The organism is Terrabacter tumescens (assembly GCF_014646815.1).
Classification (GTDB): domain Bacteria; phylum Actinomycetota; class Actinomycetes; order Actinomycetales; family Dermatophilaceae; genus Terrabacter; species Terrabacter tumescens.
Genome location: NZ_BMNZ01000004.1, coordinates 386,446 through 443,808, shown reverse-complemented (window position 1 = coordinate 443,808; position 57,363 = coordinate 386,446). Strand labels below are relative to the sequence as shown.

49 protein-coding genes and 2 tRNA genes (2 of these 51 cut by a window edge) are annotated in these 57,363 nt (G+C 72.8%); 22 read left to right on the top strand and 29 right to left on the bottom strand.

The window, feature by feature from the left end; translation table 11 throughout:
* The 3 genes from IEY30_RS12470 to IEY30_RS12460 form a co-directional block, all read right to left on the bottom strand.
* Window positions 1–1,158, bottom strand: the 5' portion of a protein-coding gene (locus IEY30_RS12470) for a M13 family metallopeptidase (protein WP_030196515.1). Its footprint begins 807 nt before the window's first position; the window shows 1,158 of its 1,965 coding nt (coding positions 1–1,158); the start codon lies at window positions 1,156–1,158; its stop codon lies off the left edge, out of view.
* Between the two features lie 139 nt (window positions 1,159–1,297).
* Window positions 1,298–1,924 carry a hypothetical protein gene (locus tag IEY30_RS12465; RefSeq protein ID WP_030196513.1) on the bottom strand — a complete coding sequence of 209 codons (627 nt, stop codon included), beginning with the start codon at window positions 1,922–1,924 and terminating at the stop codon, window positions 1,298–1,300.
* Entirely contained in the window at window positions 1,921–3,300 is a 1,380-nt protein-coding gene (locus IEY30_RS12460) for a PspC domain-containing protein (RefSeq protein ID WP_030196509.1), read from the bottom strand. The genes IEY30_RS12465 and IEY30_RS12460 overlap by 4 nt, the downstream gene beginning before the upstream one ends.
* Before the next feature lie 224 nt (window positions 3,301–3,524).
* Here IEY30_RS12460 and IEY30_RS12455 point away from each other — a divergent pair, with 224 nt between their 5' ends.
* Together IEY30_RS12455 and IEY30_RS12450 are read left to right on the top strand one after the other, a co-directional pair.
* The gene (locus IEY30_RS12455; protein ID WP_229674972.1) at window positions 3,525–4,895 is read left to right on the top strand and encodes an ATP-binding protein; all 1,371 of its coding nucleotides are present in this window, start codon (window positions 3,525–3,527) and stop codon (window positions 4,893–4,895) included.
* The gene (locus IEY30_RS12450; protein ID WP_030196503.1) at window positions 4,892–5,596 is read left to right on the top strand and encodes a LuxR C-terminal-related transcriptional regulator; all 705 of its coding nucleotides are present in this window, start codon (window positions 4,892–4,894) and stop codon (window positions 5,594–5,596) included. Before IEY30_RS12455 ends, IEY30_RS12450 begins: the two co-directional genes overlap by 4 nt.
* A gap of 131 nt (window positions 5,597–5,727) precedes the next feature.
* Here IEY30_RS12450 and IEY30_RS12445 read toward each other — a convergent pair whose 3' ends face one another.
* Entirely contained in the window at window positions 5,728–6,558 is an 831-nt protein-coding gene (locus IEY30_RS12445) for an alpha/beta fold hydrolase (protein WP_030196500.1), read from the bottom strand.
* 220 nt (window positions 6,559–6,778) lie between these two features.
* Between IEY30_RS12445 and IEY30_RS12440 the strand changes: the two genes are divergently transcribed.
* From IEY30_RS12440 to nirD, 5 genes are read left to right on the top strand one after another with little or no spacing between them, the layout of a single operon-like run.
* Window positions 6,779–8,263 (top strand): nitrate/nitrite transporter, encoded by a 1,485-nt coding sequence (locus tag IEY30_RS12440; RefSeq protein WP_030196495.1) that lies wholly within the window; start codon window positions 6,779–6,781, stop codon window positions 8,261–8,263.
* Window positions 8,260–10,404 (top strand): molybdopterin oxidoreductase family protein, encoded by a 2,145-nt coding sequence (locus IEY30_RS12435; RefSeq protein WP_052358434.1) that lies wholly within the window; start codon window positions 8,260–8,262, stop codon window positions 10,402–10,404. Before IEY30_RS12440 ends, IEY30_RS12435 begins: the two co-directional genes overlap by 4 nt.
* Entirely contained in the window at window positions 10,401–11,987 is a 1,587-nt protein-coding gene (locus IEY30_RS12430) for an FAD-dependent oxidoreductase (RefSeq protein ID WP_030196487.1), read from the top strand. Before IEY30_RS12435 ends, IEY30_RS12430 begins: the two co-directional genes overlap by 4 nt.
* Window positions 11,987–14,545, top strand: a complete 2,559-nt coding sequence (nirB, locus tag IEY30_RS12425; protein WP_052358433.1) for a nitrite reductase large subunit NirB — start codon at window positions 11,987–11,989, stop codon at window positions 14,543–14,545. Before IEY30_RS12430 ends, nirB begins: the two co-directional genes overlap by 1 nt.
* Window positions 14,546–14,563: 18 nt before the next feature.
* Complete coding sequence (gene nirD / locus IEY30_RS12420) at window positions 14,564–14,986, top strand: nitrite reductase small subunit NirD (RefSeq protein ID WP_030196478.1); 423 nt, start codon at window positions 14,564–14,566, stop codon at window positions 14,984–14,986.
* A 169-nt stretch (window positions 14,987–15,155) separates the two neighbouring features.
* On the opposite strand, the gene IEY30_RS12415 is transcribed toward nirD, so the two are convergent.
* Complete coding sequence (locus tag IEY30_RS12415; protein ID WP_030196473.1) at window positions 15,156–16,031, bottom strand: SDR family oxidoreductase; 876 nt, start codon at window positions 16,029–16,031, stop codon at window positions 15,156–15,158.
* Window positions 16,032–16,127: 96 nt separating this feature from the next.
* On the opposite strand from IEY30_RS12415, the gene IEY30_RS12410 reads away from it, so the two are divergent.
* A complete protein-coding gene (locus IEY30_RS12410; RefSeq protein WP_030196469.1) occupies window positions 16,128–16,529 on the top strand; it encodes a winged helix-turn-helix transcriptional regulator in 402 nt (133 codons plus the stop codon).
* Here the strand turns inward: IEY30_RS12410 and IEY30_RS12405 are convergent.
* Both IEY30_RS12405 and cobA read right to left on the bottom strand, forming a co-directional pair.
* Complete coding sequence (locus IEY30_RS12405) at window positions 16,519–17,652, bottom strand: uroporphyrinogen-III synthase (RefSeq protein WP_030196465.1); 1,134 nt, start codon at window positions 17,650–17,652, stop codon at window positions 16,519–16,521. The two genes, IEY30_RS12410 and IEY30_RS12405, sit on opposite strands and share 11 nt — an antisense overlap.
* Before the next feature lie 38 nt (window positions 17,653–17,690).
* Window positions 17,691–18,752: a uroporphyrinogen-III C-methyltransferase gene (gene cobA / locus IEY30_RS12400; RefSeq protein WP_229674971.1), complete on the bottom strand. Its 1,062-nt coding sequence runs from the start codon at window positions 18,750–18,752 to the stop codon at window positions 17,691–17,693.
* A gap of 169 nt (window positions 18,753–18,921) precedes the next feature.
* Here cobA and IEY30_RS12395 point away from each other — a divergent pair, with 169 nt between their 5' ends.
* Window positions 18,922–19,611 (top strand): sirohydrochlorin chelatase, encoded by a 690-nt coding sequence (locus tag IEY30_RS12395; RefSeq protein WP_030196459.1) that lies wholly within the window; start codon window positions 18,922–18,924, stop codon window positions 19,609–19,611.
* Window positions 19,612–19,773: 162 nt separating this feature from the next.
* On the opposite strand, the gene IEY30_RS12390 is transcribed toward IEY30_RS12395, so the two are convergent.
* The gene (locus IEY30_RS12390) at window positions 19,774–20,484 is read right to left on the bottom strand and encodes a WXG100 family type VII secretion target (protein WP_030196456.1); all 711 of its coding nucleotides are present in this window, start codon (window positions 20,482–20,484) and stop codon (window positions 19,774–19,776) included.
* A gap of 125 nt (window positions 20,485–20,609) precedes the next feature.
* On the opposite strand from IEY30_RS12390, the gene IEY30_RS12385 reads away from it, so the two are divergent.
* Entirely contained in the window at window positions 20,610–21,257 is a 648-nt protein-coding gene (locus IEY30_RS12385) for an IMPACT family protein (protein WP_030196453.1), read from the top strand.
* A gap of 145 nt (window positions 21,258–21,402) precedes the next feature.
* Complete coding sequence (locus IEY30_RS12380; RefSeq protein ID WP_030196451.1) at window positions 21,403–21,975, top strand: HhH-GPD-type base excision DNA repair protein; 573 nt, start codon at window positions 21,403–21,405, stop codon at window positions 21,973–21,975.
* A gap of 93 nt (window positions 21,976–22,068) precedes the next feature.
* On the opposite strand, the gene IEY30_RS12375 is transcribed toward IEY30_RS12380, so the two are convergent.
* Window positions 22,069–23,439, bottom strand: coding sequence for a cystathionine beta-synthase (locus tag IEY30_RS12375; protein ID WP_030196449.1), 1,371 nt, complete (start codon window positions 23,437–23,439; stop codon window positions 22,069–22,071).
* A 155-nt stretch (window positions 23,440–23,594) separates the two neighbouring features.
* Here IEY30_RS12375 and IEY30_RS12370 point away from each other — a divergent pair, with 155 nt between their 5' ends.
* The gene (locus IEY30_RS12370) at window positions 23,595–24,776 is read left to right on the top strand and encodes an SGNH/GDSL hydrolase family protein (protein ID WP_052358460.1); all 1,182 of its coding nucleotides are present in this window, start codon (window positions 23,595–23,597) and stop codon (window positions 24,774–24,776) included.
* 92 nt (window positions 24,777–24,868) lie between these two features.
* On the opposite strand, the gene IEY30_RS12365 is transcribed toward IEY30_RS12370, so the two are convergent.
* Window positions 24,869–25,645 (bottom strand): hypothetical protein, encoded by a 777-nt coding sequence (locus IEY30_RS12365; protein WP_030196439.1) that lies wholly within the window; start codon window positions 25,643–25,645, stop codon window positions 24,869–24,871.
* A gap of 360 nt (window positions 25,646–26,005) precedes the next feature.
* On the opposite strand from IEY30_RS12365, the gene IEY30_RS12360 reads away from it, so the two are divergent.
* Entirely contained in the window at window positions 26,006–27,229 is a 1,224-nt protein-coding gene (locus IEY30_RS12360; RefSeq protein WP_188960136.1) for an acetyl-CoA C-acetyltransferase, read from the top strand.
* Window positions 27,230–27,419: 190 nt separating this feature from the next.
* Here IEY30_RS12360 and IEY30_RS12355 read toward each other — a convergent pair whose 3' ends face one another.
* Window positions 27,420–27,695 carry a hypothetical protein gene (locus IEY30_RS12355; protein ID WP_229674970.1) on the bottom strand — a complete coding sequence of 92 codons (276 nt, stop codon included), beginning with the start codon at window positions 27,693–27,695 and terminating at the stop codon, window positions 27,420–27,422.
* 45 nt (window positions 27,696–27,740) lie between these two features.
* On the bottom strand, window positions 27,741–28,625 hold the full coding sequence (locus IEY30_RS12350) for a Bax inhibitor-1/YccA family protein (protein WP_030196428.1): 885 nt from the start codon (window positions 28,623–28,625) through the stop codon (window positions 27,741–27,743).
* Between the two features lie 164 nt (window positions 28,626–28,789).
* On the opposite strand from IEY30_RS12350, the gene IEY30_RS12345 reads away from it, so the two are divergent.
* A tRNA-Leu gene (locus IEY30_RS12345) sits at window positions 28,790–28,864 on the top strand.
* 193 nt (window positions 28,865–29,057) lie between these two features.
* Complete coding sequence (gene mptB / locus IEY30_RS12340) at window positions 29,058–30,653, top strand: polyprenol phosphomannose-dependent alpha 1,6 mannosyltransferase MptB (protein WP_030196424.1); 1,596 nt, start codon at window positions 29,058–29,060, stop codon at window positions 30,651–30,653.
* A 37-nt stretch (window positions 30,654–30,690) separates the two neighbouring features.
* Here mptB and IEY30_RS12335 read toward each other — a convergent pair whose 3' ends face one another.
* Genes IEY30_RS12335 through eno form a run of 4 tightly spaced genes read right to left on the bottom strand, consistent with a single transcriptional unit; the run spans window position 30,691 to window position 34,296 of the window.
* Window positions 30,691–31,683, bottom strand: coding sequence for a Ppx/GppA phosphatase family protein (locus IEY30_RS12335; RefSeq protein WP_030196421.1), 993 nt, complete (start codon window positions 31,681–31,683; stop codon window positions 30,691–30,693).
* Window positions 31,676–32,242, bottom strand: coding sequence for a DUF501 domain-containing protein (locus tag IEY30_RS12330; protein ID WP_043416500.1), 567 nt, complete (start codon window positions 32,240–32,242; stop codon window positions 31,676–31,678). The genes IEY30_RS12335 and IEY30_RS12330 overlap by 8 nt, the downstream gene beginning before the upstream one ends.
* 37 nt (window positions 32,243–32,279) lie before the next feature.
* Window positions 32,280–32,990 (bottom strand): FtsB family cell division protein, encoded by a 711-nt coding sequence (locus tag IEY30_RS12325; RefSeq protein WP_030196414.1) that lies wholly within the window; start codon window positions 32,988–32,990, stop codon window positions 32,280–32,282.
* Between the two features lie 4 nt (window positions 32,991–32,994).
* Window positions 32,995–34,296, bottom strand: a complete 1,302-nt coding sequence (gene eno / locus IEY30_RS12320; RefSeq protein WP_030196412.1) for a phosphopyruvate hydratase — start codon at window positions 34,294–34,296, stop codon at window positions 32,995–32,997.
* A gap of 370 nt (window positions 34,297–34,666) precedes the next feature.
* Here eno and IEY30_RS12315 point away from each other — a divergent pair, with 370 nt between their 5' ends.
* Window positions 34,667–36,103 carry a sugar transferase gene (locus IEY30_RS12315; RefSeq protein WP_030196407.1) on the top strand — a complete coding sequence of 479 codons (1,437 nt, stop codon included), beginning with the start codon at window positions 34,667–34,669 and terminating at the stop codon, window positions 36,101–36,103.
* 35 nt (window positions 36,104–36,138) lie between these two features.
* Here IEY30_RS12315 and IEY30_RS12310 read toward each other — a convergent pair whose 3' ends face one another.
* The 7 genes from IEY30_RS12310 to IEY30_RS12280 all read right to left on the bottom strand — a co-directional run bounded on the left by IEY30_RS12310 (window position 36,139) and on the right by IEY30_RS12280 (window position 45,230).
* Complete coding sequence (locus IEY30_RS12310) at window positions 36,139–37,122, bottom strand: nucleoside triphosphate pyrophosphohydrolase (RefSeq protein WP_030196403.1); 984 nt, start codon at window positions 37,120–37,122, stop codon at window positions 36,139–36,141.
* Window positions 37,123–37,138: 16 nt separating this feature from the next.
* Window positions 37,139–37,696, bottom strand: coding sequence for a hypothetical protein (locus tag IEY30_RS12305; RefSeq protein WP_229674969.1), 558 nt, complete (start codon window positions 37,694–37,696; stop codon window positions 37,139–37,141).
* Window positions 37,697–37,729: 33 nt separating this feature from the next.
* Window positions 37,730–41,374 carry a transcription-repair coupling factor gene (gene mfd, locus IEY30_RS12300; protein WP_030196398.1) on the bottom strand — a complete coding sequence of 1,215 codons (3,645 nt, stop codon included), beginning with the start codon at window positions 41,372–41,374 and terminating at the stop codon, window positions 37,730–37,732.
* 54 nt (window positions 41,375–41,428) lie between these two features.
* Window positions 41,429–42,022, bottom strand: a complete 594-nt coding sequence (gene pth, locus IEY30_RS12295; RefSeq protein ID WP_030196397.1) for an aminoacyl-tRNA hydrolase — start codon at window positions 42,020–42,022, stop codon at window positions 41,429–41,431.
* Between the two features lie 156 nt (window positions 42,023–42,178).
* Complete coding sequence (locus IEY30_RS12290; protein WP_030196396.1) at window positions 42,179–42,862, bottom strand: 50S ribosomal protein L25/general stress protein Ctc; 684 nt, start codon at window positions 42,860–42,862, stop codon at window positions 42,179–42,181.
* Window positions 42,863–43,191: 329 nt separating this feature from the next.
* Window positions 43,192–44,277, bottom strand: coding sequence for a metallophosphoesterase (locus tag IEY30_RS12285; RefSeq protein WP_052358431.1), 1,086 nt, complete (start codon window positions 44,275–44,277; stop codon window positions 43,192–43,194).
* A gap of 20 nt (window positions 44,278–44,297) precedes the next feature.
* Entirely contained in the window at window positions 44,298–45,230 is a 933-nt protein-coding gene (locus tag IEY30_RS12280) for an EamA family transporter (protein WP_229674968.1), read from the bottom strand.
* Window positions 45,231–45,534: 304 nt separating this feature from the next.
* Here IEY30_RS12280 and IEY30_RS12275 point away from each other — a divergent pair, with 304 nt between their 5' ends.
* Complete coding sequence (locus IEY30_RS12275; RefSeq protein WP_030196381.1) at window positions 45,535–46,095, top strand: CGNR zinc finger domain-containing protein; 561 nt, start codon at window positions 45,535–45,537, stop codon at window positions 46,093–46,095.
* A 170-nt stretch (window positions 46,096–46,265) separates the two neighbouring features.
* Here the strand turns inward: IEY30_RS12275 and IEY30_RS12270 are convergent, their stop codons facing one another.
* Entirely contained in the window at window positions 46,266–47,246 is a 981-nt protein-coding gene (locus tag IEY30_RS12270) for a ribose-phosphate diphosphokinase (RefSeq protein ID WP_030196377.1), read from the bottom strand.
* Window positions 47,243–48,748 carry a bifunctional UDP-N-acetylglucosamine diphosphorylase/glucosamine-1-phosphate N-acetyltransferase GlmU gene (gene glmU, locus IEY30_RS12265; protein WP_030196374.1) on the bottom strand — a complete coding sequence of 502 codons (1,506 nt, stop codon included), beginning with the start codon at window positions 48,746–48,748 and terminating at the stop codon, window positions 47,243–47,245. The genes IEY30_RS12270 and glmU overlap by 4 nt, the downstream gene beginning before the upstream one ends.
* Before the next feature lie 244 nt (window positions 48,749–48,992).
* Here glmU and IEY30_RS12260 point away from each other — a divergent pair.
* A tRNA-Gln gene (locus IEY30_RS12260) sits at window positions 48,993–49,071 on the top strand.
* Window positions 49,072–49,146: 75 nt separating this feature from the next.
* Window positions 49,147–49,752 (top strand): TetR/AcrR family transcriptional regulator, encoded by a 606-nt coding sequence (locus tag IEY30_RS12255; RefSeq protein ID WP_030196371.1) that lies wholly within the window; start codon window positions 49,147–49,149, stop codon window positions 49,750–49,752.
* A gap of 112 nt (window positions 49,753–49,864) precedes the next feature.
* Here the strand turns inward: IEY30_RS12255 and IEY30_RS12250 are convergent, their stop codons facing one another.
* Window positions 49,865–51,730, bottom strand: coding sequence for a sigma-70 family RNA polymerase sigma factor (locus IEY30_RS12250; RefSeq protein ID WP_162180992.1), 1,866 nt, complete (start codon window positions 51,728–51,730; stop codon window positions 49,865–49,867).
* A gap of 517 nt (window positions 51,731–52,247) precedes the next feature.
* Between IEY30_RS12250 and IEY30_RS12245 the strand changes: the two genes are divergently transcribed.
* Complete coding sequence (locus tag IEY30_RS12245; RefSeq protein WP_229674967.1) at window positions 52,248–53,264, top strand: cryptochrome/photolyase family protein; 1,017 nt, start codon at window positions 52,248–52,250, stop codon at window positions 53,262–53,264.
* Window positions 53,265–53,281: 17 nt separating this feature from the next.
* Window positions 53,282–53,728, top strand: coding sequence for a cryptochrome/photolyase family protein (locus tag IEY30_RS21915; RefSeq protein ID WP_229674966.1), 447 nt, complete (start codon window positions 53,282–53,284; stop codon window positions 53,726–53,728).
* A 25-nt stretch (window positions 53,729–53,753) separates the two neighbouring features.
* Here IEY30_RS21915 and IEY30_RS12240 read toward each other — a convergent pair whose 3' ends face one another.
* On the bottom strand, window positions 53,754–54,644 hold the full coding sequence (locus IEY30_RS12240) for a methyltransferase domain-containing protein (RefSeq protein WP_030196360.1): 891 nt from the start codon (window positions 54,642–54,644) through the stop codon (window positions 53,754–53,756).
* 55 nt (window positions 54,645–54,699) lie between these two features.
* Between IEY30_RS12240 and IEY30_RS12235 the strand changes: the two genes are divergently transcribed.
* Window positions 54,700–55,254: a MarR family winged helix-turn-helix transcriptional regulator gene (locus IEY30_RS12235; protein WP_052358430.1), complete on the top strand. Its 555-nt coding sequence runs from the start codon at window positions 54,700–54,702 to the stop codon at window positions 55,252–55,254.
* Window positions 55,255–55,267: 13 nt separating this feature from the next.
* On the opposite strand, the gene IEY30_RS12230 is transcribed toward IEY30_RS12235, so the two are convergent.
* A complete protein-coding gene (locus IEY30_RS12230) occupies window positions 55,268–55,630 on the bottom strand; it encodes a VOC family protein (RefSeq protein WP_030196353.1) in 363 nt (120 codons plus the stop codon).
* Window positions 55,631–55,691: 61 nt separating this feature from the next.
* On the bottom strand, window positions 55,692–57,363 hold the 3' portion of the coding sequence (locus tag IEY30_RS12225) for an ABC-F family ATP-binding cassette domain-containing protein (protein ID WP_030196349.1). It continues 212 nt past the right edge of the window; the window shows 1,672 of its 1,884 coding nt (coding positions 213–1,884); its start codon lies beyond the right edge, outside the window — the gene reads right to left on this strand; it ends in the stop codon at window positions 55,692–55,694.

The window sequence follows — 57,363 nt, the reverse complement described above, 5'->3', positions numbered from 1 at the left end:
GAGCTTGTCGAGCGCCTGCGCGCGGGTGTCGGGCCCCATCCACTCGAGCGAGGAGAACGACCGGCGGAAGGCCTCGACGAGGTTGGCCACGAGCTCCTGCATGCGCGCCTTGGCCGCCGGCGGGAACCACCGCTCGGCGTAGAGCTGTCCGACGGCCTCGCCGACGCACCCCTCGACGACGGCCACGCCCCGCTTCCAACGCTCCTTGTTCTCCGGCTGGCCCGAGAGCGTGCGGCCGTAGAAGTCGAAGTCCTCGTCGACGAACGACTGCGGCAGCACGGAGGCGAACTCCGACAGGACGTGCCACGTCAGCCACGAGCGCCAGTCCGCGATGTCGACGGTCTCGAGAGCCGCACCGAGACCGGTGGCGAAGCTCGGCTGCCGGATGACCACCTTGTCGAAGGCGCCAGCGGGGGCCTCGAGACCGGACAGCCAGGCGTCCCAAGGGAACTGGGGCACCAGAGTCTTGGCCTCGTCGAGCGTGTGGGCGTTGTAGGTCTTGATGGCGTCGCGGTTGCTGACGGTGTCCCAGTGCGACGCGGCGAGCAGCGTCTCCAGCGCCATGATGCTCGTCGCCTTGGCGCCGGCGTCCGGGATGCCGGCGAGCCCGAGGAGGCGCTCGACATGGGCGACGTAGGCCGTCCGGATGTCGGCGTACTTCTCCTCGCGGTAGTAGGACTCGTCGGGCAGACCGAGCCCGCCCTGCTCGAGGTAGACGACGTAGTCCTCCGGCGAGCGCTCGTCGGGCGATACGAAGTGCTGCAGGACGCCGGCGACGCCGTCGCGGGCCAGGCGCCCGAGGGCCTCGCCGAGCGACTCGACGCTGTCGACGGCGGCCACCTGCGACAGCACGGGCTGCAGCGGCGCCAGCCCCAGCTCTTCGATGCGGTCGGTGTCGGTGAAGCTCGCGTAGAGGTCGCCGACCTGTCGCTTCGGCGTGCCCGGTGCGCCCTCCTCGGCCTGCGCCGCCTCCTCGATGAGGTCGCGGACCCGCGCCGTCGACTCCTCGCGGAGGATGTCGAAGGTGCCGAAGCGGGCGCGGTCGCCCGGGATCTCCGTCGTGTCGAGCCACGTCCCGTTGACGAACCTGAAGAGGTTGTCCTGGGGCCGGGTCGCCCGGTCGAGGGCCTCGAGGCTGATGCCGGACTTTCTGAGCACGTTCTCTCCCCACTGCGAGTGCCGGACCTGACCGGCGAGCGTGCTCCCGAGCCTAACCACGCAGCGCGGGCGCCGACGCGGTGACCTGAAGCGTGACCTCCGAAGCGTGACCTCCGAAGCGTGACCTCCGAAGTCGGGGTCAGCGGCGGAGCCGACCGGCCACGACGCCAGCGAGCCCGACGAGGAGCAGCATGCCGCCGAAGGCGCCGATCATCGTGGGTCCGACCAGCCGGAAGCTGAGGTCGGCGTCGGTGAGGTTGGCCACGAGGACGTAGGCAGCCACGAGCATCGAGAGCAGACCGAGCATGATCGAGCCCGGGCGCGGCCCCTTGCGCACCGTGACGAGGGCCGGGCGGGGCGCGGGCTCCTGGTACGCCGGGTAGGGCTGGGCGGGCTGGGTCGTCGGCGGTGGCAGGTGCGGCAGCGCTGACCCCTCGGTGACCGCGTCGTCGGGCACCGGGGTCGCGGGCTCGACCCGGAAGGGCGTCGCCGTCGGCAGCGTCTGCGTGGACGCGGCCGGGATCTGCGTCGTCACCGCGGGGTCGGGCGCCGGGCTCGTCATCGAGTTCGTCATCGGGTCCGCCAGCGGGTCCGTCATGGGGTCTGCGGTCGGGTCGCGGAACTCTGTCGTCGGGTCCGGCACGGGGGTGTCGGGGGTGTCGGGGGTGTCGGGGGCGTCGTTGCTGCTCATGTCGCTGCTCTCCGCTGCGTTCGTCGTCGGGGGTGTGGTCGAGTCGCCGGTCGGGTCCTGCCGGTCGGCGCTCATGACGCCTTGGCCGTCGTGATCTTGATCTGGCCGACGCCGAGCTCGGCGTCGACGACGATCTCGGGGGCCGACGTGGTGGGTCCGAACGTCACCGACTGCTGCCAGTTCGCGCCCTCGTGCTGGAGCTGGTCGGCCCCGAGCCGGCGCATGCCGTCGCCGGCCACGGTCGGACCCGTCGCGATGATCTCGCCGGCCCGCGCCCTGGCATTGACGACCACGCTGACGCCTTCGGGCACCACGAGGTCGAGCTCGCCGACGCCGAGGGTGGTCTTCACGGTGTCCTGTCCCCTCGTCCCCTGCCAGTTCGCGTTGCGGAGGTCGACGTTGAGCTGGCCGAGGCCGAGCTCGAAGCCGGGTGCCGGGGTCATGGAGGTCACGGCGTAGCTGCGGTCACCGACCTGCCAGGGCTGCGAGAGCCCGACCGGTGCTGCGGTGGTCGCGGCGGCTGCGATCATGGCGGTCACGGCGAAGAAGGCGAGGCCTCCCGAGCGGCGGCCGGCGATGCCGGCGACGAGGATGCCGAGGCCGAGCACGCCGAGGCCGCAGGCGATTCCGACGGCGACGTGGTTGCCGGGCCACCCGGCGGCCAGCGCCACCGACGACAGGACGACGGCGGTGACGATGGCGAGGCCCAGGACGAGCAGCCCACCGGCGAAGCCGATCGAGGGCGTGCGCTCCCGCACCGGGGTCGGGGCCGGCGGACGAGGCGTGGTGAGGGTCGCTCCGGCGTTGGCCGCCGCGTTGCCCGTCGAGCCGTATGCCGTCGGGGGCCGTGGCGCTGCCGGCACGGCCCCCGTGGCGGGCTGCGTGATCGGTTCACCGGTGACGGGGTCGGTGGCCGTGGTCCCGGCCGGGGTGCCCGCGGAGGCGCCTCCGGCAGCTGCCGTCGGGCTCGGGGCGCCCGGCTGGCCCTTCCAGGGCGCCGACGCCATGAGCTCCCGGCCGGTGCCGGTGCGGGTCAGGAACCACCAGGCCCCGACGACGAGGAGCACGAAGCCGAAGAAGCGGAAGCCGCGGCTGTCGCCGCCCCACCAGGGTCCGCCGCCGAGGACGGCCATCACCGTGATGACGAGCAGGAAGACCGAGCTGCCCTCGCCGTGCTTGAGGGCGCGCTCGACATGGATCTCGCCGCGCTCGTCGGGCATGAGCAGCCACAGCACGAGGTAGAGGGCGACGCCCATCCCGAAGAAGATCGAGAAGAGGATGAAGCCCGCCCGGACGACGAGCGGGTCGACGCCGAGCCACCGGGCCACGCCGGCGGCGACGCCGGCGAACCAGCGGCCGTTCGACTGGCGCACGATGCCGGGGCGTCGCAGCGCGGTGTAGAGGCCGTCGAGGCCGTGCCCCTGACCGGGGGCGTCGTTGCTTTTCGTCATGTCACCAGATTGGGCCCCCCGACGGCGCCCATCCATGAGGGTCGACCCTGAGCGCACCCTGACGCGACCCCCAAAGAGGGCCCGGATGGTCGCCCCGAGCGGTCGGGGTGGGTGAGTATGGAACGGTGCAGACGGCATACGAGAACGGAACGGGCCCCGCGCGTCCCACGGGACCCCCGGAAGCACCGGGAGCGTCGTGGCGGACGACGCCGCGGCCCCCGCTCGTGCGCCAGCGGGAGGGCAAGGTCATCGCCGGGGTCGCCAAGGGCCTCGCCGACCACCTGGGGATCCCCGTCGTCGCCGTTCGTGTCGCGCTCGTGCTGACGAGCATCCCCTTCGGCGCGGGCCTGGCCGTCTACGTCTTCCTCTGGGCGACGATGCGCGAGGTCGGCACCGTGGACCCCGCGGCCCCGACCGACCCCCTCTCCCCCGTCAGCACGCCGACCAGCTCGACCGGCTCGACCACCTCGACCACCTCGACCACGGCAGGCACGGGCTCGTCGAGCGTCCGGCACCACGTCGACCTGGCCAGCCTGCGCACGTGGCTGCGCAGCGGCAACCAGGCCGTGCTCATCACCCTCCTCGGCGTCGCGGCCCTCGCCGTCGCGGGCGCGCTGTGGCTCGGCAGCGCCGGCCTCGACGTGCACGCCGAGGTGATCCTGCCCGTCGTCGCCATCGTCATCGGCGCGATCTTCTTCTGGTCCCAGCTCGACGACACCGACACCCTCGGCGCGCGGCGCCCGGTCCGCTGGATCTGGCTCGTCGTCGGCCTCGGCCTGACGATCCTCGGGCTCGTCGGGCTGCTCGTGCGCGGCACGAACCTCACCGAGCTGTGGCAGGTCGCCGGCGCCGTGCTCGCCGCGCTCGTCGGCGTCGCCGTGCTGTCGGCGCCGTGGATCCTGCGGCTGTGGAGCAACCTGCGCGTCGAGCAGGCGGCGCGCATCCGTGCCACCGAGCGCGCCGACATCGCCGCCCACCTGCACGACTCCGTGCTCCAGACGCTCGCCCTGATCCAGCGCCAGTCCGGCGACGCCGCGACGGTGGCCCGCCTCGCCCGCGCGCAGGAGCGCCAGCTGCGCAGCTACCTCTACGACGAGGACGCCCGCGCCGGCACGCTCGGCGCGGCGCTGACCGCCGCCATGGGCGAGGTCGAGGACCTCCACGGCGTGCCCGTGCAGCTCGTCGTCACCGGCGACCGGCCGATGGACGAGCACCTCGACGCCCTCGTCAAGGCGGTCCGCGAGGCCACGTGGAACGCCGTGCGCCACGCGAGCCCGCCCGTCAGCACCTACGTCGAGGTCGGCCCCGACGCCGTCGAGGCGTTCGTGCGCGACCACGGCGCCGGTTTCGACCTCGACACCGTGCCCGACGACCGTGCCGGCGTGCGCGAGTCGATCATCGGGCGCATGGAGCGCCACGGCGGCACGGCCCGCATCCGACGCCGCACCGACGGCACGGAGGTCGAGCTGCGCCTGCCCGTCCGGCAGCCGGTCGAGCCCGAGCAGCCCTCTGCCGCAACGCCGCCCGCCGACCCGAGATCGCAACCCACCCCCGGCAGCACGCCGGACCCCCAGACCCAGGAGCAGGCTTCATGACCGACCCGCGGACCATCCGCATCGTCATCGTCGACGACCACCACATGTTCCGCACCGGCGTCCGCGCCGAGCTGACCTCCCTCTCGGCGACGCCGCGCAACGGCGCCTTCACGCTCGAGATCGCCGGCGAGGCGGGAGCCGTCGAGTCGGCCGTGCAGGTCATCAAGGAGCAGCAGCCCGACGTCGTGCTCCTCGACGTCCACCTGCCCGGTGGCGACGGTCACGGCGGCGCGGACGTCATCCGCGCGTGCACGGCCGTGCAGTCGCAGGCGGGCGTGCCCGTGCGCTTCCTCGCGCTGTCGGTGTCCGACGCTGCCGAGGACGTCATCGCCGTCATCCGGGCCGGTGCCCGCGGCTACGTCACCAAGACGATCAACGCAGAGGAGCTGCTCACCGCGATCGGGCGCGTGGCCGACGGCGACGCCGTCTTCAGCCCGCGCCTGGCCGGCTTCGTGCTCGACGCGTTCGGCGCGGCGGCGGGCGAGGTCGCCGAGATCGACGAGGAGCTCGACCGGCTCTCGGCCCGCGAGCGCGAGGTGATGCGCCTCATTGCGCGCGGCTACCAGTACAAGGAGGTCGCGAAGGAGCTCTTCATCTCCGTCAAGACCGTCGAGACCCACGTCAGCTCGGTGCTGCGCAAGCTCCAGCTCAGCAGCCGGCACGAGCTGACCGCCTGGGCGATGGGCCGCCGCCTCCTCTGAGCGCCCCTCCCCTCTGTCCCCCTCCCCCACTTCCCGACCGAACGCCGCGTTCGGTCGCGAACTCAGTGCTCTAACGCAGCGTTCGCGACCGAACGCTGCGTTCGGTGGGTGGAGCTGGGGGGCGTATGCCGTCAGGCGGGGTCGGCGACGAAGCGGCGCAGGGCGGTGACGATGATCTCGGGCGCGTCCGTGTGCACCCAGTGCCCGGCCCCCTTGATGGTGAACAGGCGGGTCCGCGGGAAGTGCCGCCGCATGCGGTCGCCGTCCTCGCGCTTGACGTAGCGCGAGTCACCGCCGGCGACCCAGAGGACGGGTCCTTCGTAGGGCGGGAGCTCGTCGACGGCGTCGGGCCAGTCCGCGATGTGTGAGTCCACCCCGAGCGCCGCGTCGCCCGCGATGAGGTCGAGGTTGACCTGCCAGCGCCACGACTGGCCGTGCCGGCGCAGGTTCTGCAGCAGGAACGCCTTGACGCCGGGGTCGGGCTCGGCGAACCGCGCCTCGGCGTCGCCACGGCTCGTCAGCTCGGCGAGCGGCAGTGCCTGCATCTCGCGGATGTAGCCCTCGAATCGCTCGAGCGAGCCGTAGCCCTTGGGCGCGATGTCGACGACGACGAGCCGCTCGACGAGCTCGGGGTGGCGCAGCGCGAGCACCATGGCGACCTTGCCCCCGAGCGAGTGGCCGACGACCGCCCAGCGCTCCCCTTCGCCCGCCGCGCGCAGCGTCGCGGCCACGGCATCGGCGTACGCGTCGAGGGAGAACTCCTGCGACCACGGCGAGCGGCCGTGGTCGGGCAGGTCGACGAGCAGGCAGCGCGCATCGGTGCCGTCGGGACCGCTCACCGCCTTGGCGATCTGGTTCCAGTTGCGGCCCTGGCCGAAGAGCCCGTGCAGGAAGGCGATCCGTGGCCCTGCGCTGCCCACGGACAGGGTGCTGAGCGAGGCCTGGTCGGGAGCCGACGTCATGCCCCGGAGCCTACGCGGCAGGCCGCCTCACGCCGCCGCCGGTGGCCCGTGAGGGTGCGACGGTGGGCCGTCGTGCGGGACCTCACGGCCGCGCCGGACCCCCGTGAGGCAGACGTAACGGAGGTGTCACACCGGGCCGGACGTGGCGCAACACCGGCTTCCTAGCGTGGGCGCCACGCTCTCGCAGCGGCCCCCGACCCGCCTCCCGAGGAGGAACCCCGTGAGCACCACCACCGGAAACAGCACCGGCACCAGCACGAACGGCAGCGTCGCCGCACCCTCCAGCACGCCGACCCTCGTCCCGGAGACCCCGAGCCGCTTCCGTCAGCTCACGGCGCCGAGGTCGCGCGTCATCCGCGACTGGGACCCCGAGGACACCGCTGCGTGGGAGGCCGGCAACAGCCGCATCGCCCGCCGCAACCTCGTCTGGTCGGTCGCGACCGAGCACATCGGCTTCTCGATCTGGTCGATCTGGTCGGTGATGGTGCTCTTCATGCCGCAGGCCGTCTACGGCTTCACCCCGGCCGACAAGTTCTTCCTCGTCGCGGTCCCGACGCTCGTCGGTGCCGTCCTGCGGGTGCCCTACACGATGGCGACGGCCTTCTTCGGCGGGCGCAACTGGGCCATCGTCAGCGGCTTCGCGCTGCTCGTGCCGACGGTCCTGACGTGGTGGCTCATGGTCAACCCTGGCCACTCGCTGACGACCTTCCTGCTCGTGGCCGGCCTCGCGGGTCTGGGCGGCGGCAACTTCGCCTCGTCGATGACGAACATCAACGCCTTCTACCCGCAGCGGATGAAGGGCTGGGCCCTCGGGCTCAACGCGGGCGGCGGCAACATCGGGGTCCCCGTCGTCCAGCTCGTCGGCCTGCTCGTCATCGCGACGCTCGGCAACCGCCGCCCCGAGGTCGTCTGCGCCGTCTACCTCGTGCTGCTCGCCGTCGCGAGCATCGGCGCCGCCTGCTTCATGGACAACCTCGACCACCAGACGGCCAATCCCAGGGCGATGCTCGAGGTGCTGCGGCACGCCGACGCCTGGGTCATCTCGCTGCTCTACATCGGCACGTTCGGCTCGTTCATCGGCTTCGGCTTCGCCTTCGGCCAGGTGCTCAACCAGACCTTCCTCGCCGGCCTCACCGGCGGCGCGGCGCCGACACCCGCCCAGACGGCAGCCGCGAGCCTGCACGCCGCCCAGATCGCCTTCGTCGGCCCGCTGCTCGGGTCGGTCAGCCGGGTCTGGGGCGGCAAGCTCGCCGACCGTCGGGGCGGCGCCGCCGTGACGCTGTGGACCTTCGTCGGGATGGCCGTTGCCGGCGTGCTCGTCACGCTCGCGGCCCGCTCCGACGACGTCACCTCCGGCGCGGCGACCGGCCTCCAGCTGACCGGGCTCATCGGCGGCTTCGTCCTGCTCTTCGTCCTCTCCGGCATCGGCAACGGCTCGGTCTACAAGATGATCCCCGCGCTCTTCGAGACGAAGTCCGCCGCCATCCCCGGCCCCGCCGTCGAGCGAGCCGCCTGGTCGCGCTCGATGTCCGGGGCCCTCATCGGCATCGCCGGCGCCATCGGCGCCCTCGGCGGCGTCCTCATCAACCTCGGCCTGCGCGCGTCGTACCAGGGCGCGGCGAAGTCGGCCACGGCCGCGTTCGTCGTCTTCACCCTCTTCTACGTCGGCGCCGCCGTCCTCACCAAGGTGCGCTACCGCCGATGACCACCGACCTCAGAACGCCCTCCCGCCCGATCGCCGGGACCGCTCCGGCCGACCGGACTGGTGTCGCGACGCACTGCGCCTACTGCGGGCTCCAGTGCGCCATGACGCTGACCGGGTCGACGGCCGAGGACCTCACGGTCACGCCCCGCCGCTTCCCGACCAACCGGGGAGGCCTGTGCCAGAAGGGGTGGACGAGCGCGGAGCTGCTCCGCGCCCCCGGTCGCCTCACGACGCCGCTCGTCCGCCGCGACGGCGAGCTCGCCCCCGCGTCGTGGGACGAGGCCCTCGACCTCGTCGCCGATTCCCTCGTGCGGACGCAGACGGCATACGGCCGCGATGCCGTCGCGGTCTTCGGCGGCGGCGGCCTGACCAACGAGAAGGCCTACCAGCTGGGCAAGTTCGCGCGGGTCGCGCTGCGGACGAGCCAGATCGACTACAACGGTCGCTGGTGCATGAGCTCGGCCGCCGCGGCGGGGATCCGGTGCTTCGGGCTCGACCGCGGACTCCCCTTCCCCGTCACCGACATCGGCTCGGCTCACGCGGTGCTGCTGCTCGGCGCCAACCCCGCCGAGACGATGCCGCCCTTCCTCACCCACCTCGTGCGGGCAGCCGACGCAGGCGGCCTCATGGTCGCCGACCCACGCCTGACCCCGACGGCCGCCAAGGCCCTGGACGGCGGTGGCCTGCACCTGCAGCTGCGGCCGGGCACCGACGCCGCCCTCGCCCTCGGCCTGCTCCACCTCGCGGTCACCGAGGGGTATGCCGACCGCCGCTTCGTCGACGAGCGCACCTCCGGCTTCGAGGACGTGTGGGCCGTTGCGGCGCAGTGGCTCCCGGAGCGCGTCGAACGCGTCACGGGTGTCGCGGTCACGACGATGCGGGCCACCGTCGCCGCGCTGGCCCGCGCGCGTGACACCGAGCGGGGCGCCTACATCCTGTCCGCCCGCGGCAGCGAGCAGCACGCGAGTGGCACCGACACGGTGACCGCGTTCATCGCCCTGGCGCTCGTGCTCGGGCTGCCCGGCAACCCCGGCACCGGCTTCGGCACGATCACCGGCCAGGGCAACGGACAGGGCGGCCGCGAGCACGGCCAGAAGGCCGACCAGCTGCCCGGCTACCGCAAGATCGACGACCCCGCTGCCCGCGCCCACGTCGCCGCGGTGTGGGGCGTGGACCCCTCCGACCTGCCCGGTCCCGGCCGGAGCGCCTTCGAGCTGCTGTCGGCGCTCGGCACCGACGGCGGACCCCGGGTCCTCATGGTCCACGGCAGCAACCCCGTCGTCTCGGCGCCGGACGCGCGCGTCGTCACCGAACGGCTCGCTGCGCTCGACCTGCTCGTGGTGTCGGACTTCGTGCTGTCGGAGACGGCGGCCGTCGCCGACGTCGTGCTGCCCGTGCTCCAGTGGGCCGAGGAGGAGGGCACGTTGACCAACCTCGAGGGCCGGGTCCTGCGCCGTCGCCGCGCCCTGACGGCGCCGGAGGGGTGCCGCAGCGAGCTCGACGTCTGGAGCGACCTCGCTGCCCGGATCGGTTGCAGCACAGCCTTCTCCACCGACCCGCGGGTCGTCTTCGACGAGCTGCGGCGCGCCTCCGCGGGGGGTCCGGCCGACTACTCCGCGGTGACGTGGGAGCGGCTCGACGCCGGCGAGAGCCTGCACTGGCCGTGCTCGACCGAGCGTCCCCAGGGCACGCCGCGCCTCTTCCTCGACCGCTTCGCCACGCGCGGCGGTCGCGCACGCTTCGTCCCCGTCGACCACGCCGGCCCCGTCGAGGCCGACGACGCGGCCTACCCCCTCGTCGCCACGACGGGCCGCGTGCTGCAGCACTACCAGTCCGGCGCCCAGACCCGTCTCGTCGACGAGCTCGCCGCCGCGGCGGGCGAGATGTTCGTCCAGGTGCACCCCGACACCGCTGCCGCCGTGGGCCTCGACGACGGTGGCACCACCGACGTCGTGAGCCGTCGCGGACGCACCCGGGCGGTCGTGCGCCTGGACGACGACATGCGCCCGGACGTCGTCTTCCTCCCGTTCCACTGGGGTGGCGACGGCCGCGCCAACTCCCTGACCCACGCCGCGCTCGACCCGACCAGCCGCATGCCGGAGTTCAAGGCGTGCGCCGTCCGCCTGGAGGCCGTCCAGTGACCGCCCGCACCCGCCACGTCCTCGTCGTCGGCAACGGCATGGCCGGGGCCCGCCTCGCGGAGGAGCTCCGCCACCGCGACCCCGACGCGGCGCGCTTCGCCGTGACCGTCGTCGGCGAGGAGCCGCACGCCGCCTACAATCGCGTGCTCCTCTCGACCGTCGTCGCCGGCGGGATCACCGCCCGCGACACGCGGCTCAAGCCGGACGGCTGGTGGGCGGCCCGTCACGTCGAGGTCGTGCCGGGTGCGCGCGTCACGTCGGTCGACGTCGCGACACGCACCGCGCTGCTCACGGCCGAGGGGGGCGAGCGGGCCATGGCCTGGGACGAGCTCGTCCTCGCCACCGGCAGCACGAGCTTCGTCCCGCCGAGCGAGGGGTTGTATGCCGGCGCGCCCGGTCCCGACACCCCGCTCGCTCCCGGGGTCGTCGCCTTCCGCACCGTCGACGACTGCTCACGTCTCATCGAGGCGGCCGAATCTGCCCGCGCCGCAGTGGTGCTCGGCGGCGGCCTGCTCGGTCTCGAGGCCGCTCGTGGGCTGCTCGCCCGTGGAGTCGACGTCACCGTCGTCCACCCGCAGGACTTCCCGATGGACCGCCAGCTCGACGCGGACGGCGGCGCGGTCCTCTCCCGCGTCGTGCGCGGCGTCGGCGCCCGTCTCGTCCTGGGCCGCTTCGTCGCCGCCCGACACGCCGCGACCACGCACGCTCCAGCCCACGTCGTCCTCGACGACGGCACCAACCTCCCCGCAGACCTCGTCGTCGTCGCGGCCGGCGTGCGACCGCGCACCGACCTCGCCGAGCAGATGGGCCTCGCCGTGTCGCGCGGCATCGTCGTCGACGACCGCCTGTCGACCTCGGCCCCCCACGTCCACGCCATCGGCGAGTGCAGCGAGCACCGCGGTGAGGTGCCCGGACTCGTCCAGCCGGGATGGGACCAGGCGCGAGTCCTCGCCGACGTGCTCTCGGGCGCGGACCCGGGGGCGACGTACGAGGGCACGAGCGTGCTGACCCGGCTCAAGGCCCACGACATCGACCTCGCGAGCATGGGCACGGTCGACGTCGACGTGCACGACCCCGGGCACGAGGTGCTCGCCTTCACCGACCCGAGTCGCGGCCGCTACGCCAAGCTCGTGCTGCGCCAGGACCGGCTCGTCGGAGCGATCCTGCTCGGCGTCGGGGACGCCGCCGGTGCGTTGACCCAGCTCTACGACACCGGCGCCGTCGTGCCGCGGGATCGCCTGTCGCTCATGCTCGGCCGGGCGATCACCCGCTCCGGGTCGACCGAGAGCGTCAACCTCGCGGAGATGCCGGGAAGTGCGGTCATCTGCCGGTGCAACACCGTGACGAAGTCCGCGGTGGTCGGCGCGTTCCGCTCGGGCGCCGAGACCGTCGCGGCGGTCGCCGAGGCCACCCGGGCCACCACCGGGTGCGGCTCGTGCAAGGGCGCCGTCGACGGTCTGTGCTCGTGGCTGCGCTCGTCCGAGCCGCGACCAACGGCCTCCACCCCCACCGACCACGCCGACCAAACCACGACGCACGAGCCGGTGTCGGCCCCCGCCGCCCTGACCGAAGGAGCCGCCTGATGTCCACCACCCCCGAGAACAGCGCTGCCACCTGCACGCGCACCGTCGTCGTCGTCGGCCACGGCATGGTCGGCCACCGCTTCGTCGAGGCCCTGCGCTCGCGTGACACCGAGAGCACGTGGAAGGTCGTCGTCCTCTCCGAGGAGGCGGAGGCGGCATACGACCGCGTCGGCCTGTCGTCCTACGTCGGGGCCTGGGACCGCAGCGCGCTCGCGCTCGCCGGCAACACGTATGGCGGTGACGCCCTCGTCGACCTGAGGCTCGGCACGCGTGCCGACCGCGTCGACCGGGACGCCCGCACGGTGACGACGAGCGCCGGCGACGTCGTCGCGTACGACGCGCTCGTGCTCGCCACCGGCTCCCACCCCTTCGTGCCGCCCGTGCCGGGCCACGACTCAGCCGGCTGCTTCGTCTATCGCACGCTCGACGACCTCGACGGCATCCGGACGGCTGCGGAGGCCGCGATCGAGCGGGCCCACGCAGAGGGACGCGAGGCCAACGGGCTCGTCGTCGGTGGCGGCCTGCTCGGCCTCGAGGCAGCCAACGCGCTGCGCCTGCTCGGACTGACGCCCCACGTCGTCGAGTTCGCCCCGCGGCTCATGCCGCTGCAGGTCGACGACGGCGGCGGCGCCGTGCTCGAAGGCCTCATCAGCAGCCTCGGCGTGCAGGTGCACACGGGGGCCGGCACGAGCTCGATCGCCGCCCAGGACGACGACCGCCTCGCGGTCGAGCTGTCCGACGGCACGGCGCTGCTCACCGACCTCGTCGTCTTCTCCGCGGGTGTGCGGCCCTCGGACGCGGTGGCCCGGACGGCCGGCCTCGCCGTCGGCGAGCGCGGGGGCGTCGTCACCGACCTGGCGTGCCGCACGAGCGACGAGAACGTCTGGGCCGTGGGCGAGGTCGCCGCCGTCGAGGGGCGCTCCTACGGCCTCGTCGCCCCCGGCTACACGATGGCCGAGGTCGTCGCAGACCGGCTGCTCGGCGGCGAGGCGACGTTCCCGGGCGCCGACCTGTCCACCAAGCTCAAGCTCCTCGGCGTCGACGTCGCGTCGTTCGGCGACGCGATGGCCACGACGCCCGGCGCGCTCGAGATCGTGCACACCGACGCGACGAAGGGCACCTACGCCAAGGTCGTCGTCAGCGACGACGCCCGCACGCTGCTCGGAGGGATCCTCGTCGGCGACGCGTCGGCGTACACGACGCTCAAGGCGTACGTCGGCCGCGAGGTGCCCGGCGACCCGGGCGCCCTCGTCTCCCCCGCCGGCGCCGAGCTGGGCGCGGACGCCCTGCCCGACGACGCCGTCATCTGCTCGTGCAACAACGTCACCAAGGGCTCGATCTGCGGCGCCATCGCCGAGGGCGCGTGCGACCTGGCGGCCATCAAGGGCTGCACGACCGCCGGAACCACCTGCGGCGGTTGCCTGCCCACGGTCAAGAGGCTCCTCGTCGACTCCGGGGTCGAGCTGTCCAAGGCCCTGTGCGAGCACTTCGAGCAGAGCCGCGCCGAGCTCTTCGAGATCGTGGCTTCGACCGGCATCCGCACCTTCTCGGGGCTGCTCGCGCGCTACGGCACGGGAACGGGCTGCGAGATCTGCAAGCCCACCGTCGCCTCGATCCTCGCCTCGACGAGCAGCGACCACGTGCTCGACGGCGAGCAGGCCGCGTTGCAGGACAGCAACGACCACTTCCTGGCCAACATCCAGAAGAACGGCACCTACTCCGTCGTCCCGAGGATGCCGGGTGGCGAGGTCACGGCCGAGCAGCTCATCACCATCGGCCAGGTCGCCCAGGACTTCGGCCTCTACGTCAAGGTCACCGGAGGCCAGCGCATCGACCTCTTCGGCGCCCGCGTCGAGCAGCTCCCCGCGATCTGGCAGCGCCTCGTCGACGTCGGCATGGAGTCGGGGCAGGCCTACGGCAAGTCGCTGCGCACCGTGAAGTCGTGCGTCGGCTCGTCGTGGTGCCGCTACGGCGTGCAGGACTCGGTCGGCATGGCCGTCGACCTCGAGCACCGCTACCGCGGCCTGCGCTCCCCCCACAAGATCAAGTTCGGCGTCTCGGGGTGTGCGCGCGAGTGCGCCGAGGCGCGGGGCAAGGACGTCGGCGTCATCGCCACCGACAAGGGCTGGAACCTCTACGTCTGCGGCAACGGCGGCCAGACCCCTGCGCACGCGCGGCTGCTCGCGAGCGACCTCGACGACGAGACGCTCGTGCGCTACATCGACCGCTTCCTGATGTTCTACGTCCGCACGGCCGACCGGCTGCAGCGCACGGCGCCGTGGCTCGACGCTCTGGAGGGCGGTCTGGAGCACCTCAGGGCCGTCGTGTGCGAGGACTCCCTCGGCATCGCGGACGACCTCGAGGCCGCGATGGCCCGTCACGTCGAGGGCTACGAGGACGAGTGGAAGGCAGTGCTCGACGACCCCGTGAAGCTCTCGCGCTTCGTCTCCTTCGTCAACGCCCCCGAGGAGGCCGACCCCACGGTCGCCTTCGACGAGACCGGTCCGCGCAAGGTCCCGGTCCTGCTCGGTCTGCCCACCGTCCGCGAGAACGTCTGAGCCGCAGAGGAACCCACCATGACCACTCTCGTCAACACCCCCGTCCCGACCGCGGCGCCGACCGTGCGCACGCTCGTCCGCCCCGGCATCCTGCCCGCGCCGGGCGCGAGGCTGTGGGTGGCCGCCTGCCCCGTCAGTCACCTCGTGCCCGGTCGTGGGGTGGCGGTGCTCCTGCCCGCCGGCGCCCAGGCCGCGCTCTTCCTGCTGCCCACCGGGATGATCTACGCCGTCGACAACCTCGACCCGTATGCCGGTGCTGCTGTGATCTCACGCGGGCTCACGGGCGACCGGTCCGGAGAGCCCACCGTCGCATCGCCCCTGCACAAGCAGGTCTTCTCGCTGCGCACCGGCGCAGCCCTCGACGACCCCGAGGTCTCGCTGCCCACGTATGCCGTCCGCGTCCAGCACGGTGAGGTGCGCATCGGCCTCCCCCTCCCCTGACCCGTCGAAAGGCCAAACTTCGCGGGTCCCCAACCGTCGAGAGGCCAAAGTTCGCGGGTCCCCACCCGTCGAGAGGCCACGTCTGGCCCCTGCAACACCGTCGAAAGGCCACAAACCGCGGCTCAGGGGCGCCCGGCTTGTGGCCTTTCGACGGGTGGAAGTGGGGCTGTCAGGCGGCGGAGCGCACGACGGCGGCGCGCAGCGCGGTCTCGAGGTCGGTCGTCGGGTGGCCGACGAGGCGCGACAGGTCACCACTGTCGGTGAACAGCGCACCCTCGGCGATCCCGCGGTCGCTGTCGGCGAGCACCGCGGCATACCCCTCCGGCAGGCCGGCCGCGACGAGCGCCGCCGTGTAGTCCGCGACGGACAGGTCGCGGTAGACGACCTCGCGACCGGCGACCCGACCCACCGTCTCGGCGAGCTCACCGAGGGTGAACGCGTGGTCTCCGCCGAGCTCGTAGACGGCTCCTTCGTGCCCGTCCTCCTCGCCGGCAAGGACCACGGCGGCGGCCTCGGCGTAGTCGGCGCGGGTCGCGGCGCTCACGCGTCCGTCCCGAGCGGCACCGAGGACGGCGCCGTGCTCGAGGACGGTCGGCAGCTGGCCGGTGTAGTTCTCGAGGTACCAGGAGTTGCGCAGCAGGGCGTGCGGCAGGCCGGAGCCGGCGAGCAGCTCCTCCGTCGCGCGGTGCTCGGCGGCCAGGAGCAGGTCGGTGGTGTCGGCGCGCGTGATGCTCGTGTAGGCGACGAAGCCCACGCCGGCACGCTTGGCCGCGTCGATCACGTTGGCGTGCTGCGCGATCCGCTGGCCGACCTCGCTGCCCGAGACGAGAAGCAGCCGGTTGACGCCGACGAACGCCGCGTCGAGGGAGGCCGGGTCGGTGTAGTCGGCGCGTCGCACCTGGACGCCACGCTCGGCGAGGTCGGTGATGGACTCGGGCGTGCGGGCGATGGCGACGACGTCGGCGGCGGGCGTGCCGCGCTCGAGGAGGGCCTCGACGACGAGACGGCCGAGCTGTCCACTGGCACCGGTGACGAGAAGGGTCATGACGTTCCTTTCGGGTGGGGCTGACACTCGTCCCAACGACGCCTCCCCCGTCATACTTCCCAGAAGTTAGTACCCACTTTGAAGTAAGGTACTGACATGACAGTTAGTCCCACCCTGCGCCGACACTTCCCCGACGGCGTCTTCGCCTCCGACTGCCCCAGCCGCGTCGTCCTCGACCACGTGACGAGCAAGTGGGGCACGCTCGTGATCCTGGCGCTGGCCGAGGGTGAGCCGCTGCGGTGGAGCGAGCTGCGCCGACGCGCCGAGGGTGTCAGCGAGAAGATGCTCGCCCAGACGCTGCGCATGCTCGAGGCCGACGGCCTCGTCCACCGTGACGCGAGGCCGGTCGTGCCGCCCCACGTCGAGTACTCCCTGACGGCGCGCGGCGACGAGCTGGCCCAGCGCATGGTGCCGCTCATGGACTGGATCGCCGACCACGCGCCCGCGATCGTCAGCGATGCCGCGTCGGCGGCCGGAGCCGCGGCCGCTACACGTTGAGCCGGTAGCCCCGACGCACGACCGTCTGCACGAGGTGGCGGTCCGGGAGGGCCGACCGCAGCCGGCTCACGGCCATGTCGAGCGCGTGCTCGTTCTCGGCCTCGGGCAGCTCGTCGAGCAGCCGCTCGCGGGAGAGGACGGCCCCGGGATCGGACATCAGGGCAGCCAGCATGGCTCGGGGCCCGCGCGCCAGGGTCACGGTCTCGCCCCCGAACGTCACGTCGCGCCCGTGCACGACGAGCGGGCCGAGCGCGGTCTCGACCGCGGCGACCCCGTTGACCGTCAGGTGCTCGACGACCGTGCGGATGAGCGCGCCCATCCGGAAGCGGTCGGGCACGATCGGCGTCACGCCGAGGTCGAGCAGCGGCGCTGCCGTCACGGGGCCCACTGCGGCGGCCGTGACGCCGCACCGGAGTGCCTCGACGAGCACGCCGTCCATGCCGAGCTGCGCTGCGGCAGAGACGAGCCCGTCGACCGCGGGTGCCGAGGTGAAGGTCACGACGTCGATCTCGCGGGCGGCGACCGATGCCACCAGACGCCCCAGCCGGCTCTCGTCGGTCGGCCGCACCCAGCGATACGGCGCGACGGTGAGGACCGTCGCCCCCGCCGATCGGAGCCGCTCGAGCTGCTCGACGTCCTCGTGACCGTGCAGCTGCACCGCGACCCGTTTGCCGGCGACGCCGCCCTCGAGCGCCAGCCCGACCGCCGAGGCCGTGCGCTCGTCGTCGGCGATGCCGTCGTCGTCGTGGCCGGCCGCGCGCACGGCCCCACGCGCCTTGGGTCCGCGGACGATGATCCGGGCACTGTCGAGCGTGCGGCCGAGCTCCTCGCCGAGACCGGCGGCGTCGGCCGCCTCGATCCAGCGCCGGAAGCCGTAGGCCGTGGTGACGATGACGACGTCGGGACGGGCCCCGATGATCGCCCGCGTGTCACCGAAGAGGATCTCGTCCTCGTCGATCGGCGCGATGCGGACGGCAGGCGCGTGGATCACCTCGGCACCGCGGCGCACGAAGGCGTCGATGAGGTCGCCGGACCGACGGTCGGACGTGACGCCGATTCGGAAGCCGGCGAGCACCGCTCCCGCCGGCTCCGCGCGCACCGCGTCGAGGTCGGGCCCACCCAGCTGCGCCGACCAGGCCGTCGGCGGGTGGCTACGCCCGCTCACGCGACGACGTCCAGGACGATCTTGTCAGCCGGCGGCGCGACGACGCGGCGCGCCGCCCAGACGGCCGACTGCCGCACGACCTCGCCGACGACGATGACCGACGGCGACGACGCGCGCGCCCGGCTCACGAGGTCGGGCAGGGTGCCCAGGGTCCCGACGATGCTGCGCTGGTCGGGGCTGAAACCGCGCTCGACGACCGCGGCCGGGGTGTCCACCGCCAAGCCGCCGCGCACCAGCGCCGTCGTCAGCGGGACGAGATTGTGCATCCCCATGAGCAGCACGACGGTGCCACCGAGGCCCGCGAGCGCCCGCGCCTGCTCGGGCTCGAGCGGCACGTGCCCCGAGACGACGGTGAAGGTGTGGCTGACGCCGCGGTGGGTCACGGGGATGCCGGCGCTCCCCGGCACGCCGACGGCCGACGAGACGCCGGGCAAGACCGTCACAGGCAGTCCGGCCTGCACCGCGGCGGCGACCTCCTCACCGCCGCGACCGAACACGTAGGGGTCCCCGCCCTTGAGGCGCACCACGGTGCTGCCGGCGAGGGCGCGCTCGACCATGAGTCGCTCGATCTCGTCCTGGGGCACGGCGTGATGGCCGGGGCGTTTGCCGACGTCCACGACCTCGGCGCCGGGCGCCAGCGCCGCGACGTCCCCCACCTCCGCGAGCCGGTCGGTCAGCACGACGTCGGCGTCCGCGAGGGCGCGGATCCCGGCGAGCGTCATCAGCTCGAGACCCCCGGGACCCGCGCCGACGAGGACGACCCGGCCCCGGGGCGCATCCGGGACCGGCTCGTTCACGACGGGGCAGCGCCCCGCGAGCGCCGCGCGGGCCGTGGCCCACGTGGACGCCGGCCCGACGAGCACACCGAGCCGGGCGCGTGCGCAGGCCTCGCCCGTCACGCCGCCGGGCGCCGTCACCACGGACACGACGGCGCCGGCCCGCTCGTAGCGGCGCACGGTGGACGCCGTCAGCCCGGGCGGCCCCACGACGAGCACGGGCAGCCCCATGAGGTCGGTCTCGATCAGCACGGCGGCCTCCCGTCGCAGCTCGCGTTCCACGTCGGTCCCCACGGTAGGAAGCGCGTGTTTCGCCCGCGTTTCCGTCCCGCGATCTCTCGGTAACGACCTGCTCACCCGGGCGTATGCGTGGAGTGCGTCCCCGAGGACGCGGTCGTCGCGCTCGCGGGCGCCCCTCCACGACGGCCGCCCGACCTGCCAGAGTGGGGCCATGACCAGCCCCGCGCCCGCGCTCGTCGCGGTGGCCCACGGCACGTCGTCAGCCTCGGGCCGGTCGGCCGTCGGGGGTCTCGTCGCCGCCGTCGCGGCGCGTCGCCCGGACCTCGTGGTCCGGGCGGCCTTCGTCGACGTGCAGCCGCCGGGTCCGGACGCCGTGCTGTCGTCGCTCGACCCGGCCGTCCCGGCGCGGCTCGTGCCGTTGCTGCTCTCGGCCGGCTACCACGTCTACGTCGACCTCGCGGAGGCGGCGGCCGCCGTGCCGGGCACGTCGGTCGCGGCCGCCCTCGGCCCGGACGAGCGACTCGCGGGCCTGCTCCGGCGTCGTCTCGAGGAGGCCGGGCTGCGCGACGACGACGTCGTCGTCCTCGGTGCCGCCGGCTCGTCGCAGGCCTCGGCGGTGGCCGACTGCGAGCGCGTGGCAGCTGCTCTGGGTCAGCTGGTCGGACGCCCGGTCGTCGCCGGCTACCTCTCTGCGGCGGAGCCGAAGCTCGCGGATGCCGTTGCTGCACAACGTCGTCCGGGACGACGAGTCGTCGTGGCGACGTATCTGCTGGCACCGGGCTTCTTCGCCGACCTGGCGCGCCGGTGCGGTGCTGACGTCGTCAGCGAGCCGTTGCTGCTCCCCCGCGAGCCCGCACCCGAGGAGCTCGTGGACGTGGTCGTCGACCGCTACCTCGGCTGACGATCGACCAGGTCAAGCCCCGCTCCACGACGCGACCGACCGACCGACCGACCGTGTCCGCCTCGATGGACGTGCGCGGCCCGGACCCGGGCGGTCACTGCGAGCGGGCGCCCCGCGGTCGTCGCGCGACCATCAGGTTCGCGGCAAGCCACGGTGCCGACGTCAACGGATCGGCAGCCCGAGGTGGTGCGCCGCTGCCGCTGCCACGCCCGCCGGAACGGACGGGCCGTGGGCGGGGTCGACGAACGCGAAGGCGGACCCGCCGTGGGTGCTGCCGATCCACTGCCCCCAGCCCATGGCGTGCAGCGGCTGCGGGACACCTGCCGTCACGACGGGCCTCCCACCGTCCGGCCCCCAACCGACGAGGGCATCAGCCCATCCGGCTGGTGCAACGTGCGGGCGTCCGCCGTTGGACACCGCGAACGCCGCCTCGTGGACGCCGACGTGAGCAACGCTGCCGTGACCTCCAGCGCCCACAACCACAGCGGCTGCAGCGACGCCGTTGGTCCCCGTGTGGCCCGCGTGGCCGACACCGCCACTTCCATGTCCTGTGAGGGGCTGGACGCCGGCGCCACCGCTCGCGTGGTGCGCGCCGCCACCGGCGGACGTGCCGCTCGAGCGGTGCTGCAGGTCGGCGTTGTCGTGCAGGCGCTGCCCGAGCCGGGCGAGCTCGGCACTGATCCGGTGCAGGTCGTGCTCGACCCGCCGCCAGCGCTCCACGAGGTGCTGCAGGTCGGGCCCCTGCCAGGCCCGCTGCATCGTGCTCACGGCTCGTTGACCGTGCACGCGGACCACATCGACCTCACGGCCGTAGGCCGCCATGCGGCCAGCCGAGTCGCGCAGCGCGTCGACGTCAGCACCCTTCGAGAACACAGATCTCCCCTTCACCCCTGCAAACCGGACCCATCCTCACCTGACCACGACGTCGGGTGCAATGGGGAGCACTCCCCGGGCCCACGGCATACTCGGGAGGTCCCGTCGACCCGCCCAGAGAAGGTATGCCGGTGAGCCAGCCACGCCGCTACCTGACCCTCGCCTACCCCGCCACCGCCGAGCTCGAGGTGAAGCGGTCCCGCTTCGTGTGCGACGTCGCTCCGGCCGGGTCCGAGGAGGCCGCGCGCGCCTTCGTCGAGCAGGTGCGCTCGGGCAGCCGCGACGCCCGGCACCACTGCACGGCCTTCGTCCTCGGCCCCGACGGGGCCACGCAGCGCAGCAATGACGACGGCGAACCCTCCGGCACGGCAGGCGCCCCCATGCTCGACGTCCTGCGCGGACACGGACTGAGCGACGTGGTGGCCGTCGTGACGCGATGGTTCGGCGGGACGCTGCTCGGCACCGGGGGCCTCATCCGCGCCTACGGCGACGCGGTCACCGCTGCAGTCGAGTCGGCCCAGCTGGTCACGATGGAGCTGCGCGAGAGCCTCGTCGTCGAGGTCGACCACGCGGCCGGGCCACGGCTCGAGCACGCCCTCAGAGCGCTGCCGAGCGCGGACGTGGTCGACGTCGACTACCTCGCGCGCCACATGCGTCTGCACGTCGCGGCCGCTCCTGAGGCGGTCGACGACGTCGTGCACACCGTCGCCAGCCTCACGTCGGGTGCGGGGCGGATCAGCTCCGGCGAGCCGTCGTGGGTCGAGGCCACCTGACCCGCTGGCGGACCACCTCCGTCCGCATGCGACGTCGCTCCGGACCGTCGTCGGTCGCGCGGGGCTCCGTCATCCTCACGACGGTGTCCGGCTGAGCGCTCGCCTGTCGGCGGGCGGGACGCAGGCTGCGTGAGAGCATGCCTGCATGGGCTTCCACATCGCCAACGAGCCGGCCGCCGACCAGGTCCTCGACGAGCACCCGTTCGCCGTCGTCGTCGGGATGATGCTCGACCAGCAGTACGGCATGGAGCACGCCTTCCGGGGCGGCTACAAGGTGCTGAGCCGGTTCGGCACGCTCGACCCCGCGGCGATCGCGGCGGCCGACCCCGACGAGTTCAAGGCGATGGCCAGCACCCCACCGGCGATCCACCGCTTCCCGGGCTCGATGGCCACGCGCCTGCAGGAGCTCGCCTCCCTCGTCGAGAGCCGCTACGACGGTGACGTCACCCGGCTGTGGACCGAGCCGACCACGGGCAAGGAGCTGCTGAAGCGCGTGCAGGAGCTTCCGGGCTTCGGCAAGCAGAAGGCCCAGATCTTCGTGGCCCTGCTCGCCAAGCAGCTCGGCGTCCGCCCCGAGGGCTGGGAGGCCGCGGCGGGCGACTACGCCCTGGACGGCTACCGCTCCGTGGCCGACGTGGTCGACGCGGACTCGCTCCTCAAGGTCCGGGAGTTCAAGCAGGCCAAGAAGGCCGAGGCGAAGGCCCAGCAGCAGGCCTGAGCCGCAGCACTTCTCGCACGTATGCCGCTGGGTTCGCCTCTCATGGAAGCGAACCCAGCGGCATACGTCGTCTCAGGCGAAGCCTGACGGAGGTCAGTCGGCGAGGAAGCCGAGCAGGTCGGCACGCGTCAGCACGCCGATCGGCTTGCCGTCCTCGACGACGAGGATGGCGTCGGAGTCCTCGAGCTCCTTGCGGGCGGCCGACACCGGCGACCCGGCCCCGACGAGCGGCAGACCCGGCTCGATGTGCTTCTCGACGGAGTCGGCGAGGTGGGCGTGGCCGGTGAAGAGCGCCTCGAGCAGGGCCCGCTCGCTGACGGAGCCAGCGACCTCACCCGACATGACGGGCGGCTCGGCCTTGACGACGGGCATCTGCGAGACGCCGTACTCGCGCAGGATCTGCACGGCGTCGCGGATCGTCTCGTTGGGGTGCGTGTGCACGAGTGCCGGCATGTCGCCGGACTTGCTGTGCAGCACCGAGCCCACGGTCGCCTCGGTGTGGTCGTTGAGGAAGCCGTAGGAGTGCATCCACTCGTCGTTGAAGATCTTGCTCATGTAGCCGCGCCCGGAGTCGGGCAGCAGGACGACCATGACGGCGTCCTCCGGCAGGTCCTTCGCGGCACGCAGGGCTGCCACGACGGCCATGCCGCACGAGCCACCGACGAGCAGGCCCTCCTCGCGGGCGAGTCGGCGGGTCATCTCGAACGAGTCCGCGTCGCTGACGGCGATGACGTCGTCGACCACCGACGGGTCGTAGGCGCCCGGCCAGAAGTCCTCACCGACGCCCTCGACGAGGTACGGGCGACCCGTGCCACCGGAGTAGACGGAGCCCTCGGGGTCGGCCGCGATGATGCGCACGGCGCCGTCGCTGACCTCCTTGAGGTACTTGCCGGTGCCGCTGATCGTGCCGCCGGTGCCGGCACCCGCGACGAAGTGCGTGATGCGCCCGTCGGTGTCGCGCCAGATCTCCGGACCGGTGGTCAGGTAGTGGCTGTTCGGGCCCTCGGGGTTGTAGTACTGGTTCGGCTTCCAGGCACCGTCGATCTCGCGCACGAGGCGGTCGGAGACGGAGTAGTAGGAGTCCGGGTGCTCGGGCTCGACCGCGGTCGGGCACACGATCACCTCGGCGCCGTAGGCCTTGAGCACGTCCCGCTTGTCCTGGCTCACCTTGTCGGGGCACACGAACACGCAGTGGTAGCCGCGGCGCTGCGCGACGAGGGCCAGGCCCACGCCGGTGTTGCCGCTCGTGGGCTCGACGATCGTGCCGCCCGGCTTGAGGAGGCCGTCGCGCTCGGCGGCCTCCACCATGCGCAGGGCGATCCGGTCCTTCACGGAGCCGCCGGGGTTGAAGTACTCGACCTTCGCCAGCACCGTGCACCTCACCCCCGCGTCCGCGACGACGGAGCCGAGCTTGACCAGGGGCGTGTTGCCGACGAGGTCGGCGACGTTCTCTGCGTACTTCACCCGCCCATCCTAGGAGTGCCGTCCCACCGGTCGAGACATCCGGTCCGCGCCGGCGCCCCTCCGACTGCGCGCAAACCGGGCACGGACGTCCACGCCCGGGCGTTACCGTGGTGGACCCGGACGAGCGGGTCGACAGTCACGAGGAGGGCACCGGGATGGGGCGGGCACGACGCGCACGCAAGATCGCACAGGCTGCCGCCTACGGCGGCGGTGTGGGCGTCGCGGGTCTCGGCGCCCTCGGTGCGCTCGGCTACGGCATCCTGCGGGTCGAGGCCATGATGGCGCGCCGCATCGTCGGGCAGCCCTTCGAGGGCGCGCCGTCCGACAGCGGCACCTACGGCTCCGGCTCCGGCAGCCCGGTGCAGTTCCTCGTGCTCGGCGACTCGACCGGTGTCGGGATGGGCGCCGACCACGCGCACCAGACGATCGGGGCCACGATCGCCCACGGCATCGCCGCCTTCAGCGGCCGACCGGTCGAGCTGACCAACGTCGCCGTCATCGGGGCCGAGTCCCCCGGCCTCGACGAGCAGCTCGAGCGAGCCCTGGCCGCCGTGCCCGAGCCGCACGTCGCCGTCATCATGATCGGCGCCAACGACGTCACCCACCGCATCGACACCTCCGTCGCCGTCCGTCACCTCGAGATGGCCGTGCGCGGCCTGCGCGAGGCCGGAGCCGAGGTCGTCGTCGGCACCTGCCCCGACCTCGGGGCCATCGAGCCGGTGCCCCAGCCCCTGCGGCTGCTCGCGCGCCGGTGGTCCCGGGACCTCGCCGCCGCGCAGACCGTCGCGGTCGTCGAGGCCGGCGGCCGCGCCGTGTCGATCGGCGACCTGCTGAGCGAGGCCTTCTCGGCCGAGCCGCACGTGATGTTCAGCAAGGACCGCTTCCACCCGAGCCCCGCCGGCTACGCCCGGGTCGCCGCGGCGCTGCTGCCGACCGTGAGCGCCGCCCTCGACCTCTTCGGCGAGCGCAGCACACCGACCGAGCCCAACCTGCGCCGCGGCGAGAGCGTCGGCCCCCTCGCCGTCGCGGCGACGAAGGCGGTCACGCAGCCCGGCACCGAGGTCGCGCCCGCCGAGGTCGGCGGCCAGTCCCGCGGCGCGCACGGACGCTGGGCGGTGCTGCTCCACCGCATCCGCCCGACCGTGCCGGCACCGGCCCTCCCGGCGAGCACGACACCCGCTCCAGCGGACGACGGCCCGGACGACGGGCGCCCGACGGACGACGCGGCATACGCCATCGTCGACCCGGAGCCCGCCCAGCCCGCCCAGCCCGTCGACACCGAGCCCGCCCCCTCCGAGGCCGCCGACGGCCCGACCGAGGACGCCGTCCTGCGCTGACACCCGCTGGACGCCGACGCCTGCGAGCCGGCCCCTGGCACGGCGAAGGGGCCGTCCGACGAGCGGACGGCCCCTTCGAGATGTGCTGGAGGTCAGCTGATCTTCATGATCTGGCTCGCCTCGGGCGCCTTGATGCCGAGGTCCTCGTTCCACTTGGAGAAGTCGAGCTGCCCCGGGCTGTCGGACGAGCCCGTGAAGCGCACGACCTCGGACTTGTCCTTGGAGACGTAGAGCGCGCCCTCGCTCTTGCCCTTCTTGTCGGTGAGGACCCAGCAGTCCACGCCGCCGACGTTCTCGCTGCCGACCTCGGTGGCGAGCTGCTCCGGGGTGACCGCACCGAAGGCCTTCTCGAGGAAGCTCTTGAGGCTCAGGCTCTCGGTCATCGACGCGGCCGAGGCCGGCGCCTGGATGAACTTGTCGCCCGCCTTCTGGACGGAGGCCGGCGCGTTCTGCTTCTTCCAGAACGTCGCGTCGCCCTGGATGTAGACGCCGTTGCCGACGGAGATGACGCGGGCCTTGCCGTCGCCCTCCATCTCGATGGCGATGTCGGCGGTCTTGCCGTCGCTCGTGCCCTTGAAGTCGATCTTGATGGTCTTGCCGGACTGGTCGACCTGGCCGACGAAGGCGCCCGACGTGGCGGCGAGCGCGTTGGTCTTGGCCTTCTCGAGGATGCTCGAGGCCTCGCTCGTGCTGCCGCTGTCGGTCGTGGTGGACGAGGTCGCGGCGGGCGCCGAGGTGCTCGACGAGCCGGCGCCCGTGGAGCTGCTGGTGCCGGTGGCGGGCGTGTCGGACTTCGAGCACGCGGCGGCGCCGAGGCTGATCGCGAGCGCGCCGGACACGGCGATGACGCGAGTCGTGAAGGTCTTCATGGTGGGCGAGCCCCCTGGTTGTCGGATGGTCAGGGGTGAGTGCCCGGACCCTGTCGGCGTGTGGGACGCCGACGATCCACCCTAACGGTCGTGCAGGTGGACCCCGTGGTCGTACCCGACCTGCGGGCCGCACCCTCGTCACACCCTCGTCACACCCCCCTGCACCGCTGTCGGGCCTCCGCAGCACCCCCGCCGCACCCCCAGCCCGCACTACCGTCGCGCGCCCGGAGAGACGCACGTCATGGCGGGCGGCCTGTCCAACGGGCGCGAGGACGTCCTACCATCGTGGGGACTGAGCAAGCGCTTAGTCGCCCGTCGCACCGCCGCGCGGGCCGTCGATGCTGCACCAGGAGATCCCCCGTGACCGAAGCCGTCATCGTCTCGACCGCCCGCTCGCCGTTCGGCCGCGCCTTCAAGGGCTCGCTCAAGGAGGTCCGCCCCGACGACCTCGCCGCCACGGTCATCCAGGCCGCGCTCGACAAGGTGCCCGCCCTCGACAAGCGCCTCGTCGAGGACCTCTACCTCGGCTGCGCCGAGCCGTCCGGCCGGCACGGCTCCAACATGGCGAAGGTCGTCGCCACGCTGCTCGACATGGACTCGACGCCTGCCGCGACGATCAACCGCTTCTGCGCCTCCTCGGCCCAGACGACGCGCATGGCCTTCCACGCGATCAAGGCCGGCGAGGGCGACATCTTCATCTCGGCCGGCGTCGAGTGCGTCTCGCAGTACACCGACTGGGCCGGTGCCGGCGGCGCCAAGGAGGACCAGCAGAACGGTCGCTTCGCCGAGGCCCAGGCCCGCACGAAGCGCATCGCCGAGACCAACGAGACGTGGACCGACCCCCGCGAGGAGGGCCTGCTGCCCGACATCTACATCGCGATGGGCCAGACGGCCGAGAACGTCGCGACGGCATACGGCATCTCGCGTGAGCGCCAGGACGAGTGGGGCGTCACGTCCCAGAACCGCGCCGAGGCCGCCATCGGCCGCGGCTTCTTCGACTGGGAGATCACGCCGGTCACGACACCCGACGGCACCGTCGTCAGCAAGGACGACGGACCGCGCGCCGGGGTGACGCTCGAGGCCGTGCAGGGCCTGAACCCCGTCTTCCGCCAGCAGGGCACCGTCACGGCCGGCAACTGCTGCCCGCTCAACGACGGCGCCGCGGCCCTCGTCATCATGAGCGACACCAAGGCCAAGGAGCTCGGCCTCGAGCCCCTCGCCCGGGTCGTCTCGACGGCCGCGACCGGCCTCTCCCCCGAGATCATGGGCCTCGGCCCGGTCGAGGCGACCAACCTCGCGCTCAAGCGCGCCGGCCTCTCGATCGGCGACATCGACCTCTACGAGATCAACGAGGCCTTCGCCGCCCAGGTCATCGGCTCGGCCGACCAGATCGGGATGGACTACGACAAGCTCAACGTCAACGGCGGCGCCATCGCCATCGGCCACCCGTTCGGCGCCACCGGAGCCCGCATCACCGGCACCCTCATCAACGCCCTCCGCGAGCGGGACGGCCAGTTCGGCCTCGAGACGATGTGCGTCGGCGGCGGCCAGGGCATGGCCGTCATCTTCGAGCGCCTCAGCTGAGGCTCGGACCCGCGCCAAGCACGTCGAGTGGGCACTTTCCTTCGCGGGGAAGTGCCCACTCGACGTGTGTGAGGGATGCGGCGGATGGAACGACCGATGGTCCTGCACCCGGTGGGGTGATCACCACACCGGATGCAGGACCATCGGCGCGATCATCCGCGAACGACACGTCGGGACGTGAGCCCTCGACCTAGAGGGAGCGGCGTATGCCGGCCAGGGCGTCCGCGACCAGGGCTGGGTCGGCGTCCGGCTCGGTCACGAACACGTCGTGCACCATCACCGCCAGCTGGTCCATGACGACGGCCGGACCGAGGTCAGGCACCGGCCGGGACCCGAGCCCGCGGGCACCCGCCACGCGGTCGGCGAGCGACTGCACGACGGCCCGGACGGACGGCATACACGAAAGCGCGTGGTCGAGCGGCAGCTGGTGCCACCGCTCGACCACGCGCCGGAGCTCGTCGGACACCTCGTGCGGGGTCGGCGAACCCGCGCGCGAAGGTGTCATCGGGCGTCAGTCGCGCAGGCGCGCGAAGAGTCGGACGAACTCGATGTAGAGCCAGACGATCGAGACGATCAGGCCGTGCGCGAGCAGCCACGAGTACTTCTTCGGGGCACCCACCTTGACGGCGTTGTCGATGGTGTCGAAGTCGATGGCCAGCGAGTACGACGCGAGACCGACACCGAGGATCGACAGGCCGATGCCGAGCATGCCGCTACCACCGAAGCCCCAGCCGTCTATGACGCCGGTCATGAGCAGCACGACCTGCAGCAGCGAGAAGAGGCCGTAGCCGACGATCGCGAAGAAGAACATGCGGCGGGTCTTGTCGTTGACCTTGACGAAGCCCGTCGCGTAGCCGACGTACATCGCGACGAAGACGCAGAGCGTCGCGAGGACGGCCATCTGCACGACGCCGTCGTACTGCGGGATCGACGCGATGTACTGGCTGAAGGCGCCAAGGAAGGCGCCCTGCAGCACGGCGTAGACCATGAGCAGCGGCACCGACACCTTCTTCATGAAGGCGATGACGAAGCCGAGGATCAGCGTGCCGAACATGCCGCCGAGCCAGAACGGCAGCGTCATGTCGGTGTTGGCGTCGGTCCAGAACCACGAGACGCCGGCGACGGCGACCGTGACGACGAACAGCGTGAGGCTCTTGACGACGACGTCGTCGACCGTGACGCGGCCGGTGTCGACCGGACCGGCGCTCTGGCGCGCGTACATCTCGTTGAGCTGCTGGGCCGTCATCGCGTCCTGGGTCGCGTAGCCCGTCGTCGCGGCCTGCGTGCCCTGCTGCGCCGGCTGCTGCGGACTGCCCTGGGGCGCACCGAAACCGGCGTAGCGCTCCTTCTCGATCTGCTTGTTGAGCCGGTCGAAGACCGGGTTTCCACCTGCCATGTGAGTGCGCTCCTAAAAGCACTGGGTGCCACGACCCGCGAATGGGCGTGACGACTGTCCCCAAGAGTAAGCGAACGCACCCCACCAGAAGGTTCCCGACCGCAACCTCTGCGCGCGCCGCGTCGTCCGGGAACCGACCGTCGGCACGGCATACTGAGGGCCGCGCCCCCGTGGCCCAATCGGCAGAGGCAGGCGACTTAAAATCGCCAACGGTGAGGGTTCGAGTCCCTCCGGGGGTACGAGACCGGCGTCGTTGGTCCGGGCACGGTTCGGTAACGGCCACGCCCACGCCTCGGCGGGTACGGCGGGCACCCACCCGCTCCGCCTAGACTGACCTTCGAGAACGAGGTCCAGGGGCCCCTCACGTGCTCCGTCATGGACTGTGACGCACCCTCCGGGTGCAACCCCTCAGACCACATGAAGGAGCAGCGGGTGCTGGAGCATCGTGTCGCCGAGGCGACGACGACCGCTACCGCGCGCACGCCCCTGCACCCGTCCTGGGAGCTCGACCCCCGCGTCGTGGAGTTCGGCCAGCGTCTCGCAGCGGCCCTGCGCCGCACGTGGGCCGACCCGATGGTCCGTCGTGGCACGCTCGGCACGACCCTCGTGGCCGCCGGCTCCATCAGCCCCGCCTTCCTGCCCGCCGACACCTTCGAGCTGCCGGCCTCGCCGCTCATCGAGCGCTTCGGCCTCGTGTGGCTCGGCTCCGGCGCGGGACGGGTGCTGACGACGATCCTGCTCGCCGTCGGCATGGCCATCCTCGTCGACGCCTGGCTGCGGATGCGCCCGGTGCACGGCCGCAAGGCACCCTCGATGGCCTGGCTGCTGTGGAGCCTGCCGATCATGCTCGCGCCGCCGCTCTTCAGCCGCGACGCCTACAGCTACGCCGCGCAGGGCCAGATCGTGCTGCGCAACATGGACCCGTACGCAGTGGGCCCGTTCTGGGTGCCGGGGCCGTTCGCCGACCAGGTCGACCCCATGTGGGTCGACACGCCCGCCCCCTACGGCCCGCTCGCACTCCAGGTGCAGCACCTCGTCGTCAGCATCTTCCCGGAGAACGCCTACGTCTCGGCCGTCGCCATGCGCGTGCCTGCGCTGCTCGCGGTCGGCCTGCTCGCCTACGCCCTCCCCCGCCTCGCCGAGCGCTACGGCGTGAGCGGCCGCCACGCGCTGTGGCTCGGCGTGCTCAACCCGCTCGTCATCATGCACTTCGTCGGCGGCGCCCACGGTGACGCCGTCATGGTCGCCCTCGTGACGCTCGCGCTCCTGCTCGGCAGCCGCGGTCAGTTCATCACGGCCGCCATGACGATCGCGGCCGCCGCCGCCTACAAGCAGACCGCGGTGCTCGCGCTCATCGGGATCGTGGGCATGGCGCTGCAGGCCCAGTCCGACCTCGCACCCGGTGCCTCCGCGCGCCTCAAGGCGATGGCGCGCCACGGCCTCGTCTACGGCGGCATCACCGCGGCCACCTTCACCGCGATCACGGCCGTCTCGGGCCTCGGCTGGGGCTGGATCCCCAACCTCTCCGTGCCGGTCTCGCTGCGCTCGATGCTCTCCCCGCCCACCTTCGTCGGCAGCGTCGTCGAGTGGCTGCTGCGCCTCGCCGGCATGCCCGAGAGCGTGACGTCGGCGCCGGTGCCGATCGCCCAGACCATCGGCCTCGTCGCCGGTCTCGTCGCCATCGCCTGGATCGCCTGGCGGGTGGCGCCCCGCAACCCCGTGCTCGCCACGGCCGGTGCGCTGCTCGCCCTGTGCGCCTCGGGCCCGGTCATCCACCCGTGGTACCTGCTGTGGGGCGGTCTGCTCCTCGCGGCCGTGCGCCTCTCGGCCAAGCACGTGCGCGCCGTCGTCTTCGTGACGCTCTTCTTCGTCACCTACGGCGTCGTCGACGCGACGGTCTCCAACGGCACGTGGGCGCTCGGCGTCTCGGCGGCGCTCTGGATGGCGGCACGGCTGCGCGCCAACCGCCGACGCGCGCACGAGCAGTCCGACCAGCCCGTCATGGCTGCCGCCCTGCCGCGTCGCTGACGACCGGCGACGGGCGACGGGCGACCGGCCCCAACCGTCAGGCGCGTCGTGCTGCGCTCAGCGCGATGCCGTCGAGGATGTCGTGCTCCGACGTGACGACCTCGGTGACGCCCGCGCGGTCGACGACCCGCTCGACGACCCGCCTCCACACCAGGGCGCCGGCGCCGATGACGTCGACCCGGCCCGGGTGCATGTAGGGCAGCTCGGCCCGCTGGGCGCGCGGCATGGCGAGGAGCTCGTCGCAGGCGACGACCATGTCCGCCGGCGCTGACCGGGCGAGGTGGATGCGCTCGGGGTCGTATGCCGTGAGGCGCAGCAGGTGCGCCGTGATCGTCGTGACGCTACCGGCGAGACCGACGAGCGTCGCCACCCCGTCGATCGGCACGGCGGACTCGGCGACGTCGAGAGCCGCGTCGATGTCGCGCGTGGCGGCGCCGATCTGCTCGTCGGTGGGCGGGTCGCCGACGAGGTGGCGCTCCGTCATGCGCACGCAGCCGATGTCGACCGAACGGGCGGCCTCGACGTGGTCGGCGCCCCGGACGAGCTCGGTGGAGCCACCGCCGAGGTCGACGACGAGGTACGGACCGGAGACGCCCTGGGCGGCCAGCCCGCCCGTCGCCCCCGCGAACGAGAGCGCGGCCTCCTCGTCGCCGGACACGACCTCGGGCGACACCTCGGCGCCGTAGTGCTCGGCGAAGGCGGCGCGCACGCCGTCGATGAACTCGGCGGCGTTGCTCGCGTCGCGCGAGGCAGAGGTGGCGACGAAGCGCACGCGGGTGGCGCCCAGCTCACGGCACGCCGCGGCATACTCCCGCGTCATGGCGAGGGTGCGCTCCATCGACTCGGGGGCGATGACGCCGGTGCGGTCGACGCCGTGACCGAGGCGCACGATCTCCATCCGGCGGCGCACGTCGGTCAGTGCCCCGGTGGTGGGGTCGACGTCGGCGACGAGCAGGCGGATCGAGTTGGTGCCGCAGTCGATCGCGCCGACGCGGACGGTCGCGCCCTCGGCGCCCGTGGTGTCACTCATCGCCGGCCTCCCGGGCAGCACCTGCGGCAGCATCCTCGGCGGCGTGCAGGGCGGCGCACGACGTGGGCCGCCACCAGTCGCCCAGCATCACGAGCGCCTCGTCACCGAGGGGGTTGACCCCGGGGCCGGCGGCCAGCGAGTGCCCGACGAGCACGTGGAGGCACTTGACGCGGGTGGGCATGCCGCCCGCCGAGACGCCTTCGATCTCGGGCACGTCGCCGAGCTCGGCCCGCCGCGCGAGGTAGTGCCCGTGCGCCGCGGCGTAGGCGGCAGCGAGCTCCTCGTCGCGCCCGAGCCGCTCGGTCATCTCCTTCATGACGCCGGCCGTCTCGAGGGTGCTCACCGCCCCGGTGAGGCGGGGGCACGTGGCGTAGTACGTCGTCGGGAAGGGCGTGCCGTCGGGCAGGCGGGGCTCGGTGCGCAGCACGTCGGGCTCGCCGCACGGGCAGCGGTGCGCCACGGCGGCGACCCCGCGCGGACGCCGTCCGAGCTGGCGCTCGACGGCGTCGAGGTCGGCCGTCTCGACGGGCGGCAGGGACGGACGTGCGGGGTTGCTCACGCGGTGCTCACTTCTGGTCGGTCGGGACGGACCGCGGTCACTTGGTGCGCGTGACCCCGGCCGTGGGTCGGTCGGCGATCTGGACCGACTGCCACACCTTGCCGTACCACGGCGAGGCGGCGTTGGCCAGGGGTGCGGCCACGACAGGGCGCGCGGGCGCGGGAGTGCTCGCGCGGTCCGCAGCGGGGTCGATGACCGTGTAGGCGCGGTCGCCGACGCGGACGAACTTGAGGCGCTCGCGCGCCTGGACCTCGATGTAGGCGGGGTCCTTCCACAGGGCGGCCTCGTGCTCGAGCTGCTGCACGCTCTGGCGCTGCTCGGCGACCTTGTCCGCCAGAGCGGCCGTGTCGCCGCGCTGCTGCACGAGCGAGCGCAGCGTCGGCACGATGGTCACGGCGAGCATGACGACGATGCCGAGCAGGATCGCGCCCCGCACCCACGCCGTCGAGGCCGAGGGGGGGGTGGTCTGGGGAGTGCGCGGCCGCGCCGCGAGGGCCGGCCGCTCCTTGCCGGCTCCCGGGCGGCTCGCGCGGGCGGCACCGGGGCGCGACTGTCCCGGGCGGGTCGCCGACGAGCGCCCGGCCGTGGCGCGGGTGCCCGAGCGGCCGGACGGGGCGCGCGCTGCGGACGTCGAGGCGCCCTGCGACCCGGACTTCGAGATCGGGCGAGCTGCGGCCGGCCGCGCGCCACCGCCCGAGCGGCCCGCGGATGACGGGCGGCCCGGGCGGGACGGCGTGCGGTCGGCCACGGGGTCAGCCCTCGGCGCCGAAGCGGCTTGCGTCGAAGCGCGGGAAGGCGCCCGTGCCGGCGTAGACCGCGGCGTCGTCGAGCTCCTCCTCGATGCGCAGCAGCTGGTTGTACTTCGCGACGCGCTCGGACCGGGCCGGGGCGCCGGTCTTGATCTGGCCGCAGTTGGTCGCGACGGCGAGGTCGGCGATGGTGACGTCCTCGGTCTCGCCCGAGCGGTGGCTCATCATGCAGCGGTAGCCGTTGGTCTGGGCCAGGGTCACGGCGTCGAGCGTCTCGGTGAGCGTGCCGATCTGGTTGACCTTGACGAGCAGCGCGTTGGCGGTGCCGGTCGAGATGCCGCGGCCGAGGCGCTCGGGGTTGGTGACGAAGAGGTCGTCGCCGACGATCTGCACCTTGTCGCCGAGGAGCTCGGTCATGGACTTCCAGCCGTCCCAGTCCTCCTCGTTGAGGGGGTCCTCGATGGAGACGAGCGGGTAGGCCTCGACGAGCTCGGCGTAGTAGGCGACCATCTCGTCGGCCGACTTGCTGGCGCCCTCGAAGGCGTAGGACCCGTCCTCGAAGAACTCGGACGCCGCGACGTCGAGGGCGAGGGCGATGTCGCGACCGGGCTCGTAGCCGGCGGCCTTGATCGCCTCGAGGATGAGGTCGAGCGCGGCGCGGTTGGACTCGAGGTTGGGGGCGAAGCCGCCCTCGTCGCCGAGACCGGTGGCGAGGCCGCGCTCGCTCAGGACCTTCTTGAGGGCGTGGTAGACCTCGGCGCCCCAGCGGACGGCCTCGCGGAACGTCGGCGCACCGACGGGGGCGATCATGAACTCCTGGATGTCGACGTTGGAGTCGGCGTGCGACCCACCGTTGAGGATGTTCATCATCGGGACGGGCAGCACGTGGGCGTTGGGTCCGCCGACGTAGCGGAAGAGCGGGAGCCCGGCCGACTCGGCCGCCGCGTGCGCGACGGCGAGCGAGACGCCGAGGATGGCGTTGGCGCCGAGGTTCTCCTTGTTCGCGGATCCGTCGAGCGCCATCATCTCGGCGTCGATGAGGCGCTGCTCGCTCGCGTCGAAGCCGACGAGGCGCGGGTTGATCTCCTCGATGACCGCGTCGACGGCCTGCTCGACGCCCTTGCCGAGGTAGCGGCCCTTGTCGCCGTCGCGGCGCTCGGAGGCCTCGAAGGCCCCGGTGGAGGCGCCGGACGGGACGGCCGCACGGGCGAACGTGCCGTCGTCGAGACGGATCTCGACCTCGACGGTGGGGTTGCCGCGCGAGTCCAGGATCTCGCGGGCGCCAATCTCCTCAATGCTGGCCACTTGGCTCTCCTGTGCTGGTGCTGCTCTGGGGTGGTCTGGGGTGCTGACGGGTCGGGTCAGGTTGCTGGGACGAGCGTAGCCCGTGCGGTCCGCACCCCGACGGAGCGACCCGGCATACGGGCACGTGGAATGCCAAGCGGCACAGACCGGTACGTACCGGACAGCGGGACAAAAGCACCCCTTCCAGTGCAAAGTTTTTTACTTTTTCCTTACCAAAGCCTGACCGTTTCCGGGCATACTCACAACTAGCCATCCGGGGGGGTGGAGCTGGTCGTAATAGGGCACCAGTGGGTGCCGGGGGCGGGGTATCAACATGGGTCAACCCATGCGCGAGTCGGGGGTTGTTCTTCTAGATGTGAGTGCGCGTCCCGTGACGCAGCCACTGAGTGAGAGGAGTCGGGGGCAGCGGCTGCTGCAGCTGGGGATCGCAGGTGGGGACCTGCTCCTCATCACGGCAGCGACGGCACTGGCCGCCGTGGGGCGCACGAGTCTCGACGTCTTCGACGTCGCGAACGACGTCAACCAGGTCGCCCAGTCGGTCGGCCTGTGGATCGTGGCCGCGTGGATGGTCGCCAACCTGGCGCTCGGGACCTACACGAGCAGCCACCTCGGCGTCGGCACCATCGAGTACGCCCGCGTGCTCAGCGCCGCAGGACTCACGGCCGGTGCCATCGGCATCCTCAGCTACCTGACGAAGTTCAACCTCTCGCGAGGCTTCTTCGTGCTGATCTTCGCCATCGGCGTGCCGCTCGTGCTGCTCTGGCGCTGGTACGCCCGCCGTCTCGTGCACCGCGCCCACGCCCACGGCCACCTGGTGACGCGGGTGCTCATCTCCGGCTCGGCCTCGCACGTCGACGACGTCGCCGCCGTGCTCGAGCGCGAGACGTGGCTCGGCTACCGCATCGTCGGCGCGCTGACGCCCTCGTCGCAGCCGACCCCCGCGACACCCCGCGGCGTCCCTGTCGTCGGCACGACGGCCGAGACGGCCGAGTCCGTGCTCGCCGAGAAGGCCGACATGGTCGTCTTCACCGAGGGCGCCTTCCCGTCGGCCGTCGACTTCCGGCGCATCGCCTGGGACCTCGAGGGCCACCACGTGCAGATGGCGGTCGTCCCGAGCCTCAGCGACATCAGCTCGGGCCGGATGGCGATGCGCCCGGTCGGCGGGCTGCCGCTCGTGCACGTCGAGCAGCCGCAGAGCCTCGGCGCCTCCCGCGGTCTCAAGCGCGCCTTCGACTTCGTCGGCGCCACGCTGCTGCTCGCGATCGCCACGCCGATCGTGATCGTCTTCGCGATCGCCACGAAGCTGCAGGACGGCGGCCCGGTGCTCTTCCGCCAGACCCGCGTGGGTCGCGACGGCGAGCTCTTCGAGTGCCTCAAGTTCCGCAGCATGGTGGTCGACGCCGAGGCGCGGCTCTCCGGGGTGACGCACCTCAACCAGAACGCCGACGGCGTGCTCTTCAAGGCCCAGAGCGACCCCAGGATCACCCGGGTCGGGGCGTTCATGCGGCGCTTCTCCATCGACGAGCTGCCCCAGCTGATCAACGTCGTCAACGGCGACATGAGCCTCGTGGGCCCGCGGCCCGCCCTGCCCGCCGAGGTGCGTCGCTACGTGCCCGACGTCCAGCGACGGCTTCACGTGCGCCCCGGCATGACCGGCCTGTGGCAGGTCTCCGGCCGCAGCGACCTCTCGTGGGACGACACCGTGCGCCTCGACCTCTACTACGTCGACAACTGGTCGATCGTGCAGGACCTGTCGATCATGGCCAAGACGATCCACGCGGTCGTGCGCTCGCGCGGGGCCTACTGACTCTCCGACCCGAGGGCGTATGCCGTCCGGCGCGCTCAGTCGCCGGAGCGCGCTCCCCCACTCGCCTCGCTGGCGGCCTCGAGCCGACGCAGGGTGTCCCGGAGGGCCGCTTCGGCGTCGACGCCCTCGGCGCGGGCGCGACGCACGAGGTCGAGCAGCTGGGCGCCGAGGTCACCGGCGGCGACCGCCTCGTCGACGAGCTCGTCGCGCCCCGAGCGCTGCAGGCGCGAGACGTACTTCTCGGCCCGGGCCAGGGCCGGGAGCGAGACCGGCACCCCCTCGAGCGGGTGGGTCCGGTGCTGCTTCTCGGCGGCCTTGATCGACTCCCAGTTGGCCTCGACGGCGTCGGCGGTCTCGGCCTCGACGTCGGAGAAGACGTGCGGGTGGCGCCGGACCAGCTTGTCGACCAGTCCCCCGGCGACGTCGTCGATGTCGAACGGATCGCTCGGGTGCTCCTCGGCGACGCGGGACTGGAAGGCGATCTGCAGCAGCAGGTCGCCGAGCTCCTCCTGCATGTGGGCCGGGTCGCCGCTCTCGATCGCCTCGATGGCCTCGTGGGCCTCCTCGAGCAGGTAGGGCACGAGCGAGGCGTGGGTCTGATCCGCGTCCCAGGGGCACCCGCCGGGCGAGCGCAGGCGGTCCATGACGGCCACGACGTCGAGCAGGCGCGCGCCGGGCACGTCGAACGAGCCGATGAGCAGCTCGACGTCTGGCGGCTCGGGCAGCCGGGTCACCTCGACGGCGATCGCGTCGCTGAGGCCGGGGTCGCCGTCGGACGAGCCGACCCACACGACGTCGCCCGTCTCCGAGGCCGCGACGAGGTCGCGCGCGAGGTCGGCAGGATGCCCGTCCTCGCGGGGCCGGACCTCGATCCCCGCCTCGACCAGAGCGGCCGTCTGCGGCTCGTCGGGACGCCCCCACACGGCATACGCCGCCTCCAGGCTGCGCCACGCCTCCCGCGTGAGCAGCCCCGGGGCGACGCGAGGGGTCGTGACGAGCAGGACGACGCGGGTAGTCACGACGAGGGTGGCAGGACTACTGAGCGGGCGTCGCGGCCGGGGCGGGGTTGGCGCCGGCCTTGACCCAGTTGGGGGTCTGCTGACCGAGGGTGAAGTAGACCGGGCCCTGGTCGGACGGGACGATCGCGCCGTACTTCGGGTTGACGCTGATGTCGGCTTGTCTGAGGTCGGCGCGGTAGGCGGCGACGTCGGCCGGCGTCATCTTCTGCGACTGGATGAGGGCGACCGCCTCGACGAACTCCTTCGTCGTGTCGGTGGCGCCGGGGATCGAGGAGATGACCGAGGCGTAGGTCTCGTCGGGCTTCCAGCTGCCGGAGGAGGCGACGGCGTCCTTGAGCAGCGGCGCCGCGACGAGCGCGGTGACGACGATGTTCTCGGCGAAGTCGAGCTTGGCCGCCTTGAGCTGGTCGAACGTCTCGCGGACGTCGGACTCGTGGATGACCGTGCCGTTGACCACGGCGGCGGCCTGCTGGCGCGTCTCGAAACCGCACCCGCCGAGCAGCGACGCGGCACCGAGAGCCACGATGCCGACGACGGCCACGCGCTTCGCGGGTTGAGCAGACCAAGCCTTCACGAAATTCCTCCTCTGGCGGATGCGTCTGACATCCTACGGTGCTCCCACGGCAGACCTGGCCGCGCCTGACGATGCGGACGATGCGGCGGCGATGTCGTCGAGCAGGACCGCCTGGATCAGCTGCCGCGCCCACGTCAGCACCTCGACGTCGCGCAGCGGCTTGCCGCCGACGCGGGCCGTCATCGGCGCCGGCACGAGGATCGTGCCGAGCGCCTCCTTGACGAGCGTGCCCGGGTAGAGGCGCATGAGCCGCAGCTGCTGGCTCTCGCGCAGCTCCTTGACCGGGCCGAAGCGCACGACCTTGCCCTGGACGCCGATGTCGCCGATGCGCGCGGCCCGGGCCACGACCCGGAGCCGGGCGACCTCGAGGAGGTTCTCGACCGGCTTGGGCGGGGCGCCGTAGCGGTCTCGCAGCTCGGCCTCGATCTCGTCGACCGCCTCGAAGGTCTCGACGGTCGCGAGCTTCTTGTACGCCTCGAGCCGCAGCCGCTCCCCCGGCACGTAGTCGTGGGGCAGGTGGGCGTCGACGGGCAGCTCGATCTTGATCTCGGCCGGGACGTCGACGGAGTCGCCGCGGAAGTCGGCGACGGCCTCGCCGATGAGCCGGACGTAGAGGTCGAAGCCGACACCCTGGATGTGGCCGGACTGCTCGCCGCCGAGCAGGTTGCCGGCGCCGCGGATCTCGAGGTCCTTCATGGCGACGGCCATGCCGGAGCCGAGGTCGGTGTTGCTCGCGATGGTGCGCAGGCGGTCGTGCGCCGTCTCGGTCATCGGCTTCTCGGGCGGGTAGAGGAAGTAGGCGTAGGCCCGCTCGCGGCCGCGACCGACCCGGCCGCGCAGCTGGTGCAGCTGGGACAGGCCGAGGACGTCGGAGCGCTCGACGATGAGGGTGTTGGCGTTGGAGATGTCGAGCCCGGTCTCGACGATCGTCGTGCAGACGAGCACGTCGAAGCGCTTCTCCCAGAAGTCCTCGACGACCTGCTCGAGCCGGTGCTCGCCCATCTGGCCGTGCGCCGTGGCGATGCGGGCCTCGGGCACGAGCTCGCGCAGGCGCGCCGCGGCCTTCTCGATGCTGTTCACCTTGTTGTGGACGAAGAAGACCTGCCCCTCGCGGAGCAGCTCACGCCGCACCGCGGCCGTGATCTGCTTCTCGTCGTAGGCGCCGACGAAGGTGAGGACCGGGTGACGCTCCTCGGGCGGTGTTGCGAGAGTGGACATCTCGCGGATGCCGGTGACGGCCATCTCGAGCGTGCGCGGGATCGGCGTGGCCGACATCGACAGCACGTCGACGGCCGTGCGCATCGTCTTGAGGAGCTCCTTGTGCTCGACGCCGAAGCGCTGCTCCTCATCGATGATGACGAGGCCGAGGTCCTTGAACTTCGCGTCCTTGGCGAGCAGCCGGTGGGTGCCGATGACGAGGTCGATGCTGCCGTCGGCCATCCCTGCCATGACCTCCTTGGCCTCCTTGTCGCTCTGGAAGCGCGAGAGGGAGGCGACCTTGACCGGGAACTGCGCGTAGCGCTCGGCGAACGTCTGCTGGTGCTGGCTGACCAGCAGGGTCGTCGGCACGAGCACCGCGACCTGCTTGCCGTCCTGGATGGCCTTGAAGGCTGCCCGGACCGCGATCTCGGTCTTGCCGTAGCCGACGTCGCCGCAGATGAGCCGGTCCATCGGGACCTGCTTCTCCATGTCGGCCTTGACCTCGTCGATGCTGATCAGCTGGTCGGGCGTCTCGACGTAGCCGAAGGCGTCCTCGAGCTCACGCTGCCACGGGGTGTCGGGTGCGAACGCGTGCCCCTTGGTGGCCTGCCGAGCGCTGTAGAGGCGGATGAGGTCGGCCGCGATCTGCTTGACGTAGCGCTTGGCCCGCGACTTCGTCTTGGTCCAGTCGGAGCCGCCCATCTTGTTGAGCGTGGGCTCCTCGCCGCCGACGTACTTGGTCACCTGGTCGAGCTGGTCGGTGGGCACGAACAGACGGTCACCCGGTTGGCCGCGCTTGCCCGGGGCGTACTCGATGACGAGGTACTCGCGGGTGGCGCCGGCGACGGTGCGCTGCATCATCTCGACGAAGCGGCCGACGCCGTGCTGCTCGTGGACGACGTGGTCGCCGGGCCGCAGCTGGAGGGGGTCGACCTGGTTGCGGCGGCGTGACGGCATGCGCCGCATGTCCTTGGTGGACGTGCCGCTGCCGGGCTGGCCGGTCAGGTCGGTCTCGGTGAGCACCTCGACGCGCGCGCCCTCGTGGACGAAGCCGCGCCCCAGCGGGGCGGTCGTGACGTGCACGGTGCCGGCCTCGAGGGAGTCGTCGCGCGAGGTGTCGAGGGCCCCCACGGGGACCTCGTGCTCGCGCAGCACCTCGGCGACGCGCTTGGCGAGGCCGGGCCCCTCGGTGACGACGGCGACGGCCCAGCCGTCGCGGACGCGCTCGCGCAGGTGCGCGACCGCGCGGTCGGTGTCGCCGCGGAAGGTGTCGGGGTCTGTGGTGCGCACGGCGAGCCGCTGGTCGACGTCGTCGTCCTCGATGACGAGGTCGGCGTCGGCCACGAAGGGCGTCAGCGTCCACCAGGCGCGACCGGAGGACTCGGCGAGGGCCCGCACGTCGGCGAGCGACCAGTAGGAGGCGCTGCCGAGCAGGGACTGCAGGTCGACGGGGACCTCGTTGCCGGCGGCGGCGTTGGCCCAGCTCGCCTCGAGGAACTCCTCGCTCGTGGCGACGAGGTCGTGGGCGCGGCGACGGACGCGCTCGGGGTCGGCGACCAGCAGGATCGAGCGCGGCGGCAGGACGTCGAGGAGCGACTCCATGCCGTCCACGAGCGCCGGCGCGAGGGACTCCATGCCCTCGACGGCGATGCCCTCGGCGACCTTGGAGAGCATCTCGGAGACGCCGGGCAGCTGGTCGGCGAGGGCACGGGCCCGGGCCCTCACGTCGTCGGTGAGCAGCAGCTCGCGGCACGGTGGCGCCCCCAGGCCGTGGTCGGCGATCTCGAGGGACCGCTGGTCGGCGACCTTGAACCAGCGGACCTCCTCGACGGTGTCGCCCCAGAACTCGATGCGCACCGGGTGCTCCTCGGTGGGCGGGAAGACGTCGAGGATGCCGCCCCGCACGGCGAACTCGCCGCGCCGCTCGACGAGGTCGGTGCGGGTGTACGCGGCCGCAGCCAGCGCGTCGACGACGTCCTCGAGGGGGCGTTCGTCGCCCGCGCGCAGCGCGACGGGCACGAGGTCGCCGAGGCCCTTGGTCAGCGGCTGCAGGACGGCGCGGACGGGCGCCACGACCACCGAGAAGGGGCCGTATGCCGGGTCGTCCGGGTCGGGGTGAGCGACCCTTCGCAGGACGGCAAGTCGCCGACCCACGGTGTCGCTGCGTGGGGAGAGCCGCTCGTGCGGCAACGTCTCCCAGGACGGGAAGACGGCGATGCGCTCGTCGGCCAGGAACAGGCTCAGCGCGCTCGCGAGGTCCTCGGCCTCACGCGTCGTCGCGGTGACGACGACGACGGGGGCAGGCTCGGACGCGGCATCGGGGCCGACGGCCTGTGCCTGCTGGGCCAGGGCAGCGACGAGGAACGGGCGCGAGCCGTCGCTCGCGGACACGTCGACGAGGCGGGCCCTCCCGACCTGGTCGAGGACGTGACGGACATCGGGGAGCGCCCGGAAGGCGGACAGCAGTGGGTGCGGCATCAGTCGTCCAGTCTAGGTCGGTGCGACGACAGCGCGGGACGGGGTGCGCCGTCGTCAGCGGGGGGCGTGGAAGCGCTGCTGGGCGTCGAGCAGGCCCACCTCGATGAGTGCCTCGACCGCGTCGGCACCCTCGTCGAGCAGGAACGGCAGGACGTCGGTGCGCTCGGCCTTGGAGAAGTCCTTGAGGACGAAGTCCGCCGGGTCCTGGCGCCCGGGCGGACGGCCGATGCCGAGGCGCACGCGGAGGTAGTCGCGCGTGCCGATCGAGCGGGAGATGGAGCGCAGGCCGTTGTGGCCGCCCTCACCGCCGCCCAGCTTGAGCCGGACGAGGCCGGCGTCGATGTCGAGCTCGTCATGGAGCACGACGATGCGCTCGGGCGGGACGTCGTAGTACTTCGAGAGGCCGGCGACGGCGGAGCCGGACTCGTTCATGAACATCGACGGCACGGCCAGGACGACCTTGGGTCCGCCGACGCGCAGTCGCGTCTCGGCGACACGCGCCCGGGCACCCTTGTGCGCCTTGAAGGTGGCGCGGCCACCCACGGCGCGACCGGCGATCTCGTCGACGGTCATCGCTCCGACGTTGTGCCGGTTGCCGGCGTAGCCGGGTCCCGGGTTGCCGAGCCCGACGACGAGCCAGGTGTCCATGCGGGTCCCTCGATCGGTGGTCAGCGGCCGTGGCCGTGGAAGGTGGTCAGGTCGTGGTGCGGGCACGGGCCCCGCCGAGCCGGAGCTCGGACGGGACCCGTGGACGCGTGGTCATGCTGTTGCGGCGCGATGGGCGCCGCGACGTGGGGACGAGGCTCAGGCCTCGTCGCCCTCGGCCTTGGCCTCGTTGCCCTCGGCAGCCTCGCCCTCGGCGGCCTCGGCGGCCTCCTCGTCGGACTCCTCGCGCTCGATGCCGGCCTCGGCCTCGGCCTCGGCGAGCTCGGCCTCGAGGGCCTCGGCCGAGATGGCCTGCGTGACGTTGACGACGAGAGCCTCCTCGTCGGTGACGAGCGTCGCGCCCTCGGGCAGCTCGACGGCGCCGGCGAGGATCTGCGTGCCGGCCTCGAGGCCCTCGACCGAGACGACGACGTTCTCGGGGATGTTCGTGGCGAGCGCCTCGACCTGCAGCGTGTTGTGGTCGAGCGTGACGACGGTCTCGGGAGCGGCCTCGCCCTCGAGGTGCACGGCGACGTCGACGACGACCTTCTCGCCCTTGCGGACGACGACGAGGTCGACGTGGTCGATGACCGGCTTGATCGGGTCGCGCTGGACGTCCTTGGCGAGCGCGAGCTGCTCGTCGCCGTCGATGACGATCGTGAGGAGGGCGTTGGCCTGCTTGAGCGCCATCATCGTGTCGTGGCCGGGCAGCGAGATGTGCACGGGGTCGGTGCCGTGGCCGTACATGACGGCGGGGATGTTGCCGGCGCGGCGGATCTTGCGGGCGGCGCCCTTGCCGAAGTCGGTGCGCTTCTCGGCGACGAGCTTGGTGTTGTCGGACACGGGGATCTCCTGGGTATCTCGGATGAGGCGGTCTCTCGGTGGTCGGCCTCGACGCGGGACGACGCGCGGTGATCGGCAGTGACGGAGCAGGTCGCTGAGGTGGTCCGCACGCAGAGGCGAACCCGACCGTGAAGAGCTTCCACGTCAGGCCACCGCGTCGATCACGGACCCCGGCACGCCCTGCCGTGGCAGCCGTGCACCGTCCCTCGCCGAGGCAACTGCTCGATCTTACGGGACTGCGGCCCAAGGCACGAAATCCCGTCCACTGGCCCACCCGACTCCCACCCGACTCCCGCTCGGGTCCAGCTGCGTGCCCGCTCCGTCCCCGCTCAGGGTGCGGTCGCGCCGTGCCGCAGCACGAACGCGTCGCCGGTCGTGCCGTCGCTGCGCACGAACGTCGCCCGCAGGTCGCCCGCTGTGGCCAGCACGTCGAGGTAGCCGTAGGGGTCCGGCGTGCTGCCCGCACCCGCGCTGGCTGCGAAGTACCCGGCCTCGGGGTCGGTGGCCCTGACCGGTGACGGCAGCCCGCCGCCGGTGCCGACCCCGACGAGGACGGTGCCCGCCCCGGCGGCGAGCGAGGTGCCGCGGTCGACGACGCACCCGGGCAGGTAGGACCCGATCGCGATGCGGGTGCAGGCGCTCCCCTCGGCGAGCTGGGCCGTGCGCTGGTAGAGGTGCTCGTGGCCGGACAGCACGAGGTCGACGCGCTTGGCCACGAGCAGGTGCAGCAGGTCGGGGCCGATGTCGCAGGAGTACTTCCCGAGAGAGAGGCACGGCTTGTGCATGCCGACGACGACCCACGGGATCTTCGCGGCGCGCGCGCCGTCGATGGCGCGCTCGGTCCACGCGTAGTGCTCCGAGCCCGCCGAGTAGTCCCACGTGCCGTCGGGGAACGTCAGGGCCGGCGAGACCAGGACGACCCGGACGACCGGGTCCGGCTGCGGGAGGTCGACGTAGTACTCGCGGCCGTACTGGCCGACGAGCCCGGGGAGGCGGTTGGGGAGGCAGGCGGTGAAGGCGCCGATGGAGCCGTTCTCGCCGTTGCTCTCGTGGTTGCCGGAGAGGAGCTCGAAGGGCAGGCCCGGCCGGGTCCGGGCGGTGACGAAGTCGCACCACGCCTGCTCCTGCCCGGGCTTGCCGTAGGAGAGGTCGCCCAGGGCGAGGTGCGCGTCCTGGCCGACGCGGGCGAGGGCCGTCAGGACGCGGCCCGAGGCGACGGGGTCGGCGCCGTAGTCGCCCGCGGCCGTGAGGTGCACGGTCCCGGGCGTCCCGGGCGTCCCGGGGGTCCCCGGCGTCCCCGGCGAGCCCGTCGGGGACGGCGTCGCGACGGGCGGTTCGGGGGTGGCGGTCGACGTGACGCATCCCGCGAGGAGGACGGCAGCCAGGGCGATGGCCGCCCGCGGGCGCCAGCTCATGGGTGCAGCCTAGGCGGGACTCACGGGATGGGGCAGGGCTGGGTGAGCGGCGTCTCCTCGCCCGCCGCCCCACCGCCTCGCGCCTCGTCGGCGCGGACGGCCACGAGGCCCCCGACGATGAGCACTCCGCCGAGGAGCTGGACCGTCGTGGGCAGCTCGGCGAGCACGAGCCAGGCGAAGAGCACGGCGAAGAGCACCTCGGTCAGGGCCACGAACGAGGCGACCTTGGCGCCGAGCATGCGCACGGCGGCGATGCCGGTGACGTAGGCGAAGGCAGCGGCCACGAGGGCGATGACGAGGACCGGTACCCACCAGTCGACGACGACCCCGCCGAGCGGCACGCGGCCGGCACCCCGGCTCATGTCGAGGACGCCGACGAGGCCGGCCAGGCCGAGGGACGCCGCGCCGACGGCGAGGCCTCCTCCGGCGAGGGCGAGCGGCGGCACGTCGTCGTCGACGTGGTCGGCGAGCAGGAAGTAGAGCACGAGGCAGACGGCGGCGCCGAGACCCCAGAGGACGCCGACGGGGCTGACGCTGGCGCCGCCACCGAGGACGTCGAGCACGAGCAGCAGACCAGCCACGGCGAGGGCCACGCCGATGACGGTGAGGCGGCGGGGCGCCTGCCGGTGTCGCAGCCAGAGCCAGCCGACGATGAGCACCGGCGCGAGGTACTCGAGCAGCAGGGCCACACCGACCGACAGGTGGGTGACGGCGTTGAAGTAGGCGAGCTGGCAGCCGGCGACCCCGGTCAGGCCGTAGCCGACGACGACCCAGGCGTTGCGTCGCAGCGCCGGCCAGCGGCCGCGCAGCGACCACAGCGCGGGCCCGAGCAGGACGACGGCGGCGAGGGTGATGCGCATCGTCACGACGGCCCCCGGCGACCAGCCGCCGACGAGCAGGGACTTGCCGAAGGCGCCCGAGGTGGCGAAGGCGGCGGCCGACACGAGCGCCACGCCCAGCCCCACGAGCGGGTGCCGGACCGGACGGCGGGGACGGTCAGGGCGGTCAGGGCGGTCAGGGCGGTCAGGGCGGTCAGGGCGGTCAGGGCGGTCAGGGCGGTCAGGGCGGTCAGGGCGCCCTGTCGACGGCACGCTCCGAGCCGTGGACCCGACCGCTGATGCTGCGTCGACCTCGACCCGTTCCGTCATGACCGTCCTCGTCGCTCCCCGCCGACGGTGCCGTGGCCCGCCTGCCGGATGTCATCAGCAAAACTCATTAGACTCATGACAGTAGCGATCGTCGCCGTCAGGAGTCAACATGCTTTTCACCCATGACACCGACATGGCGCTGGCGGCGGCCGCCGCCCTCGTCAACACGATGCCGGGCTCCGTGCCCGGTGACGACGCGCCCGACCGGCTGACGAGCCTCGAGCAGCTCGACGAGCTCTACCGCGAGCAGGGGTGGACCGGGCGCTTCGACCGAGACGCCGCCGAGCTCGAGGCGGTGCGCGCCCTGCGTCCACGCCTCCGGGGCTTCTGGGACCACGACGAGGCCGGCGTCGTCGCGCTCGTCAACGAGCTGCTCGCCGAGGCCCGCGCCGTCCCGCAGCTCGTCGACCACGACGACGTCGGCTGGCACGTCCACGCCACCCCCGACGACGCGCCCCTCCCCCGCCGCATGGCCGTCGAGGCCGCGATCGCCGTCATCGACGTCGTGCGCGCCGGCGAGCTCGCCCGCCTGCGGGTGTGCGAGGCGGCCGACTGCGACGACGTCGTCGTCGACCTCTCGCGCAACCGTTCCCGCCGCTTCTGCGAGGGGGGCTGCGCGGCCCGCGCCCACACCGCCGCCTACCGCGCCCGCCGCGCCGCGCGCGTCTGAGCACCCCAGCACGCACCGAGGGCGTATGCCGTCGGGAGGGTCCCGACGGCATACGCCCACCCCGTGAAGCGAAGTCAGCCGACCGGGTCGTTCGGGGGCACTCGGGGCGCATGCGGAACCCAGCCACGCGCGTCTTCAGGGGGGTGCACGGGGGGCGAAGCCCCCGTGGGTCAGGCCTTGCCGTCGAAGAGGCTCGTGACCGAGCCGTCCTCGAAGACCTCGCGGATCGCCATCGAGACGAGCGGCGCGATCGAGAGGACCTCGAGCTTGTCGAAGCGGCGGTCGTCGGGGATCGGGAGGGTGTTGGTCACGATGACCTCCTCGACCTTGCAGGCCTTGAGGCGGTCGACGGCCGGGCCCGAGAGGATCGCGTGCGTGGCGGCGATGATGACGCCCGCGGCGCCTTGGTCCATGAGGGCGTCGGCCGCCTTGGTGATGGTGCCCGCCGTGTCGATCATGTCGTCGACGAGGACGCAGACGCGGCCCTTGATCTCACCGACGACGCGGTTGGCGACGACCTCGTTGGGCCGGTTGATGTCGCGCGTCTTGTGGATGAAGGCCAGCGGGGCGCCGCCGAGGCGCGAGCTCCAGTCCTCGGCGACCTTGATGCGGCCGGCGTCGGGCGAGACGACGGCGAGGTCGAGGTGGCCATACTTCTTGCCGACGTAGTCCGCGAGGATCGGCATCGCCATGAGGTGGTCGACCGGGCCGTCGAAGAAGCCCTGGATCTGCGCGGTGTGCAGGTCGATCGCCATGAGCCGGTTGGCGCCGGCCGTCTTGAACAGGTCGGCCATGAGGCGGGCCGAGATCGGCTCGCGACCACGGTGCTTCTTGTCCTGTCGCGCATAGCCGTAGAAGGGGAGTACGACGGTGATGCTGTTGGCTGACGCCCGCTTGAGCGCGTCGATCATGATGAGCTGCTCCATGATCCACTCGTTGATCGGAGCGGTGTGGCTCTGGATGACGAAGGCGTCCGAGCCGCGCACCGACTCCTCGTAGCGCACGTAGATCTCGCCGTTGGCGAAGTCGTAGGCCGAGGTCGGCACGAGATCGGTGCCCAGCGCTTTCGCGACCTCCTGGGCGAGCTGCGGGTGCGCCCGGCCGGAGAAGACCATGAGGTGCTTCTCGGTCGTCTTGTTGATGCCGCTCATCGTCGGGCGTCCTTCGTCTCGGTGGTCGGCTGGCCCTGTGTGGTCTCGGTGCTCTCGCTCGACGTGGCCGCCTGCGCGGCCTGCGCCGTCCGTGCTGCGTCGTCGGTCTTCGTGCCGGCGCGGCGGCGGGCGACCCAGCCGTCGACGTTGCGCTGCTGGGCTCGGGTCACGGCGAGCTGGCCCGGACCGACGTCGCTGACGACGGCTGAGCCCGCTGCGACGTAGGCGCCGTCGGCGATGGTGCGCGGGGCGACGATGACCGAGTTGCTCCCGACGAAGCTGTGCGCGCCGACGTTGGTGTGTCCCTTGGTGACGCCGTCGTAGTTGGCGAAGATCGTGCCGGCGCCGATGTTGGCGCCCTCACCGATCGTCGCGTCGCCGCAGTACGTCAGGTGAGGCACCTTGGCGCCGGCGCCGATGTCGGCGTTCTTCGTCTCGACGAAGCCGCCGATCTTGCCCTGGGCGCCGAGCCGGGTGCCGGGGCGCAGGTAGGAGAAGGGGCCGACGCTGGCTCCGGGGCCGATCTCGGCCAGCTCGGCCTGGGTGCGTACGACGCTCGCGCCGTCGCCGACCTCGACGTCGGTCAGAGTCGTGTCGGGTCCGATGACGCAGTCGCGGCCGATGGTGCTGGCGCCGAGGATCTGCGTGCCGGGACGCACGACCGTGTCCGGACCGATCGTCACGTCGGCGTCGAGCCACGTCGTGGCCGGGTCGATGACGATGGCACCGTCGCGCATGGCCTGCTCGACGGTGCGGCGGTTGAGCTCGGCACCGAGGCGGGCCAGCTGGACCTTGTCGTTGACGCCCTCGGTCTGCCACAGGTCGGCGACGAGATGGGCGCGGACGGCGAGTCCCCGACCACGCGCGATCGCGACGACGTCGGTGAGGTACTTCTCGCCCTGGGCGTTGTCGGTGCCCACCTCGGACAGGGCCTCGCGCAGCACGGCGGCGTCGAACGCGTACAACCCGCTGTTGACCTCACGGATCGCGCGCTGCTGCTCGTCGGCGTCCTTCTGCTCGACGATGCCCGCGACGGAGCCCTCCGCGTCACGGATGACCCGGCCGTAGCCCGTCGGGTCCTCGAGCGTCGCGGTGATGACGGTGACGGCGTTGCCCGCCGCGTGGTGCGCGGCGACGAGCCCCTCGAGCGTCTCGCTCGTCAGCAGCGGCACGTCGCCGTAGGTCACGACGACGGTGCCGTCGAGGCCTGCGGGGAGGGCCTCGAGCGCGCACTCGACGGCGCGCCCGGTGCCCTTGACGTCGTCCTGGTCGGCGACGACCGCCTCGGGGTCGACCTGCCGCACGTGCTCGGCGACGCGGTCGCGCTCGTGGCGCACGACGACGGCGAGGTGCTGCGGGCTCGTGCCCCGGGCCGCCCGGATCGCGTGGGCCACGAGACTGCGACCCCCGATCGTGTGGAGGACCTTGGGGGTCGTGGACTTCATGCGTGTGCCCTCACCGGCGGCGAGGACGATCACGGCGGTCGGCCGTAGATCGCTCACAGGGCGCAGCTCCTTTTTGGATCGGGGTGCACTCGGGTGCGTACGACCCCGGCCCACGAGGGCGCCGGGGTGCGCCTCGGCCATGCTACTCGTGGGGAGGAAGGGCGCCGCCCCGGCCACGGGCGCGCCGTGACCCCACTCACATCCGTCCTCGTCACCCGTGCGGTCACCGACTGCGTATGCCGTGGGGCGGGGACCACCCGGCCCTGCACTAACCTGTGGTCGTCCCGGCCCGCCGGGACGTTCCCCGGTTGGTCTGTCGGCAGGGCCCGCCTGACTTTGAATCAGGACAAGCGACGCAGGTTCGACTCCTGCCCGGGGAGCAGGACCGCCCGCGCATGCACCAGACTGTGCGAGTGACTGCCGACCGAGCCGACCGCTCACGCCCGCGCGCCCGGATGACGGGGCCCGAGCGGCGCGAGCAGCTCATCGCCGTCGGCCGCAAGCTCTTCGCCGACAAGGGTTTCGAGGCCACCACGGTCGAGGAGGTGGCCGCCAAGGCCAACGTCTCCAAGCCCGTCGTCTACGAGCACTTCGGCGGCAAGGAGGGCCTCTACGCCGTCGTCGTCGACCGCGAGATCCAGGCCCTCATGGGCGGCATCAGCGCGGCCCTCGAGGAGCCGGAGGGCGCACGGGTCCTGCTCGAGCGGGCCACGCTCGCGCTGCTCGACTACATCGAGAGCGACCCGTCCGGCTTCCGCATCCTCGTGAGGGACTCACCGCCGGGGCAGTCGACGGGGTCGTTCGCCAGCGTCCTCGGTGACGTCGCCGTCCAGGTGGAGCACCTGCTCGCGGCGGAGTTCAAGCAGCGCGGCCTCGACCCGAAGTCGGCGCCGATCCACGCGCAGATGCTCGTCGGGATGGTGGCCCTGACCGGGCAGTGGTGGCTCGACCGCCGCAAGTTCAAGAAGGACCAGGTGGCCGCGCACCTGGTCAACCTCGCCTGGAACGGCCTGTCCGGCCTCGACCGCTCGCCGCGGCTCGTCACGCTCCCCCACCGCTGACCCACATCGAGGGGGCGCCGCCCCACGGCTTACATCGAGTGAGCGCGCGGTCACACCAGCCCCAGCCCTCACGCGACCGCATGGGACGCAGCGCTCACTCGACGGGGCTGCCTCAGGTGGGGCGGAGGGTCTCGGTCCACGTGTGGCCGGAGGCATCGGTGATGCGCACGAGGATCGGCTCGACACTGCCCGTGCCCGACTGCTCGAGCAGCGCCTGACCGCGACCCCCGGTGCAGCGCACCGAGGACGGCGAGGCCTGCGCGCAGGTCCAGCTCGAGTTGCGGACGGTCAGGGTGCCGGAGCCGGACACGTTGCTGATGCGCATCGTCAGCGCACCCGTCTCCTGCGTGCGCACGCGCACCGAGATGCGCGACGGGTCGCCGGCGGCCACGAGCCGCACCGTGACGCTGGGTGCAGCGGGACCGGGCTGCGGCGGCGGGGTCGTCGGTGGCACGGTCGTCGGCGGCGTCGGCACGGTCGGCGGCGTGGGCGGCTGTGTCGTGCCGGACGTCGTCGGCGGCTGCGGCGCAGAGGTGCTCGCCGGAGCCGGAGGCACGGGCGGCCGGGTCGGGGTGGACGAGGGGCTCGCGCCGCTCCCGATCGCAGCGGCGGGCCCGGCGGGCGGGGTGCCCGGCTGCCTCGCCCCGGCGCCCGCGGAGGGGGCGGTCACCAGCGTCGGTGACGGCGTGCCGGTCAGGCCGGCGGCCGCCGGGATGCCGGAGGCGCTCACGGTCTCGCGGGCGCCACCCGGCTGACCGGTCGAGCCCGAGGGCGATCCGGGGAGACCTGCGGTCACGCCGCCGGGGCCTGACGTCACCGACGGCGCGGGCACCGTGGTCGTCGCCGCCGGGACCGGCGCCGCGGACGGGCGTGCGGGCGACGGGGCCGGAAGGGCGAGCGCGCCGGCCACCCCGGCCGTGACGGCGAGCCCCGCGACCAGGGCCGTCACCTGGCTGGCTACCTCGGCGACCGCGCCTGCACCCGACGCACCCGACGCACCCGACGCACTCGACGGCGCGCTCGAGCCGGCCGAGCCGGGGACGGCACCTGGAGCGCCGGCAGCTCCACCCGCGACAGGCCCGCTGCCGGTCGCGGCGGCCGAGCCGACGACGCCGGTCGCCCCCGCCCCACCGGAGAGACCCAGCAGGGCAGCGACACCGACGAAGCCCGGCGTGCCGAGACCTGCCGCGAGCACGAGCGGCACGAGCAGCGCCGGGAACCCGTCGTGGACCAGCCGCAGGTCGTCGGCGATGGCCGCCGCGTGCGGGCAGCCGGCGACGTGCGCCTCGGCCCGCTCGGTCTGCCGCTTGGGCAGTCGCCCGCGCACGAGGGCCCCGAGGTGCTCCACCGTCCAGCGGCACTCCTCGCTGTCCGCGTCCGCGAGCCCACGCTGCGCGCAGGCGTCGAGGTAGAGGGCCCGGAGCGACTCGCGCGCTCGCATCGCGCGGGCGCTGACGGCGTTGGCCGTCATGCCCATCGCCGGCGCGACCGTGCGCGGTGCCGCGCCCTCGACGGTGGTGTGCCACAGCACGCGCTGGTCGCGCTCCGAGAGCCCGGCGAAGGCCTCACGGACGAGGGCGAGCCCCTCGTCGTCGGTGGCGAGCACCGCGAGCGCGTCCTCGTGCGGCTCGGCCAGCTCCTCGAGATCCTCGGGCTCGGCGGGCACGACCCGCAGGTCCCGACGACCCTGGTCGATGGCGACGGTGCGCACGGCCGAGAGGAAGTAGGCGCGGAAGTGCTCCTCAGGTCCCCGGCCGTCGCGGATGAGCGCCAGCACCCGGGCCGCGGCCTCGGCGACGATGTCCTCGGGAGCCGAGCGGCCCCGGTGACGCCCGGCGACGGCATACGCGGCAGGCAGGTGACGACGCCACAGCTCGCCGAACGCCTCGGCGGAACCCTCCCGCGTGCGCAGGAGGAGGTATGCGTCAGGGGCCGAGGCCCATGCCTCGCTCGACCACAAGGTCGCGTCTGCCGACAACCCTTCGCCCTTCCACTGGCCCCGGTGCGGGCCAGTCTGCCAAGCGGCGGGGCAGGCGTCGAGTCGGAACGAGGACGTGTCCACGATCGGGACGAAGCGGACGGAGTCCGGGCCCGTCGGTGGCGGCTGTGGCAGCAGGGGCAGGCGCGTCACGCCGACGGGGTGGGCAGGTTTCGTCCTTCCGAATGATCCCCTCCACGAAACCACGCGGAAGGACGAAACCTGACGGCACCACCAGAAGAGGCCCGTAGGGGTCACTCCCTCCCCTGACCAAGCGGGAGACCCCTGCGATGCCGTCATCTGTATGACGTGCCAGGACCCATTTCATGACACGGTTTTCGGAAATGGGGCGAAATGCCGGAAATTGACGGAGATTTTTTCCTGACGGCGCCCGGCTGACGTCAACCAGACCCACGTCTTACCGCCCGGTGACCGGCCCCTGACCCGGCTTGCCCGGACCTGACGGGTCTGCCCGGAGCTGACGGAGTCTGTCGCCGGCGTCGGCCATGATGAGCCGATGACGAGACGCTGGCTGTTCGCCGACCAGCTCGGGCCGCACTTCGACGTCGGCCGGGGCGGGGTGCTGCTCGTGGAGAGCCGCCGGGCGCTGGCCCGCCGACCGTTCCACCGGCAGAAGCTGCACCTCGTCCTCTCCGCCCTGCGCCACCGCGCGGCCGAGCTGGGCGACTCGGCGGTCCTGCTGCGCACCGACACCTACACCGAGGCGCTGCGCGGGCTGGGCGAGCCCGTGCGGGTGCACGAGCCGACGTCGTATGCCGCCGAGCGCCTCGTGCGCCGGCTGCTCGCGTCCGGGATGGTCGAGTCCGTGGACCCGACGCCGGGCTACAGCCTGCCCCGGGCCGACTTCGCCCGGTGGGTCGGCAGCCGACGCCAGGTGCGGATGGAGGACTTCTACCGCTTCCAGCGCCAGCGCCTCGACCTGCTCGTCGAGGGCGACCGTCCGGTCGGTGGCCGGTGGTCCTTCGACGAGGACAACCGCGAGCCCCCGCCCAAGGGAGTGGAGCGCCTCGACGTGCCGCCGCCCTACCGGCCGCGCGAGGACGACATCGACGCCGAGGTCCGCGACGACCTCGACCGGTGGACGCGCGAGGGGCTGCTCTCCCCCGTCGGCGCCGACGGTCCGCGCGTCTTCGCCGTGACCCGCCGCGAGGCGCTGGCGGCGCTCGAGCGTTTCGTGACGCACCGGCTCGGAGCGTTCGGGCCGCACGAGGACGCGATGCTGCGCGGCGACTGGGCCATGGCCCACAGCCTGCTCTCGGTGCCGCTCAACCTCGGGCTGCTCGACCCGGTCGAGGTCGTCGACCGCGCCGCGCAGGCCTACCGGGACGGCGACGCACCCCTGGCGTCGGTCGAGGGTTTCGTGCGCCAGGTCATCGGGTGGCGCGAGTACGTCTGGCACCTCTACTGGCACTTCGGCCCCACCTACCGCCGCCGCAACGCCCTGCGGCGCGGTCGCCGCTGCCGGAGTGGTTCGACCGGCTCGACGCCGACGAGGTCGACGCCGCGTGCCTGAACGACGCGCTGGCCGGGGTGCGCGACCGGGGCTGGGTGCACCACATCCCGCGGCTCATGGTGCTCGGCAACTGGGCCGCCCAGCGCGGCTACGACCCCGACGCCCTCACGGAGTGGTTCCAGACCCGCTTCGTCGACGGCTACGACTGGGTCATGCCGGCCAACGTCGTCGGGATGAGCCAGCACGCCGACGGTGGCGCGATGGCGACCAAGCCCTACGTCTCCGGCGGCGCCTACATCAACCCGATGAGCGACTACTGCGGCGGCTGCCGCTACGACCCGAAGAAGCGCGTCGGAGACGACGCCTGTCCCTTCACCGCGGGCTACTGGGCCTACCTCGACCGCACCGCCGACCGGCTCGAGGGCAACCACCGGATGGCCCGCCCGCTCCAGCAGCGCCACCGCCTCGCCGACCTCGCCGAGGTCGTCGCCCAGGAGCGGCACCGCGGCGACGTGGCCCCCTGAGCACCGACCCGTCCGTCAGGCTCTGTCAGCGCGGTGTCCTCGCGACGGCGAAGGTGCGGGTGAAGGGGAAGAGCACGCCGAACGACCTGCGGGGGTATGCCGTGTCGAGCTCGCGCTCGTAGTCGGCGACGAACGCCGCGCGCTCGTCCTCGTCGAGCACGCCGAGCACCGGGCGCAGACCGGTCCCCCGCACCCACTCGAGCACCGGGTGCGGCCGGCCCTCGGGCGCGGCGAGCACGTGCTGGTAGGTCGTCTGCCACACGTCGACGTCCGGCGTGAGGTCGAGCAGGAGCGCGGCATACGTGTCCGGGCGGGCGACGGCGCGGGCACGGTCGAGGCCCGGCTGCAGGTCCGCCGCACGCGCGTGCCGAGCCGCGACCTCACGCATCAGCCGGTGGGAGGCGGCGTCGAAGTTCGAGGGCACCTGCATGGCGAAGGTACCGCCGGGCGCGAGGCTCTCGACCCAGGTCGGGATGAGTCGCAGGTGTCCGGGCACCCACTGGAGCGTGGCGTTCGTGACGAGGACGTCGATCGAGGCGCCGCACTCGGTGGGGTCCCAGTCCTCGGCGCTCGCCTCGACCCACTCGACGCGGCCGTCGGTGTCGAGCTCGCGCGCCCTGGCGAGCATCTCGGGCGAGCTGTCGACGCCGATGACCCGCGCGCCCGGCCAGCGCCGGGCCAGACCGAGGGTCAGCTCGCCCGGCCCGCAGCCGAGGTCGACGACGAGGGCCGGCTCGGTGGCGTCGACGCGGGCGAGCAGGTCGGCGAAGGGACGGCCGCGGTGTCCGGAGAACACGGCATACTGCCGCGGGTCCCAGGCCGCGTCGGTGTCGCGGGCTCCGGCTCCCGGGGTCGCGGCGGGAGCGGTGGAGGCAGCAGCCTCGGCGTCGGCGGGCAGGTCGGGCGTGGGAGTCATGTCGTCCTCGGTTTCTTTTGATGTCAAGAGTCTTGACGGCGACTACAGTTGGATCATGAGCGCCGACCGCAGGCCCGCCGACGACGTCGACGAGATCGTCGCGGCCTGGCGCCGGGAGCGCCCCGACCTCGACGTGTCACCGCTCGAGGTGCTCTCGCGGGTGTCCCGGCTGGCGCGCCGGCTGGACCTCGCGCGCGGCTCGGCCTTCTCCGAGCACCTGCTCGACGGCTGGGCCTTCGACGTGCTCTCGGCGCTGCGGCGCGCGGGCGAGCCGTACGAGCTCTCCCCCGGCCAGCTCGTGCAGCAGACGCTCGTCACCTCGGGCACCATGACCAACCGCGTCGACCGACTCGAGCGCAGCGGCTTCGTCGAGCGGCGTCCCGACCCGGGCGACCGGCGCGGGGTGCTTGTGCGGCTCACGCCGGCCGGGCGCGACGTCGTGGACTCCGCGATGGCCGACCTCATCGAGCAGGAGAAGTCGCTGCTCTCGCAGCTGTCGGCCGCCGACCGCACCCAGCTGGCCGGCCTGCTGCGCCGCATGCTCGCCCCCCTGGAGACGCGCGAGACCCGCGAGACCCGAGAGAGCCGGCGCGGCGACGGCCACGGCTGACCGGCCCTCCCGGTCACCGCTGCGCCTGCTGGAACTCGAGCCGGTTGCCCACGGGGTCGGCGGTGTGGAAGCGGCGCAGGCCCGGGATGTTGTCGTCCCACGTCACGGGTGAGCCGGCTGCCTCGACGACGCGCGCCAGCGCCTCGACGTCATCGACGGCGATGCCGGGGTGGGCCTTGCGGGCCGGGACGAAGCCCTCCTCGATGCCGACGTGGACCTCGGCCGCCCCGGCACGGAACCACGCACCGCCGCGGGCCCGCAGCCGCTCCGGCTTGGGCACCTCGGCCATGCCGAGGACACCGACGTAGAAGGCGCGCATGGCGTCCTCGCAGCCGGCCGGGCCGCACACCTGGACGTGGTGCAGGTACATCTCCATGTCCCGAAAGTATCTTGATATCAAGATACTTTCAAGGCTTCCCCGAGATCGGGGACCGGTGTCAGCCGACGATCTCCGCGGCCTCGAGCCACCCGAGCTCGAGCTCCTCGCGCTCGGTGACGACGGCCTGCAGCTTCGCGTTGAGGTCCGCGAGCGCCCCGGGGTCGGTGGCCTTCTCGGCCATGTCGCCGTGGAGGCGCTCCTCACGGTCCTGCAGGCGTGAGAGCTGCTTCTCGATCCGGGCCATGACCTTGCGCGCCTCGCGCACCTCGGCCGGGCTCGCCGTCGTCGCCGCACCTGCGGGTGTGCCCTCTGCCGGGCGCGCCGTGCCCGACGACGCGGCAACCTGACCGGGCCCCGAGGCGCCCGAGGAGCCCCGGGCGGCGGCCTGGCCCGCGATGTCCGCGGCCCGCAGCCGGAGGTACTCCTCCACGCCGCCGGGCAGCTCGCGCACCTTTCCGTCACCGAGCAGCGCGAGCTGCTTGTCGGCGACCCGCTCGAGCAGGTAGCGGTCGTGGGAGACCACGACGAGGGTGCCGGCCCAGCCGTCGAGAACGTCCTCGAGCGAGGTGAGGGTCTCGATGTCGAGGTCGTTGGTCGGCTCGTCGAGGATGAGGACGTTGGGCTCGGTGAGCAGCAGGCGGGTGAGCTGGAGCCGTCGTCGCTCGCCACCGCTGAGGTCCCCGACGCGCGACTGCTGGCGACCGCCCGGGAAGCCCAGTCGCGTCGCGAGCTGGCTCGCGCTGATCTCCTTGTCGCCGAGCATCGTCCACTGCTTGACGTCCTCGATGGCCTCGATGACGCGCCACTGCTCGAAGCGCTCGAGCTCGCGGACCTCCTGGGTCAGGTGGGCGATGGCGACGGTCTTGCCGATCTTGCGCCGGCCGCCGTCGAGCGGGATCTCACCCGTGAGGGCGCGGAGCAGCGTCGACTTGCCGGCGCCGTTGACGCCGACGATGCCGATGCGCTCGCCCGGGGCGAGGCGCCACGTGACGTGGTCGAGCAGCACCCGCTCGTGGGGCGCCGTCCCGACCGACACGGTGACGTCCTCGAGGTCGAGGACGTCCTTGCCGAGGCGCCGGCTCGCGAACGAGGCGAGCTCGACACTGTTGCGCGGGGCCGGCTCGTCGGCGATGAGGGCATTGGCGGCGTCGATGCGGAACTTCGGCTTGCTCGTGCGGGCGGGCGCGCCGCGGCGCAGCCAGGCGAGCTCCTTGCGCATGAGGTTGGAGCGCCGGTCGGCGACGACCCCGGCGAGACGGTCGCGCTCGGCCTTCGCGAGGACATAGGCGGCATACCCTCCCTCGAAGTCACTGACCTTGCCGCTCTCGACCTCCCACGTCATCGTCGCGTAGGCGTCGAGGAACCAGCGGTCGTGGGTGATCGCGACGGTCGCGTTCCCGGGCCGCGGCCGCTTCGTCGCGAGGTGGTCGGCGAGCCAGGCGACGCCCTCGACGTCGAGGTGGTTGGTCGGCTCGTCGAGCAGGAGCAGCTCGGGGTCCGAGACGAGCAGACGGGCGAGCGCGAGCCGGCGACGCTCGCCACCGGACTTCGGGCCGACGCGGCTGTCGAGGCCGCCGACGTTCTCGGCCGCGATGCCGCCGAGCAGCCCGGTGAGGACGTCGCGGATGCGTGGATCGCCGGCCCAGACGTGCTCGGGCAGGTCGCCGAGCACGGCCTCGCGGATCGTCCACTCGGGGTCGAGCGCGTCCTCCTGGCTCAGCATGCCGATG

Coding starts and splice junctions, on each gene's coding strand:
- IEY30_RS12465 (WP_030196513.1), bottom strand. CDS start 1,924: ATGAGCGCCGACCGGCAGGACCCGACCGGCGACTCGACCACACCCCCG.
- IEY30_RS12460 (WP_030196509.1), bottom strand. CDS start 3,300: ATGACGAAAAGCAACGACGCCCCCGGTCAGGGGCACGGCCTCGACGGC.
- IEY30_RS12450 (WP_030196503.1), top strand. CDS start 4,892: ATGACCGACCCGCGGACCATCCGCATCGTCATCGTCGACGACCACCAC.
- IEY30_RS12445 (WP_030196500.1), bottom strand. CDS start 6,558: ATGACGTCGGCTCCCGACCAGGCCTCGCTCAGCACCCTGTCCGTGGGC.
- IEY30_RS12435 (WP_052358434.1), top strand. CDS start 8,260: ATGACCACCGACCTCAGAACGCCCTCCCGCCCGATCGCCGGGACCGCT.
- nirB (WP_052358433.1), top strand. CDS start 11,987: ATGTCCACCACCCCCGAGAACAGCGCTGCCACCTGCACGCGCACCGTC.
- nirD (WP_030196478.1), top strand. CDS start 14,564: ATGACCACTCTCGTCAACACCCCCGTCCCGACCGCGGCGCCGACCGTG.
- IEY30_RS12415 (WP_030196473.1), bottom strand. CDS start 16,031: ATGACCCTTCTCGTCACCGGTGCCAGTGGACAGCTCGGCCGTCTCGTC.
- IEY30_RS12410 (WP_030196469.1), top strand. CDS start 16,128: ATGACAGTTAGTCCCACCCTGCGCCGACACTTCCCCGACGGCGTCTTC.
- IEY30_RS12395 (WP_030196459.1), top strand. CDS start 18,922: ATGACCAGCCCCGCGCCCGCGCTCGTCGCGGTGGCCCACGGCACGTCG.
- IEY30_RS12385 (WP_030196453.1), top strand. CDS start 20,610: ATGCCGGTGAGCCAGCCACGCCGCTACCTGACCCTCGCCTACCCCGCC.
- IEY30_RS12380 (WP_030196451.1), top strand. CDS start 21,403: ATGGGCTTCCACATCGCCAACGAGCCGGCCGCCGACCAGGTCCTCGAC.
- IEY30_RS12370 (WP_052358460.1), top strand. CDS start 23,595: ATGGGGCGGGCACGACGCGCACGCAAGATCGCACAGGCTGCCGCCTAC.
- IEY30_RS12365 (WP_030196439.1), bottom strand. CDS start 25,645: ATGAAGACCTTCACGACTCGCGTCATCGCCGTGTCCGGCGCGCTCGCG.
- IEY30_RS12350 (WP_030196428.1), bottom strand. CDS start 28,625: ATGGCAGGTGGAAACCCGGTCTTCGACCGGCTCAACAAGCAGATCGAG.
- IEY30_RS12335 (WP_030196421.1), bottom strand. CDS start 31,683: ATGAGTGACACCACGGGCGCCGAGGGCGCGACCGTCCGCGTCGGCGCG.
- mfd (WP_030196398.1), bottom strand. CDS start 41,374: ATGCCGCACCCACTGCTGTCCGCCTTCCGGGCGCTCCCCGATGTCCGT.
- pth (WP_030196397.1), bottom strand. CDS start 42,022: ATGGACACCTGGCTCGTCGTCGGGCTCGGCAACCCGGGACCCGGCTAC.
- IEY30_RS12285 (WP_052358431.1), bottom strand. CDS start 44,277: ATGAGCTGGCGCCCGCGGGCGGCCATCGCCCTGGCTGCCGTCCTCCTC.
- IEY30_RS12275 (WP_030196381.1), top strand. CDS start 45,535: ATGCTTTTCACCCATGACACCGACATGGCGCTGGCGGCGGCCGCCGCC.
- IEY30_RS12270 (WP_030196377.1), bottom strand. CDS start 47,246: ATGAGCGGCATCAACAAGACGACCGAGAAGCACCTCATGGTCTTCTCC.
- IEY30_RS12255 (WP_030196371.1), top strand. CDS start 49,147: ATGACGGGGCCCGAGCGGCGCGAGCAGCTCATCGCCGTCGGCCGCAAG.
- IEY30_RS12245 (WP_229674967.1), top strand. CDS start 52,248: ATGACGAGACGCTGGCTGTTCGCCGACCAGCTCGGGCCGCACTTCGAC.
- IEY30_RS12240 (WP_030196360.1), bottom strand. CDS start 54,644: ATGACTCCCACGCCCGACCTGCCCGCCGACGCCGAGGCTGCTGCCTCC.
- IEY30_RS12235 (WP_052358430.1), top strand. CDS start 54,700: ATGAGCGCCGACCGCAGGCCCGCCGACGACGTCGACGAGATCGTCGCG.
- IEY30_RS12230 (WP_030196353.1), bottom strand. CDS start 55,630: ATGGAGATGTACCTGCACCACGTCCAGGTGTGCGGCCCGGCCGGCTGC.